Here is a 57,671-nt window from a genome sequence, read left to right on the forward strand (position 1 = left end):
ACCGGTATATTCCTTTGCTTTGGGTAATCCTGCTTTTTCAAGGATTTTCTGTGCAGAACTCACCCTGTCAGGATATTTATCGCAGAGGGCTTTGATTTCCACTCCTTCAATGAAGCTCATCCTTTCAACGGCGCCGGGACCACGCATGCCCAGACCTACAAAGCCAATTCTTACTTTGTCCAGTTTTGGTGCCGCATAACCGCTCATGTTAAAGGATGGGGAGTTTTCAGATGGACCGTTGGGTTCATCCTGCCCATTTTCGTTTGCCCATGCCGGAATGCCTGTTACCAGCGCTCCGGTACCGAGCGTAATGTTTCTCAGAAAGTTTCTGCGATTTGAACTCATGTTATTGCTTTTTATATGACTTTACGAATGGTTTTATTCAGAATGGCTACAAGGTTTTCTTCCCTGTCCAGGATTTGCTTCAGTAATTCAATCTGGTTGACCGCCCTGTTGAAATTATGTCCGGGATAGCGGGCGCCATAGTATACATCGTTGTTGAAATGGTCTGCCAGGAAACGGATGGCCTGCATGTAAACCATGAATTTCCCTGCATATACAAATGCCGATTTCTCTGCATCACTTAAAACGTCATACATTTCTGACAGGTAGCCTTTAACGATGGCTTCAAAAATATCTTCCCTGAGCCTGATGCGGCTTAGGTCATTTTCCTCTTCGCTCGCAGGTGAAAGATAGGTTCTTATCATATCCCCTACGTCGCTGATGAAATAGCCCGGCATTACGGTGTCGAGATCAATAACGCAAAGTCCCCTGTTTTGCTCATCCAGGAGTACATTGCTGATCTTGGTGTCATGGTGCATCACCCGCAGTTTAAAATCGGGGTTCTTTCTTATAATATCAAATTCCCGCACAATATCGGCATGATCCATGATGAAAGCCACCTGTGGTTCAGCCGCGAAAATCCGCGTCTGGTTGCCTTTTGAAAGCGATTCGCGGAATTGTTCAAACCTCAGGCTGAGGTTATGGAAATCGGGAATGGTGACGTTCAGGAGCGAGAGGTCCAGTCCATCAAGCAAGGCGGTAAACCTGCCGAACTGCCGCGAGGCCTCATAGGCTTCAGAAGCGGTACTGACCACATCTATTGTATGTGAGCCCTTGACAAAAGGTGTGAGGCGATAGTATCCGTCCCCTTTGAAATAGGCCAGGTCTTGCTTCGACCTGGTCTGTATGGGTTCAACAAAAAGGTAATCGGGGTGATTCTTGCGGAGGTAGTCGGCAATGATCCTTACATTGGCTGCGATCTTTGAAGGATCCCTGAATACCTCCTGGTTTATTTTCTGAAGTATATAATCGGAATGATTTCCTGTAACCCTCCAGGTGGAATTGATTAGTCCCGATCCGAATGATTCACTTTTCAGGTCTTCGGTCTCTTCAATAAATGCAGATAAAATTGATGTTGCCATGCAGATGTTTCCGTTCAGCCGGAATCTGCAACTAACTTAGGATTTTGTATTGAGCCCCGCTACATGCAACCGTTTGTTCAAATTTTTTTCCAATCCTTTTTCTGGAAGGAAAGATACCTGTCAAGCAACATCAGGCCAAGCACCACGTTGATGATCATAAAGGCATTGAGGTAATTGTTGTTCCAGAGGCCGCTGAAATCCACTTTGCTGAGGTCAAATCCGCCGCGGCTTCCCGTTCCCGATTTCCAGTTGATCTGTGCAAGGGCGTAAATGATCATACCCAATATGAGCGACACCATAAAGCCACCGATACCAAAAATGATCTTTTTATTGATATAGGTTTTCGCGGCCGGAGCAATGTGCTGGGCGGCGATGGCTTCCATAACATTGCGGGTAAAACGCATGGAGGGCTCTTCCAGCTCGATGGTTTGCCCCAGGCTTTCATTGAACTGCAGCAGCTCTTTGTATTTACTGCGCCATTCGGCGTTGGTGGCGATCAGGTTCTCTATGAACCTGCGCTCCTCAGCGGTGGATAACCCATCGATATATTCCCAGAGCCGGGGTTCGATATTGTGTTGCGCGTCCATATAATATTATTGTAATTTGTTGTTACATGGCCAGATCCCGGACCTCGGCCATGAAATGTTTTTCCATTTTTTCTTTCAGTCTTTGCCTTGCACGATGCAATCTCACTTTAACCGTATTCGTTTCCTGTCCCAGTATATGCGCGATTTCATCCAGGCTCTGTTCGCCCTTGTAAAACAGGGTAATCACCTGGGCGTCGTCGGCCGATAACATGGCGATGGCCTGGTTGACCATAGCGATCCTGGATTTCTGCTCCACCTGGTTGGCCCTCATCCCGCCATCAATGTTTTCTGCATGTGCCAGGACCTTTTCATTGTCCAGCGAATGTACTTCCAGCTTTTTCCTGCGCAGGAAAGTAATGCAACTGGTGGTGGTGATGGTGTACAGCCAGGTGCTGAATTTGCTCTCGCCCCTGAAATCACCCAGGCTCCGGTAAGCTTTGACAAACACATCCTGTGCCACTTCTTCCGCATCCTCGCGGCTGGAAAGGTAGCGCAGAACTATGGTAAATACATAGTTCTGGTACTTTGACACCAGCTGCGAAAACGCCTGCTGGTCACCCTGGCGTACCTGGTGGATGATATCATTATCTGAAAGCCCCGTTTGCATGTCTGAGGATATGACGCAGTTTGGTAATGGCAGGTTACAGCCCCAAAATAACTATATATATAAGGTACTAATAATCCCATCTTGGGGTGTATTTATCATGATAATTTTTTTTGCCCCGGTCTGTAACCACATATTTGGGTAGGTAGTCATAGTTATCACAATCGGTTAGCCGGAAAAAAAATCACCGGCAGCTGTAACCTGGATCCGGAAGCAGTAGTCTGATTGAACAGAACAAACAAGTTTAAAATTTATAAAAATAAGATCATGCACAGCGCAGAAGTATTAATCCCGATTCTGGTACCCCTTGGTTTATTTACCATGATTTTTGGCCTGGTTTACATTAAAAGCCGTGAAAATATGGCCATGATTGAAAGGGGAATGAATCCCAAGGAGTTCGCCAACCGCCCGGCTCCCTATCGCAACCTTAAAAACGGCCTCCTTTTATTGGGCGCCGGTATAGGATTAGCCCTGGCCTATTTCATTACCGTTTATGTATTACACGATGAAGAAAATCCGGCCCTCTGGTTTGCCTTCATAGGAATTGGTGGTGGCATTGGCCTCATCAGCTCCTATAAAATTGAAAAGAGGGAATTGCTGGATAAGCCGCAGGATCAATAATCTATATAACCGCCTTATCCTCCATGAAGAAGGGCTGCCGGACATATCCGGCAGCCCTTCAAATTTTTAACCCCTGTCTTTTTGCCTATTTTGCCAGTTCCAGTGCTTTTTCCACCACCTCGTCTTTTACATTCATCACCTGGTAATAGCCATCATTGCGCCAGCGGTAGCGGGCCAGTAAACCTTTCAGCCTGTCCTGCAGGAAGGTCTTTTCATGGGGCGGCAATCCCTTCAGGTCAACACTGTCCCTGGCTGCCAGGTTTATAAAACCTGTCCAGTCAGTTTCCGACCAGTTGAAATTGTCCCTGAAAGCAGTGGCATCTTTATACCTGTTGATCTGGTCCGAATGACTGACATAATACAGGTAGGAGAAATTGCTGAGGGTATTATTGCGGTACAGTGCGCTGAAAGGAATCGCAAGGGTAGAAGTGTCGGCGGAAATAAAATAATCGGGCATGATGCCACCCCCGCCATAAACCGTTTTGCCGGCATTGGTTTTGTAGGCTTTGCCATTAACCACCTTGTTGCTGTCGGCATTCACCAGTTCGCCATGCTGGTAGCGGTCAAGGATGTCGTTGTCATAGGCATCCAGCCCTTTGTCATACGGTTTCTGGATGCTCCTGCCGGAGGGGGTATAATACCTCGCAACGGTCAGGCGCAGGGCGGAGCCATCACTCAGCTCGTATTGTTCCTGCACCAGTCCCTTTCCGAAACTGCGGTGACCCACAATGGTGGCCCGGTCCCAGTCCTGCAGGGCGCCTGCCAGTACTTCACTGGCTGATGCAGACTGTTCATCCATCAGCAGTACCAGTTTACCTTTTTCGTAGAGGCCCTTCCGGCGTGCCCGGTATTCCTGGCGCGGAGTATTGTTGCCTTCCGTATATACAATCAGTTTATCGCCATCAAGGAATTCGTCTGCCATATCTATGGCTTCGCCCAAAATGCCACCGCCATTTCCGCGGAGGTCCAGAACAAGGGATTGCATTCCTGCAGCCTTCAGTTTTTCCAGGGCCGACATGAATTCCTCATAGGTGGTTTCTGAAAACTTGCTGATCCTCATAAAACCAGTTCCCGGAACTGCCATATAGGCTGCTTCGAGTGAGGGCAGGGGGATGATACCCCGCTCAATAGTGACATTCATGGTCTTTGTTCCCCTCAGGATGGTGGTGGTTACCGTTGATCCGCCCGGACCCCTCAGAAGTTTTTTGATACCTTCTGCGCTGATCCTGCCTGTTACCACGCTGTCGCCTACTTTCAGGAATTTATCACCCACCAACAGTCCGGCTTTTTCACTGGGGCCGCCCGGAACCACATTCATCACGTTCACTGTATCCTTAAAAATCTGGAACTCAATGCCAATTCCCTGGAAATTTCCCTGAAGGTCCTCGTTCAGTTCGGTCAGGTGTTCTGCCGGAATGAAATTGGAGTGGGGGTCCAGCTTGGCCAGCATATCCTGTATGGCATCATTTCCCAGGGTGTCGGTATCAACTTTGTCCACATACTTCAGCATCACCAGGTCCAGCACTTCCTGCAGGGGAGACCTTTTCGTATTAAACTGGAAAATACTTCTCGCTGTCTGGGTATTTTCGCGCAGCTTGTAGCCAAGCACCATTCCCACGATCATGATGACCGCAAAAAGAAGGGGGAGCCAAACCTGTAATTTCTTTTTCTCGTTCATATTTTTGATTCTGGTTGCAAATTACTGATTTGATGCCAGCCGGTGCTTACCGGATATAAATAACGGCAGTATGGTAACATAGTTTTATTTTCGTTTCAGTATTAACTGAATAACATGGCCATCCTCATAGCAGACAGCGGAGCAACAAAGTGCGAGTGGTGTGTGGTAGACAAGGGAAAGATCAAAAAGACTGTGTTCACATTGGGCATCAGCCCTTATTTTTTTAGTGGTCAGCAGGTGGAAGACCTGGTGAGGCGCGACCTTTATCCCGAAATCAGCCGTTACAAAATTGAAGCCATTTACTATTATGGTACCGGTTGCAAGAATCCGGCCAACCAGAAAATGATCCGGAATGCCATCCGGAAAGTTTTTCCCTCCATTGAAGTGACGGTGGATAATGACCTGATGGGGGCCGCAAGGGCCGTCTGCCAGCATGAAAAAGGTATCGCCTGTATCCTCGGAACCGGCAGTAATTCCTGTTATTTCAACGGGAAAAAGATTGCAAAAAACAGTCCGGGACTTGGTTATGTGCTGGGTGACGAGGGCAGTGGCGCCTATCTTGGTAAGAAAGTGATCCAGTATTACCTCTATAATACTTTCGATGAGGAACTCAGGTTCCGGTTCGAGGATAAATACAAGATGAAGGATGTAGATATCCTTGACAGTGTGTACAAACAACCCCTGCCAAACAGGTTCCTGGCCAGCTTCACCCTTTTCCTGGCAGAAAACAGGGGGCATTATATGATTGAGAATATCATTGAGGACGGATTGAATGATTTCTTCTTCCAGCATGTCATCAAATACAATGAAAGCTGGAAATTACCCGTTCATTTCGTGGGCGGTGTGGCCTACGGATTCAGGGATGTGGTGATGGAACTTTGTTCTTCCTATGAACTTGAGCTGGGTACCATTCTTCAGCACCCCATGGAAGGTCTGATTGTTTATCACAAATAAATATGTGTAATTCTTATATGTCGGATTTTGTAAAAGTCACAGAACAGGATAGCCGCTATCGCCACCTCGATAAGATGACTGTAGGAGAAATACTCACCAATATCAATAGGGAAGACAGGGAAGTGCCACTAGCTGTGGAAAAAGCGATTCCCCAGATTGAAAAGCTGGTTGCTGTAATTACTGATAATATGCTGGCTGGGGGGCGATTGTTCTACATGGGCGCAGGTACCAGCGGAAGGCTTGGCATCCTGGATGCCAGTGAAATTCCCCCGACTTATGGCATGCCCTACGGACTGGTGATCGGCCTGATTGCCGGCGGCGAAGAAGCCATCCAGAAAGCTGTTGAAAATGCCGAGGACAGCCTGGAGCAGGGCTGGGCCGATCTGCAGAAGCATTTTGTAAATGAAAAAGACGTGGTCATTGGCATCGCTGCCAGCGGAACCACTCCCTACGTAATAGGGGCCCTGAAAAAATGCCGGGAAAACGGTATCACCACGGGAACCATTTCCTGTAACCCGAATTCCCCGATCAGCCAGCACGCGGATTTTCCCATAGAAGTGGTGGTAGGTCCGGAGTTTGTAACCGGCAGCACCAGGATGAAAAGCGGAACTGCCCAGAAACTCGTGTTGAATATGATCTCCACTGCGGTGATGATCCAGATCGGCAGGGTGGAAGATAATAAGATGGTCAATATGCAGTTGAGCAATGAGAAGTTGGTGGACCGAGGCACCAATATGGTGATGAAACAACTGAATATGGATGATTACGATAAGGCCCGCGCACTGCTGCTGAAATGGGGCAGCGTGAAAAAAGCGGTTGAATCGGTTCAATAGATTAACCAGCCAATAACAATTGAAGTCAGTAAATTGCCGTCAAGGTAATGAGGAACTGATTATGCATGAAATTGAACCCTTTTATAACTGGCGTCACATCTATGTGAGCGAAGAGGATGAACGGTCACCTTTTTACGGACGCGTTTATTCCGAGTTTGAATTTTCACAAACAATCTACAATTATTATATCCACCCGCAATGGGATGAATTCGGGTCGCGAACGCTTTATCTGAAGGTTATCATGGCCGACTATGAAGAAGGATATGCTGTCATAGAATTACTGGGTGAATGGAACGATGCCATTGAAAATGATATCATGAACCTGAAGCGGGAAGTGATTGATAAATTTCAGCATGAAGGGATCCATAAATTCATCATCAGCGCCGAGAATGTATTGAACTATCATAGTGGCGACCGCGATTATTACGAGGAATGGTATGAAGAAATGATGGATGAAAACGGTTGGGTGGTAATGTTGAATATGCCTGAACAGACCCAGTACGACTTCAGGAAAGCTAAATTGCAGCGTTATATTGAACTCGTTGAACTCAGCAACTGGCGTACGTTCAGGCCGTTTCACCTGTTCCGGAAATTTGATGATGAACAGTTGAAACGCTTGTCCTGACTGCATATAAACTAACATTCGTAAGGAAAAAACATTTTTCTGGTATGTATTCATTAGTTATTTTTACTTCATGATTCAAGCAAATGCTTTTGGCCGATTTTATTTTTACTTCTACTTTTTTACAGGCAGAAGGCCGGCGATGCTTTGTGTAAGATCAACCAACTAAGATCATTTAAACCAAACATAAAGAGTCCCGGCAAAAAGCCGGGACTCTTGTATTTTATGCCAACAAGAGTATCCATACAAGGTTATGAAGGAAGCTTCCACCAGGTAGCAGCACAGCAATTCTTCGGTAAGGATGTGGAAGTGATTCCCTGCGATACCTTTCGCGAGGTAGTGAAGATCGCAGCCAATAAAAAAGAAAGCGACGGTGGTGTAATGGCCATCGAAAATTCCATTGCCGGCAGCATCCTTCCCAATTACAACCTCCTGCAGAAAAGCAACCTTAAAGTGGTGGGAGAAGTGTACCTGCAGATCAAACAAAACCTGCTGGTGAACCCCGGTGTGAAACTGGAAGATATCCGCGAAGTTCATTCCCATCCCATGGCTATTTTACAGTGTATCGATTTCCTGGAGAAGTACGACTGGAAACTGGTAGAAACAGAGGATACCGCACTCAGCGCCAAACATATTCACCAGAAGCGCCATAAGCATGCTGCTGCCATCGCCAGCAAACTTGCTGCGGAACTGTTCGAGCTGGAGGTGCTGGTTCCCAATATCCATACCATGAAAAACAACTATACCCGCTTTCTGATTTTGCAGCGGGCAGATATGGCAGCACCCGTGGAAGGAGCCGACAAAGCATCGGTTAATTTCCATACCGACCACTCCCGCGGAAGCCTGGCCAGGGTGCTGACAAGGATTGCCGAGGGGGGGATTAACCTCAGCAAACTCCAGAGTTTCCCCATTCCGGGCAGTGACTGGGAATACAGTTTCCATGCCGATATGGAATTTGACACGATCGGCCAGTTTAATAAAATTATCGAAGAGATCAGGCCATTAACCGCGTCACTGCAGGTTTACGGAATCTATAAAAACGGAAGAAAAGCATGAACATCCAAACAGCAAAAAGACTGAACGGAATCGGTGAATATTATTTCTCCCAGAAATTGCGGGAGATTGATTCGCTGAACAAAGCAGGAAAAGCAATCATCAACCTGGGTATCGGCAGCCCCGACCTGCCCCCGCATCCCGATGTGATCAGGGTTTTGCAGGAAGAATCTGCCAAACCAAACGTGCACGCCTACCAGAGTTACAAAGGTTCTCCCATTTTACGCGGGGCCATGTCAGGATGGTATAAAACCTGGTATGGAGTTGAACTGGATCCTGAAACAGAGATCCTGCCGCTGATCGGAAGCAAGGAAGGCATCATGCATATCTGTATGACCTATTTAAATGAAGGCGATGAGGTGTTGATTCCCAATCCGGGTTACCCTACCTACAGCAGTGCGGTGAAACTTGCAGGAGGTGTGGCTGTTCCCTACGAAATGGTGGAATCACTGAACTGGGAGCCTGACCTGGAAGCCATTGCCGCATCCGACCTCTCGAAGGTGAAACTGATGTGGGTAAACTATCCGCATATGCCAACAGGGCAGCAACCTTCGGCTGATTTTTTTAAGAGGCTGATCGCCTTTGCACAACAGCATAATATCCTGGTATGTCACGACAACCCATACAGCTTCATCCTCAACGACAAGCCCATGAGCCTTTTGTCTGTTCCCGGCGCAAAGGAAGTGGTCATCGAACTGAACTCCCTCAGCAAGAGCCAGAACATGGCAGGCTGGCGGGTTGGTATGATGGCCGGGGCCAGGGAAAGGATCGATGAAGTGATCCGGTTCAAGAGCAATATGGACAGCGGTATGTTCCTGCCCCTGCAGCTGGCAGCCGCCAAAGCGCTGACCCTTGGCAAGGACTGGTACGACAGCGTGAATGCCGTGTATGCCAAACGGAGGGAACTGGTATTCGAATTGCTCGACCTGCTGAATTGCCAATACAACCGCGGGCAGGTAGGCATGTTTGTATGGGCGAAAATCTCACCAGCTTACGCCGATGGTTATGCGCTGAGTGACGAGGTATTGTACCACGCAAATGTTTTCATCACCCCGGGTGGCATTTTCGGTTCTGCGGGTAATGGGTTCATCAGGGTAAGTTTATGCAGTCCGGAAGAAAAATTACAACAGGCAATGGAAAGGATCAGGGCCTCCCTGCCTGTTGCAGTAAATAGTTAACGTTAAGCAGATTTAATCAATGGAAAGGAAAAAAATAGCGATCGTAGGTGTGGGTCTGATAGGCGGTTCACTGGCGCTGCAACTCAATGAAAAGGGGCTTGCGGCGCGCATTGTAGGCGTAGAAGCCAATCCGGAGCATGCTGCCCGTGCCATGGAACTGGGATTGGTGGATGAAATGCTGCCGTTGGAAGAGGCCGTCGCCCAGAGTGAGGTCATCATCCTGGCCATCCCGGTAGACAAAATGATCACCATGCTTCCCGGTGTACTGGACAAGGTGACCAGCCAGATTGTACTTGATGCGGGTTCCACAAAGGAACAACTGGTAAATGCAGTGGCCGGCCACCCGAACAGAGGGCGGTATGTGGCTACCCACCCCATGTGGGGTACAGAATACAGCGGCCCGCAGGCTGCTGTCAGGCATGCATTTGAAAACAAGGCGGTGGTTATCTGCAATGCAGCGGAAAGCGATGAAGATGCAGTGGCATGGGTGATGCAGACTTACCGGAAGATCGGTATGCACCTGCTCGAAATGGATGCTGTTGCGCATGACCTGCATGCGGCCTATGTGAGTCATATCTCGCATATCACCTCCTTTGCCCTTGCCAATACCGTATTGGAAAAAGAACGCGAGGATGAAGCGATTTTTGAAATGGCGAGCGCCGGTTTTGAAAGTACGGTGCGACTGGCAAAAAGTAATGCAGCAATGTGGGTGCCCATCTTCATGCAAAACCGTGAAAATGTGCTGGATGTTTTGAACGAACATATCAGCCAGCTTCGCAAATTCAAAAGTTGCCTGGAGAAAGAAAACTATGAATACCTCCACGAACTGATTGAGAACGCAAATAAAATCAGGCGGATACTTGGGTAATCATTCACCCGACGGGTGAAATGCTGAACCTGGCAGAAAAAACATAAACAGTAAATAACATTTAACTTTATACAACAACAAGCAACATGCAAGCAACCGACAACAAAACAATGAAGCAAGTAACCCAGGAGGCATGGGCAAAACGCCCCCTGATCATTTCTGGTCCCTGTAGTGCAGAAACCGAAGAGCAGGTACTGGAAACAGCTCAGCGCCTCGCTAAAACAGGTAAAGTGGATGTCCTCAGGGCAGGCATCTGGAAACCCCGCACCAGGCCCGGATCATTTGAAGGAATCGGAACCAAAGGATTGCCCTGGTTACAGCAGGCAAAAAAAATAACCGGACTTCCGGTAGCAGTTGAAGTAGCCACTGCCAAGCAGGTCGAAGACGCCCTTCATTTTGATGTGGATATTCTCTGGGTGGGTGCAAGGACCACGGTTAACCCATTCAGCGTACAGGAAGTAGCTGATGCCCTCAAAGGGGTGGATGTGCCCGTGCTGATCAAAAACCCGATCAATCCCGACCTGGAACTCTGGCTTGGCGCGGTTGAAAGGATTGCCAAAGCAGGCATCAGTCAGGTGGGACTCATCCACCGCGGATTCTCTTCCTATGGCAATACCGAATACCGAAATGCCCCCATGTGGCACCTGGCTATTGAAATGAAGCGTCGCAATCCCGAACTCATGCTCATTAATGACCCTTCCCATATCTGCGGTCGTCGTGACATCCTTCTCGAGGTGATGCAGAAAGCCATTGACCTTGATTTTGACGGTCTCATGATTGAAAGCCATATTGATCCCGACAATGCCTGGAGCGATGCCAAGCAGCAGGTTACGCCTGAAAAACTGGCTGAGATGCTGGAACAGATTGCCTGGAGACATGAGGATATTGATTCTGCTGCCTACCATGCCGCATTGGAAAAACTGCGCCAGCAGATCAACCATCTGGATGATGAACTGATGCAGATCCTTGGCCAGCGAATGAAAGTGGCTGAGCAGATCGGTACCTACAAAAAGAACAATAATATCACGATCCTGCAGACCAACCGCTGGAATGAAATACTGGACAGGGCTTTCAAAAAAGGTGAAAAACTGGGACTTAGCCAGGAATTCATCACCCGCTATTTCGATGCGGTGCACATGGAAAGTATCAACCACCAGAACAAGATCATGAACAGCTAAGCGGCTTACCCAACCATCATGGAAAAGAAAAAGATCAGGATCGGAAATGCTGTGACAGAATATTATTTCAACGCAACACTGTCCAAACTAAGCGAGGTAGCCGATAAAAAGTATTCAGTCGTTTTGACGGATGAAAATATTTACCGGCATTATGAAAAACAGCTGAAAGGCTGGAATACCATAGTATTGAAACCCGGCGAGGAATTCAAGCTGCAGCAAACCGCAGATGCAGTGGTTGATTCGCTCATTGAAATGGAAGCCGACCGGAAAACCACCCTCATCGGTATCGGGGGCGGGGTGATTACAGACCTGACAGGTTATGTGGGTGCCATCTATATGCGCGGCATCAGGGTCGGATTTGTACCCACCAGCCTGCTGGCCATGGTGGATGCTTCCATCGGGGGTAAAAACGGTGTGGACGTTGGGGTATATAAAAACCTGGTAGGCACGATCCGCCAGCCTGCTTTTCTTTTCTTTGATGTAGGCCTGCTGAAAACTTTGCCCGAATCAGAATGGCAGAATGGCTTCGCCGAGATCATCAAGCATGCCTGCATCAGGGATGCTGTGATGTTCCGTGAACTGGCAGCCCATGATATTAACTGGTATAAGTCGAAAAAAACAGCCCTGGCTGCCCTTGTACGGCGCAATGCCCTGCTGAAAACCAAAGTGGTGCAGGGTGATGAAACCGAACAGGGCGACAGGAAACTGCTCAATTTTGGCCATACCCTGGGGCATGCACTGGAGAACCAGTTTGAGCTGTCGCACGGACAGGCAGTATCCATCGGCATGACCTATGCAGCCCATTTATCTGAATCACTGGCTGGGTTCAGGGGGCGTGCCAAAGTGGTTGACCTGATTGAAAAATACGGGCTGCCCACCTATGCGGAATTTGACCGCACAAAGGTTTTTGACGTCCTGAAACACGATAAAAAACGGGAGCGCGACAGCCTGCATTATATTCTGCTGAATCGTATAGGCAAGGGCGTTATACAGACCCTGCCGCTGAGCCAGGTGAAACTAATCATAGAACAATTATAATTGCATTCTTTCATTTATGATCGTAACCATACAACCATCTCCCCTTAAGGGCGGGATATATGCCCCTGCCTCCAAAAGCTCCATGCAGCGGGCATGTGCGGCGGCACTGGCTGCAGGTGGTACCACAACAATAAAAAATCCGGGCAGTTCAAATGATGATAAGGCCGCATTGGGAGTTATCCGTGACCTCGGCGCCGAAGTGCTGCAGGAGGATGGCGAACTGGTGATTAAAAGTGCAGGTATCCATGCCCGTGAATCCTCGGTTTTTTGCGGGGAAAGCGGGCTTGGCATCCGGATGTTCACGCCGCTGGTGGCATTGAATAACAAGCCGATCACCATTACGGGGGAAGGAAGTCTCGTGACCAGGCCGATGGATTTTTTTGATACGGTTTTACCCCTGTTGGGAGTGGAGATAAGGACCAACGCAGGAAAACTTCCGCTCGAAGTGAAGGGCCCCCTGGTTCCTGCCGATATTACTATCGACGGATCTCTGAGCTCGCAGTTTCTTACCGGTTTATTACTGGCTTATGCAGCTTCGGGGGCAAAGGATGTTTCCATTCATGTAACCAACCTGAAAAGCAAACCATATGTGGACCTCACACTGGACGTAATGAAGGCCTTCGGCCTGCCGGTTCCTGAAAACAGGAATTACGAATCATTTTATTTTCCCGGCAGTGATTTTAAACCGGACCCTTCCAGCCTGCGCAGCTATACTGTGGAAGGCGACTGGAGTGGAGGGGCCTTCCTGCTGGTGGCCGGAGCCATTGCAGGCGAAATAGTAGTGAAAGGACTTGATGTATTTTCCACCCAGGCCGACAAAGCCATTTTACAGGCATTGGTCAGCTGTGGTGCCGGTATCAGTATCGAAGCAGAGCAGATTTCCCTTCGTCCCATACCTTTGAAAGCCTTCCAGTTTGATGCCACTGATTGTCCCGACCTGTTTCCGCCCCTGGTGGCACTGGCCGCCTATTGCAAGGGCACCACCGTTATTGAAGGTGTAGAAAGGCTCACGCACAAGGAAAGCAATCGCGCACTTACCCTGCAGGCAGAGTTTGGAAAGATGGGCGTGCCCATTGAATTGCAGGACAATCTGATGATCATCCGGGGCGGGGAAGGGGTGAAAGGCGCCCCCGTGCATTCTCACCACGACCACCGGATCGCAATGGCCTGCGCTGTGGCCGGCCTCTGTGCACAAGGGCCAACCGTTATCGCAGGGGCAGAAGCCATCAATAAATCCTATCCCGATTTTTATGAACACATCAGCTCACTCGGCGCCTCGTTAACAATTGAACAGAAATGAGCCGTTTAATACTGCCAGGGTGATGCGCCGACACACAAAACAGGAAAAGAAAACAGATTGCCCGGAAGGGTGGAACCACAGAATTGATTTTATATGAATGCTTTTGGCAAATTGTTTCGGGTTACAATAGTTGGAGAATCACATGGCCCGGCTGTGGGTGTGGTGCTGGACGGAGTGCCGTCAGGACTGGAAATAAGCACCGGAGATTTTTTAACCGATATTGAAAGAAGGAAAGGCGGGGTGATGAAAGGTACTACACCCAGGAAAGAGGATGACATACCTGTTTTCCAGACTGGCCTTTTCAACGGTCGCGCAACCGGTGCGCCCATGACCATCCTCTTTGAAAACAAGAATACCCGGTCGGGGGATTATGAAAAACAAAGGTCTGTCCCCAGGCCAGGGCACGCAGATTTTGTTGCCCACCAGAAATTTGGCGGTTTTGAGGACTACAGGGGTGGCGGGCATTTCAGCGGCCGTTTGACAGTTGGCCTGGTGGCTGCAGGGGTTATTGCCAAAAAAATTCTGGAGCCGGTAAATATCAGGGCAACCATTCTTGAAATTGGCGGAGAAAAGGATCTTGAAGCAGGGCTTCAAAAAGCTATCGATGCCAAGGATTCAGTTGGTGGAATTGTGGAATGCCGTGTCAATGGTTTACCCGCAGGCCTGGGCGAACCTTTTTTTGATTCGGTTGAATCACTGATCAGTCATGCCGTATTTGCCATTCCGGCCGTTCGGGGAATTGAGTTCGGAACCGGTTTTGCCGCGGCTAAAATGTTTGGTGTGGAACACAATGATTCCATTGAGGACAATAACGGTAAAACCAGCACCAATCATGCCGGCGGAGTAGTTGGTGGTATCAGTAACGGGAATGAACTGGTTTTTCGCATTGCCATCAAACCCACATCCTCCACGCCAAAAGAGCAGCTGACCCTTAACTGGGAAACCGGTGAAAAGGAAGTTTTCTCAGTAAAAGGACGGCACGATCTCTGCATTGCACTGAGGGTTCCTGTTGTGCTGGAGGCTGTTACAGCTATGGTGCTGACCGACCTGATGATGCAGGTAAACAAAGTTCCGCGTGTTGTCGGGCAATAAATAATTCAGGTTACGTTTATTAGTAAACCTTTCTATGATTTATCATATTACAACCCTCCTGGAATGGGAAAAGGCCAAAACCTCAGGGTTTTATACAGCACCCTCACTGGCTGATGAAGGATTTATTCACGCCTCGCTGGATCACCAGGTAGAGGGGGTGCTGGGCAGGTATTATGCCGGCAAAACGGGCCTGGTTAAACTTGAAATTGATCCGGCAAAGCTGAGAAGCCAGCTGGTGCATGAATGGTCGCCTTCTACGCAGGATACCTTTCCGCATATCTATGGAGCCATTAACGTGGATGCGGTGGTGAATGAGGTGGTTGTTGTGGAGGGGTGAGAAATGAATGGGAATACTTATCTTGTATGGAAAGGATGTTCATTTTCCCCTAATGATAAAAAAGGACAGTAAAATTCTCTGCATAGTTTATCCGCTGGTGGCCGCACTGACCATCATTTTTGCCATATCCGGATGCCAGTCTCCTGCCAAACCTCCTGAGGAAATCGTAATCGTTGAACAACCGGAGGATATCATGGGGAAAGCCCAAAGCCAGTTAACGGAACTTCTTGGTTTTATCGGTGACTCCGGCGGAAAATTGAACGATTCCACACTTATTGCTAATGTTCCGGTTATTGAAAGCATTTATGAAGGGGGCGGTTTTCAGCCGCTCTGGAGCGATGCGAAAGAATGGCATCCTTCCGGCGACTCGCTGTTTAATATGATCAGCCAGGCAAAATTATATGGGCTGTTTCCGTCAGATTATCATTTACCCGCACTGTTGTCTATCAGAAACCAGGTGGTGATCGATACCATCGCTAAAAAGAATGTTGCACTCTGGACCAGGGCAGATATTTTACTGACAGATGCGTTTCTTAAACTTGCCACACACCTGAAATACGGACAACTGGAAAGGGACAGTATTTCCCTGCGGCCTGATTCTGCCTTCTCTCCTGAAAAACTCGCCAGCCTGCTTCAGGAAGTCATTTCCGGGAGCAATCCCAGAAACATACTGGAATCTCTCGAACCAGTCCACCAGCCTTATCGTGCCATCAGGGCCGCACTGCCGGCTTTTCTCGATTCCCTTGATTTCCGTAACTACCAGGTGATTCCGTATCCCAACGAGGATTCTCTGGAACATATTCGCAATGTAGCACTGCGTTTGCAGGAAGAAGGGCTCCTGGACAAGGGCTGGACCATTGATGATGCTGATTCATATGTAAGGGCTGTGAAAAAGTACCAACAGTCAATGGGAATTCCCGCAACAGGCTTTGCCGCTGAGTTAACGGTGAAAAGCCTGAATTTTACTGATTCGGAAAAGTTCAGGACAATTGCGATTAACCTACACCGTTACAGGCAGTTACCTGACAGCATGCCGGAGACTTATATCATAGTGAATCTTCCGGCCTATCAGCTCAGGGTTTATGATTATGATACAGTTGTGTTGGAGTCCAGAGTAATAGTGGGAGCTGCAAAAACCCCCACCCCTGTATTGAACAGCCAGATTACTAACGTAATCACCTACCCGCAGTGGACGGTTCCGTACAGTATCATCTTCAAGGAAATGCTGCCGAAGATCCAGAAAGATATCGGCTACCTGGCAAAGCAGAACCTGATGGTTGTTGATAAATACGACAGTGTTATCAGTCCCGAAACAATCGACTGGACTAAATTAAACCGCAGGAATTTTCCTTACCTGCTTCGCCAGCGCCAGGGCGATGACAATTCCCTGGGTGTGATGAAGTTTAATTTCAGGAACAAATACAGTGTGTACCTGCATGATACCAATGCCAGGGGCTTGTTTTCAAGAAATGCCAGGGCGCTTAGCCATGGTTGTGTGAGGGTACAGGAATGGGAAAAATTATCTCATTTCCTTGTCAGGGATGATGAAATCCGTTACCACCCTGATACAATAAAGGCCTGGATCAGCCGTCAGGAAAAACATATTATTTCTGATTTTTCGCATATTCCTATTTATATCAGGTATTTTACCTGCGAGGCCGGGGAGAAGGGGCTCCGGTTTTTTTCAGATATTTACGGCATCGACAAAATTTTGTCTGAAAAACATTTTAAGTCCAAACCTGTTAACTGAATACCATGAAGATCCTTCCCCGTATCATTCTGGCCCTTGGCCTGCTGTACAATGGATCGGCCATTTCCCAGGACTCCGCATCCCGGGTTAAACCTCCTGTAAAGAAAAAGCGCAAGTCCAATACGGACAAGATCCAGTTTGGGGTGGCAAGCTATTATGCCAAAAAGTTCCATGGCCGGAAAACTGCCAGTGGAGAACTCTACGATCATGATAAAATGACCGCTGCGCATAATGGTCTTCCGTTAGGTACCTGGATAAAAGTCACCAACCAGCGGAACGGCCGTTCTGTGATCGTAAAAGTCAATGACCGACTGCATTACAAAAATCCAAGGCTGGTAGATCTGTCGGGAGTGGCGGCTAAAAAACTGGGTTTTATCTCCAAGGGGCTGGTGAAAGTCAGGTTGGAAGTGTTAGGCAGGGAGAAACCTGCGGATATGACAATAACGGATGCGAATAAATAATTTCGAAGTTTAATAGGTAGGTTCTATTTTTGCCGCAGTGTAAATAAACTACGCATATGAAGAAACTTATATTTTCATTGTTAGCTGTATGCAGCCTTACCTCAGTAGCATTCAGCCAGGACAATGAATACAAAAAACGTCCCGCATTAGGTATTCATTTCTTCGGGAATGATTTTGAAACTCCCAGTAAAATCAGGTCAAGCTCCCTCAGCTCAGTTTTAAAAGATAACCAGTGGGCAAAGCTGGGAGATCATAATTTTGGATTTGCGGCTAATTACCTCCAGGGACTAACCAATCACCTTGATTTTTCCACTACGCTCGGATTGTCTTTCCTGAAATATCCCATTGAAGGGAAAAGCTCTAATAGCGATGCTGCCCTGTTCGAATGGGATGCAATGGTAAATGCCAAAATGTTGAGTGATAAATACTGGGTATCTCCGTATCTGTCTGCAGGTTTGGGCGCTTCCAAGTGGAAAGGTTATTTCGGTGCATTCCTTCCCGTTGGTGTTGGCTTGCAGGTTAACTTCTTTGATGAAGCTTTCCTGATGGTCAATTCACAGTACCGCATGAAGATCACCAATACCACCAACTACCATTTTTATCACAGCATAGGCTTTGCCGGAAATATTGGCAAACCAAGGGAAGTGAAAGTTATTCCTCCTCCGCCGCCGCCAGTGGTTGTGCCGGTCGATACGGATAAGGACGGAATCGTTGATTCTGTGGATGCCTGTCCTACAGAAGCCGGACTTCCTGCACTGAATGGTTGTCCTGATAAAGATGCCGACGGAATTGCCGATAAAGACGACAAGTGTCCTGATGTTCCGGGTATTGCCCGTTACCAGGGTTGTCCGATTCCCGATTCAGACAACGATGGCATTAACGATGAGGAAGATAAGTGTAAGGATGTGGCAGGCGTTGCCCGCTACCAGGGTTGCCCTATCCCTGATCGTGATAATGATGGTGTAAACGACGAAGAAGACAGGTGCCCCGATCTATCAGGTCCTGCAGATAACGGTGGTTGTCCCAAACTGGAAGCTTCCAAATTCAATGCAAGTGCCGTACAGTTTGTTACCGGAAGTTCAACCCTTACTGCTGCCGCCCGCAAGGAACTGGATAAAGCAGCCCGTATCCTGAATGAGCAGTATCCTCAGTTGAAAGTGGAAATTGCCGGTCATACCGATAATACCGGAAAAGCCGACAAAAACCAGGTACTCAGCGAGAAGCGTGCTGAATCAGTTAAAGCATACCTCATTAAGAAAAAGGTTGACGCAGAACGCCTGTCGACCATAGGCTTCGGCCAGGACCAGCCGGTAGCAGATAATGCAACCGTAGCAGGTCGCACCCAGAATCGTCGGGTGGAATTCAAAGTGAGCCAGTAAGCCCGGCTTTAAGACAAATACACAGAGAAAACCGGCTGTCCCAACCAGGGACAGCCGGTTTTTTACTGTCCATCACAGAATCCTGCGGTTTCATCATTATTGGGTTTTAGATTTCATTCCGGGAATGGAATTTTACCATGCTATTAAACCTTATAATATGAACCAGGATTACAACTCTAACGGCCACAAATGGCTCAGGGCAGGTTTCGCCCTGACCGCTTTGCTGATACTGATGATATCGGTATCCTTTACAAGCTCCCGAAAACTCAATGATGAACTCTGGAAACAGCTTGGCATATCCCGCCAGGAGGGAGAGAGCAAAATCAGGAACAGCTTTCTCGGTAGTTATCTTGACCATTACGGAGCAAAGGGTGCTTTGAAACTGGCGGCCGGGAGCCGGGCACAGGTAAGCAGGGAACTTCTGCAACATGCCAAATCCTACCTTAATGGTGCAGACTTCAGGACATGGTATGAAAACGAACGAAAACAAGCTATGCCGGCTGCACCTGCAAAACCTGTACGCAGTAAGGAAGATATCCGGAAGGAGAAGATCGAAGAGATGAAAAAAGGCATTGCGAGTTCGGAAGAGCTCATCAAAAAAATGCCGGAAATGGAAAAGGACATGAAGCCAACGCTGGAAATGTTCCGAAAAATGCTGAAGGATTATGAGGATCCCAAAAGCGAAACGATTGAAAATTATTACCAGGCCGAACTACAACAGTATGAATACCAGATGGCCTCTCACAAGGAGGACCTGGTAAAGTGGGAACAAAATTTTCCCAAAGATTCCAGGCTGCTGATTGCCAGGCAATTGAAAAAATACCTGGAAATTGCTGCAACAGTTGATTTCAATGCAAAACTCGAACCCAGATACGGGAAAATGAAGTTTGTCAATCCCGCATTTGAAGGCAAGGGAAGCGATTGGAAAATGATCTATCGCGCCGGCACGGAGGTTTATAATGTTACAAAGCCTTTTGCTGAGCAGTGGTTAAAGGAACTGCAGTAATTATTCTTCTTTATCTTTTTTGCCCCCGAATATTTTCCTGAGGATTCCTTTTTTCTTTTCCTTTGGAGGTTCGGGGGTGGTTTTATCCACCGGTTTTTTATCGTCTTTTTTATTGCCCTGGTTGGCTTCTTTTAAAACGTTCTCCTCCTCTGTACTCAGCTCTGATTCCACGGGAACATGGTTGGTGTCGGGCTCCATCATGTACTGATCTGCACCGCCATTGCCCTGGTCCACTCCTTCGGCGCCCGGAGGCGGGGTCTGGTCAATGATGTTCATGTAATCATACATGGTTTCATTACGCATCTGCTCGGGTTGTGAAAAGCGGGCTTCCCTGTCAATTCCCAGGGTTTTGTCGGCATATACTTTCTGGAAGAAATATTCCCAGATAGGTCTGGCTGCCTGGCCACCATATCCGAGTCCGCTTTCGAGGCGGATAAAACGGTCATCGCAACCTATCCAGGTTCCACCCAGCAATTGAGGAGTGAAGCCTATAAACCAGGCATCGGCGTTGTCATTGGTGGTTCCGGTTTTGCCTGCCATTTCCGCCGCACCCAGCCTGGCTCTCAGGCCTGCTGCGGTACCCACTTCCACCGGTCCGCCCAGCATTTTAGTGGTGGTATAGGCCGCAGCCTCACTGATCACCTGGTTCATTTTAGTCTGGAAGCTTTCCAGCACATTACCATTACGGTCCTCTATCCGGGTAATATAAGTCGGCTGCGTACTGAAGCCACGATTGGCAAACATGGTATAGCCATATAACATTTCGTACATGGAAAGGTCAACCGCGCCCAGGCAGATGGAAGGGTAGGCTTCCATCTTACTGTTGATATTGATATTGTGCAGGAATTCCACAAAGCGCTTAGGGCCGATCTGTTTCATTATATAAGCCGTGGCACAGTTCAGTGAATAGGTAAGGGCACTGGCCATACTAACGGTTTTGCCGCTGCAAACGGCTTTTGCGGGAACCAGCCCGAAACCCGGAAAGTCCTGGGCCACGTTTTCCACCGGCGTTTCAGGTGTAAAACCGGCTTCCTCAATGGCCTGGCAATAAAGGAAGGGCTTAATGGATGAACCCACCTGGCGTTTGGTATTGAGGTTTACGTGATCGTATTTGTAGGTTTTGAAATCTATGCCGCCCACCCAGGCTTTTACCTCACCTGTAACCGGGTCCATGACCATAAAGGAGGTTTGCAGCATCTGGCGGTGGTATTTGATGGAATCCAGTGGGGTCATCACTGTATCCTTCTCCCGGCGCGAATTCCAGGCAAAGACCTTCATGGGAATCTTCTGTTTGAAGCTGGCCCTGATCTCTTCTTCCGATAATCCGTCTTCCTTGCCATTCTGCCAGCGGTCGCTGTTTTTGATGGCAGCTTCCAGGATATTGTTACGGCCTTCCCAAACCTTTCCCTTTTTAACGGAATTCTGGGCGTTCAATGCTTTTTGCAAAACCGGCATGTGTTTGGCAACAGCTTCCTCTGCATAAATCTGCATCCGGGGGTTGATGGTAGTATAGATCCGCAGGCCATCCTTGTAAATATCGTATGGATCCCCGGTGGCGGGATTGGTATTTTCCTTGCACCATTTTTTGATGTCCTCGCGCAATACCTCCCTGAAATAGGGCGACAGTCCGGCCGTTTCATCCTGCTTCCGGTAGTTAAGTACAATGGGTTTGAGCTTGAGTTTATTCCCTTCCGCCTCTGTCAGGTAGCCGTTCTTGATCATCTGGTCCAGCACCACATTGCGGCGGTTCATGGCCGCTTTGGGATTGCGACGGGGATTGTATAGCGTATTTCCTTTCAGCAGTCCGATCAGCACGGAGGCTTCTTCAGGGGCAAGTCTGTCAGGTTCTTTCTGGAAAAATGTAAGCGCGGCATTCCGTATCCCATACACGTTCTCCCCAAAAGGAACCGTGTTCAGGTATAAGTTGAGAATTTCCTCCTTGGTGAAATTGCGTTCCAGTTTAATGGCGATAATCCATTCCTTTAATTTCTGAATCACCCTGGCAATGGGATTTTTTGCCCTTTCCGAGAACATATTGAGGGCCAGCTGCTGTGTAATGGTACTGCCCCCGCCTTCCCGGCCCATGAAAATAATTGCTCTTGCAACTGAACGACCATCAATCCCGGAATGTTCATAAAATCTTTCATCCTCCGTTGCAACCAGCGCATGGATCGCATGTTTCGAAATATCATCGTAATCCACATTGCTACGGTTACCCCTGTCCCGAAAATATTTGCCCATCAGCGTGCCATCCGATGCATACACTTCCGTAGCCTGAAGAATGGAAGGATTTTCCAGTTCACTGAGGGAGGGCAGCTTGCCAAATACACCTACATTGATCAGTAGCAACAACAAAGCGAAGGCGGCAAATCCGATAAAAAATATTTTCCAGAAAACACGGACGGTATGTTTCATAAATTTTTCCTGTTGATATGGGATGCTTCAAATATTGAGCCCTAAAATATAACTATTGATTAAATCTCTTTTAAAATTGATCGGGGAACAACTGTTTCAGGAAATCCCTGTAGGCAGGGAGATTCTTGCTGTCCATCAGCAGATTCATATTGTCCTCTGCCACCGGCAGGAAGTAGTATTTATCAGACTTTAACCAGGGAATGATCTCCCTTGGCGCCAGCTCACGTGCCTTTTTGATATATTCTATTGCCGCCTGCTCATTGGCAAGCCCCCTGATCGATACCATTTTAACGCTGTCAGTGAGCGACACAATCAGCACATTCATGGCATCATTGTAATACTTCTCCTTATTATATCGGGTAAATGCATTCCTTGTTTCATTTACATAAACCGGGTCCACATTATCGAGCACCACCACCACAAAATGGGGCTGGTCTGCATGCCGGTTGAACAGGCTGGCTACCGGGACTTTCGGTGCTTCCTTTTTCAGGCGGCTGCTGTCCGCTGCCGGTTTTTTTGTGTCAGCCAGGGGCTGCGGTCGGGCTGCAATGACAGTTTTTACAGTATCCGCTGCCACCACAATAGGGGGCAGGTCGGTTTGCGGTGCCGGTACGATGGTAGAGTCTTCTGCCGGTCTTTCAACCTGCAATTGGGTGAGATAGGCCTCAATTTCTGACCGCCGCTGCAATACACTTAAGAGGTTTTTGGCCTTTTCCGCGAGTCCATGTTCCGGGAACTGGCCGATGATCTGTTCAAGGGTTGATATTCCCAGGCTGTCATTTCTTTGTTTTACGTGGAATACGGCCTCAATATACAGCAGTTGCGGTGTCCAGTAATGATTCCCATAGATACTGTCTGCCCGCTTTTTGGCTGCCAGGGCTTCATCAAACCTGCCCGAAATGAACTGGTCGTAAATGCGGTCATAGGTTTCCGTGGCCTGCCTCGAATCAGCGCTGTCGGCCAGTTTTACAGCTTTGGGGTCAGTTGCCAGCATAGCCAGGCGACTGCCGGGGAATCCGGTGGTAAGTCGTTTGTTGGTGGCTGTTAATTCATCGGATTTTCCCAGCATCCGGTAGCAGATGGCCAGGTTATATAACACTTCGGCTTCCAGGGTACTGCCCGGGAACCTTTCCAGCAACTTCTCGTAGTGGCCGGCGGCACCTGCATAATCTTCCAGTTGGTTCTGCAGGGTGTATGCCAGCAGGAAATTTGCCTCCCGGATGGAATCATTCGAGGTTTTCATCGCCGCTTCCGTAAGCGGTATACCCGCCACCAGTTTCTCCAGGCTTGGATCGGTGTCCGAAATCTCTTCCTGCTTTTCGGCCGCTGCGGCGACTTCTTTTTTCAGGGGTTGGTTGGCCGTTCCGCTGCTGAGCCTCCAGTTGTCTGCATTGGGCCGGTTCCCCCATTTATTACGGAATTCATTAAATCCGCGGCTTTTAAGGGCATTGTTGTAAAAATACCATTCGCCGGCATTTTGGCTGGTGAACAGGTCGGTGGGGGCTGCATTGGCACCGGCCTGGAAGCCCGGCGCTGCAGGCCTGCCTGCTGTTTCTTCTTCTGTCAGGCCTTTCTGTTTGCGTAATTGCCGCAGTGTTTTTTTCAGGAGGGCAGTCCTTTCTTCCTCTGGCATGGCGGCCAGCAATTGCAGGCTGTCCTGCCTTTTTATGATGGCATATTGTGAGGTGATGATCTCAAGGATCACCATCTTTTTAGCCACCGGTGCTTTTAGTGTGTCGGGAAGGAGGTTGGCATCAATGCTGTCGTAGTATTGTTTGGCAGGCTGGTAATCCCTCCTGTCGAAGCTGACATCAGCCAGCATGAGGTAAGACATGGCCTTTTGTGAAGTATTGGGCCTGCTGTATTTTACACTTTTCAGCAGATGGCCCTGGGCTTCGGGCAGCAGGTTTTGCTTTACCTCTATCTTACCAATGGTATAATATATGAGGTCGCGATAGTTGTGGTATTTCTCCCGCCGGGCCATTTTCTCCAGGTTGGTGATCACCGTCTGCCAGTTCATGTCTTCTGTTCCGGTGAATTGTTGCGCTGCCTGCAACTGTGCGGCCACTTCCATCACAGGGTCCAGCGTATGACGTATACAGCGCAGGAAAGCATCCCTGGCCTTGTCTGTTAGTCCGGCCCGGTCATAGAGTTGTCCCAACAGGTACTCCCACCTGGCTGATTCCTGTTTGCTGGCGGCGGCAGGCAGGGCTTTTTCAAGGTAAAATGCGGCGCTGTCATATTGGCTCCGCTGGTAGAACCACCAGGCAGTTACTTCGGCCAGTTGGGGAGCCAGCCTTTCAGGGAAGGTCGGGTCATTGCGAAGGGTTTGAATAAGGGTGGCTGCTTCCCCCAGGGCATTCCGGGAGATATGTGTGCGGACCAGCCAGACCAGAGCGTCGTTGCGGCTGGGTGGCCTTGAAAAAGCCTTGTCAATAATATTCCTGTTCTCCACAGTGGATACTTTCAATACATTGCCTCCTTCATTGGCATTGCTGGCAATCACTTTGTCGAATCCATCCTCCTCCTTGGGTGAAAAAGCATAGTTCATGTACTGGAAGCTCATGAATGCCGTGTCAAGGGTATTGCGGTAGTAATAGGCCTGGCCCATCAACAGGTATAGATTGTCCATCCAGTTGCTCCGGAGATCATGCAGGTATATCCCGGCATTCACCTTATAAATAACGGAATCAAGTTCAGTCTTCTGGCTGGAAGTATTTTCCAGGGTGTAATTGTAAAAACTGAGCAGTTCTGAATACTGGTCTGTATGGGAAGCCTTGGCAGATTCAAGAACCTGGTTCAGCTTGTTCTGTGCATTGAAAAAATAATTGTAGTGGGTATAAGTGTTCTGGAAGAAACGCCTGGGGGCGGTGAATTTTTTTTCACCGGTTTTTTCGGCCCTCAACTGCCTGTTTTCATATTTCTTGGGTTTCCGGAGGTCATCTGCACTGAGCGTAGGCTGCCCCATTCCGGGTAAAAAACAGGAAAGAAATACAGTGAGAGGAATAAGGTATCTGATGCCCCTGGTGTTAATCATCTGCGCAAACTAAATTGATAATAACTCTCCGGCAAGAAAATTATTTTAAAGTTAGCCAAATTATTTGGCTTGATTTTTATGTAAGTTGTGTCCGGTTTTCACCAATAACAGAACAATTTTAATGCCTGAAAGCAATACTAATACCACTTTTAAACGTTTACGTAACAGGTATCGCCTGGTTGTGATGAACGACGACAGCTACGAGGAGGTCGTAACCTTCAAATTGTCGAGGCTGAGTGTGTATATCGGGCTGAGTACCATTTTTGTATTGCTGACCGGGTTGACAGTGGCTTTGATTGTGTTTACACCGTTAAAGTTGTATATTCCGGGTTATGGCAGCGCCAGTGCCACCAAAGAACTGAGGCAACTGAAGATCCGGACAGATTCACTGGAGCAGGCCATGCAGTACAAAGACCAGTATTTACAAAGTATCAGGAGTGTTTTACAGGGAGATGTGACGGTTAAGCTGGATACAACCTCGCTTAACATTCCGCCAACTGAAACAACCACAGATTAAATCCAAAGCTATGTTCAACGGAAAATCCAAGTCAGAAGCTGCATCCGAAGTAAGCAGCAGCAACAGTACCAGTTTAATCGGAAACGGCACCACCCTCAAAGGGGATATCTCCAGTAACGGAGACCTCCGGATTGACGGAAAGCTGATCGGCAATGTGCACAGTACCGCAAAAGTGGTTATTGGTGCCAACGGCATCGTGGAAGGCGATATCCATGGCGTTCAGGCTGATATCATGGGGAAAGTAACCGGCACCATCAGGGTAAAGGAACTGCTGCAACTGAAAGCAAGCGGTGTGGTGAATGGCAATATCCATGCAGGCAAACTGCAGATTGAGCCGGCCGCAACCTTCAATGGCGGCTGCCATATGGGAGCAGATGCTACACCTGCTGCCACTAACATAAATGAAAAGCAAAAAGATACCAAAGCCGCCTGATAAAGGCAGTTCTTTGTTGCAATATATAGGCCTGGGCAGCCAGCTGATGGCAGCCCTGGGCCTTTCTGTGTATATAGGTATCCGTGCCGACAAAAAACTAAAGTCTGAAACCCCTTTATTGGTTTGGATATTACCTTTGCTCGTAATTTGCGTCACCATTTATAAACTTGTAAAAGAAACCGCAAAACCAAATAATGGAAAAGAACCATCCGGGTCATAAAAAGGCATATTACAGCCTTGTGCTGGTTTTCCTGCTTGTCAACACCATTGCCCTTACCCTGAAAAGCAAACTTCAGGCTGCCGGCATGGATACCACCATCCTGATCGCAGGCAACCTTCTGCTTTTCCTGATTTTTCTTGTATCCATGTTCCTGAATCTGGGAGCGGTGAACCACCAGTCGACCCATGTTTTTATGCGCAATGTGTATAGTGGCATGCTGTTGAAACTCTTCGGGGTGGCTATTGCCGCCTTCATTTATATTTACCTCGAAAGAGAATGGGTAAATAAAGCAGCCCTTTTTACCTGTATGTTCCTGTATTTCGTTTACACCATCATAGAATTGCGGGTAGTGCTGAAAATGACCAAGACCCACTGATCCATGCCCAAAAAGGAATATCCTTTATTACAGTTATCACATTTTTTACCCGAAGGATCTTTCGACCTGGTAGCCCGTTACCTGCATGATTATAAGGTACACCTGACCATAACCCGGGAACGAAGAACCGTGCTGGGTGATTACCGGCATGCCATCCGTGACCGTAACCACAGGATCAGCGTGAATGGAAACCTGAACCGCTATGCTTTCCTGATAACCCTGGTGCATGAACTGGCGCACCTGGTCACTTTTGAACAATATGGTAACAGGGTGGCCGCGCATGGGAAAGAATGGAAGCACCTGTACAGGTTGCTGTTGCAGAATTTTCTCGGACAACAATTGTTCCCGGACGATGTGGAACAGGCCCTGCTGAAAAGCCTGCACAACCTTCCGGCCAGCAGTTGTGCCGACGAGCACCTGATGCGGGTATTAAGGAACCACGATCATCCCGATACCAGGGGAACACTGGTGGAGGAAATTCCCGAAGGAAGCCATTTCGTGATTGAAGGCGGAAGGGTTTTCAGCAAGGGGAAAAAATTAAGAAAACGTTACCAGTGTAAAGAACTGGCTACAGGAAAGTTGTATCTTTTCAGTGGCTTATATGAAGTCGTTAAATTGTAGAATATGAAAAAATTCCTGGTCCTGCTTGGCGGGGTTTTGATGGCAACTGTTTCCATAAAAGCCCAGACAGAGAAAGCAGACTGGCTGGTGGGAGGCAATTTTACTTTAAACACTACCACCAATACAACTTTCAGCCTTACCCCCGCAGCCGGCTATTTTTTTCTGAAAAACTTTGCAGCAGGCGGCACATTTAACTTCCTGTACAATAAAGCCGGCGATGACAAGACCACTGCATTCGGCCTTGGTCCCTTTGCCCGTTATTATTTCGGGAAAAATAACCTGAAGCCCTTTGCTCATACCGAATACCTGTTCACTTCCGTAAAAGTGGAAGGCCCGGGCTTTTCCAGCACCTCCAACGGGGCAGATTTCTTCATCGGACCCGGACTGGCTGCATTTGTAAATGAACATGTGGCCATCGAAACCCTGGTGGGCTATGCCAATTCCAATTATTCCGGTTCTTCCAATGATGGCGGACTTGCCCTCCGGATCGGTTTCCAGATTTATTTATCACCCAGGGGAATTGTTGAGACCTATAAGTCCAATTAACGGGAACTCAGATATCCTTCAGCATCCAGACATCACAGCCGAAATGACCCGAATTACCCAGCGGGCCCTCCAGGTAGCTGAAGCCGAATTTCTCATACACACTCACAGCCTTACGTAACTCGGGCATGGTTTCGAGGTAAACCTGGTGATAACCCATTGCTTTGGCTGTTTCGAGGATGTGGGCTATCAACCTGCGACCCAGCCCTTTCCCCCTTGCTTCGGCACTGAGGTACATTTTTACCAGTTCACCACAACCTTCCGGCAGTCCCTCGGTGGGAAAAATGCCTGCACCGCCTATGATTTTGCCGTTTTCAACAGCAACAAAATATGCACTTCCGGGATGCCGGAACAATTCATACAAGTGGTCGGTGGATTCGTCGTAGTATACGGTGCCTGGTTTGTTGGCACCGAATTCGGTCAGGGCCGTCCGGATGATGGTGGCCAGCAGGGGATTGTCTGCCGGTTCTATGGGTCTGATCTTCAGGTTCATGCCACAAAATTATGGCGAAGAAATGAACCGTTGTGAAGGATTTGGGGGATTATGCCAGCACCATGGCAAATACAGAATAAAATACAACCAGTGAGGTAAAGATGGCTGCCAGGAAAAGCTTGTCGGCATTTTTTGTCTGCTTCATTTAAACAGGGTTTATATGGCGGTAATATGCCAATAACGTGCCAACCCGGGAAATATTATCCAAAAACCTAATAATTGAATTCAGTCCAGTCATATATTTTTCATTAAATTTGTCTAAAAATAAATTTAGACAAGCCTAAATAATGAATAAGCATTTTTCATTCCTGCTGCTGCTGGCATTGGCATTTACCACTCTTCGGGCCCAGGAAACCTGGCTCAGGGGGAAAGTGGTGAAGTGGGGAAGTGATGAGCCATTGATTGCCGCTACCGTCCGCATTGAAAGCAGTGGCAAATCGGTCATAACGGGTTCCGCCGGTGGGTTCCGGCTGAGCCTGGGAAAAGTGGCGGACAGCATTTCTGCCACCGGGCTGGTACTGGTGGTGTCGGCAGTGGGATTTGAAACGCTGAAACTGCCTGCATCGGTTGGGGAAATGCTGATCCGCCTGCAGCCATCCCGCAGGGAAATGGATGAAGTAGTGGTAACGGGAACCATGCGGGCGGTACAGCGCAGTGCCAGCCCTGTGCCGGTGGAAGTCTATTCTCCCCAGTTCTTCAGGAAAAACCCAACCCCTACCATATTTGATGCGCTGCAACTGGTAAACGGCATTCGCCCGCAGTTGAACTGTAATGTCTGCAACACCGGTGATATCCATATTAACGGACTCGAAGGCCCCTATACCATGGTACTGATAGACGGTATGCCAATCGTGAGCAGCCTGGCTTCCGTGTACGGATTGCAGGGAATCCCCAATTCACTGGTGGAAAGGATTGAAGTAGTAAAAGGGCCGGCTTCCTCCTTGTATGGATCCGAAGCCATAGGGGGGCTGATCAATATCATCACCAAACATCCCCGTAAAGCGCCTGCACTGGCAATTGAATACAATGGTACAAGCCGGCGCGAACATAATTTCGATGCGGGATTTAAGTTCCGGAGCGGAAGGAAAAGCCAGGCCCTGACCGGGCTGAACTATTACAATTCCACCCATCGGTACGACAGGAATAAAGATAATTTTACAGATGTTACCCTGCAAAACCGGTTGTCGGTTTTTCAGAAAGTCAACTGGAACCGGAAAGACAACAGGGCGGGTGCAATTGCCATCCGGTTTATAACCGAGGACCGCTGGGGCGGTGAAATGCAGTGGGCCAGGAAGTTTCGTGGCGGCGATTCCGTATATGGGGAACAAATCAGTACCAACAGGGCCGAACTGATCGGAAACTACCAGTTACCAACAACCGAAAAATTGCTTTTTTCATTTTCTGCCAATACCCATTCCCAGCGTTCGGCTTATGGCAATATCATTTTTAATGCCAGCCAGCACATTGGTTTCGGCCAGCTTACCTGGGAGAAGGATGCAGGAGAGCATCACCAACTGCTGGCAGGTATAGTTGGCCGTTATACCTGGTACGATGATAATACCATTGTAACTGCTGATACAACCGGAATGCACAACCTCCCCGAAAAAATTCTTCTTCCCGGCATTTTCCTTCAGGACGATATCTCCCTGGGTGACCACCATCAGTTGCTGCTGGGTGTCCGTTATGATTACGACAAAAGACATGGCAATATTATCACACCCCGACTGGCCTGGAAATGGAAGCTTTCGGCAATGGATCACCTGCGCTTTAACCTGGGTACGGGTTTCAGGGTGGTTAACCTCTTCACCGAAGACCACGCGGCCCTTACCGGTGCCCGCAAGGTTGAAATTGATGGTGAACTGAAGCCCGAGAGGAGTTATAACGGTAACCTGAATTACACCAGGAAATTTACCCTTGACAATGGTTACATTAACCTGGAAGCGGCCGCCTGGTATACCTATTTTTCCAACCGGATCCTGCCCGACTATGAAACTGATCCTGACAAGATCATATATGCTAACCTTGATGGTTATGCGGAATCAAAAGGGTTCAGCCTTAACCTGGAAGCAGCTTTCCTGAACAACCTCCGTCTGACTTCGGGTTTCACCCTGCAGGATGTGAGCGTTACGGAAAAAGGTTCCGGCGGGAAAAAGACAACAAGGCAGCAGATGCTGACCGAACCGTGGTCCGGTACCTGGACCATTTCCTACAGTTTTGGAAAATCAGGCTGGTCGCTGGATTATACCGGTAATATTTATGGCCCAATGTTGCTGCCCCTGGCATCTTCACTGGATCCGCGCAATCCGAAATCCCCGGTATGGAGCCTGCAAAACCTGCAGCTCAGCCACAAAGGCAGTAATGGCATTGAATGGTTTGGCGGCGTTAAAAACCTGCTGGACTTTACCCCTGCGCGAAACAATCCCTTCATCATTGCCAGGGCTGATGACCCCTTTGACAAAAGAGTAATCAGGGCACCGGACGGTAAGGTGACAGCCACTCCTGACAATCCCTATGCCCTGAGTTTTGACCCCAACTATGTGTTTGCACCCAACCAGGGAAGGAAAATTTTCATCGGTTTCAGATATGCATGGAAAGGCCATGAGTGATGAAAATCACTTCGATGGTAGGCTATTCCTGCCTATATTTACATGGTGAAGGCACACATCACCATATTTTTTCTCTTCCTTTTTCTGATGGGGCAAACCGAACTGCACCAGCTACTGAAGTTGCCTATCCTGGTGGAGCATTTTCGTGAGCATCGGAGATTGGATGCAGGCATAACCCTGCTGGATTTCCTGAAGGAGCACTACCAGGGACATACAGTTATGGATAACGATTACCAGCGTGATATGCAATTGCCTTTTAAGACCACCGACTGCGTAACTACTATCAGTATAGTTTGTGAAGAGCCTGTTGCCTATGAAATTGACCGGGTAATGGCCGAAGTGAAAAAGGAATTCAACCTGCATCCTGAATATTTTCCTTCCAGGCAGGCCTTGGATAACATATTCCAGCCACCGCGATTTGCATGATCCGACCGACCTTTTTTTGATCATGTAAACTTAAAATATGCTTAATAAGATTATCCGCTTTTCCATACGGAACAAGCTGATTGTTGGGCTGTTCGTAATAGCCCTGATAGGGTGGGGCACTTATAATGTTTCCCGCCTTCCTATAGATGCTCTCCCTGATATTACCAGTAACCAGGTGCAGTTGATTACGGTTACTCCCACACTGGCTGCTCCCGAAGTGGAAAGGCTGATAACATTTACCGTTGAACAAACCTGTGCCAATATCCCGGGAATTACCGAAATGAGGTCCATTTCACGTTTCGGTTTGTCAGTCGTAACCCTTGTCTTTGATGATGATACCGATATATACTGGGCCAGGCAGCAGGTAGCGGAAAAACTGAATGCCATCAAAGAGCAGATCCCTGCCGGAATGGGCCTTCCTGAGATGGCCCCTTCCACCACCGGGTTGGGTGAAATATATCAGTATATCATCAAACCGAAACCCGGATATGAACACAAATACGACCTGACCGAACTGCGTTCCATCCAGGACTGGATCATCCGCAGGCAATTGCTGGGCACCAAAGGTGTGGCCGATGTCAGCAGCTTTGGCGGAAAACTCAAGCAATATGAAGTGGCGGTTATGCCCGACAAGCTGAAAAGCATGAATACCACGGTGGCAGAACTGTTTACTGCAATGGAGCAGAACAACCAGAACTCCGGCGGCGCATATATCGAAAAGAATTCAACGGCATTGTTTATCCGCACGGAAGGACTGGCTGGCAGCATCGATGACATTAGCAATATTTTCATAAAGCATACCACGGAAGGGATTCCTGTTTACCTGCGTGATGTGGCAAGTGTTCGCATAGGTCATGCCGTTAGGTACGGTGCCATGGTCGATGCGGATAAGGGGGAAGTGGCCGGAGCCGTGGTGTTGATGCTGAAGGGCGCCAATGCTTCGGAGGTGGTAAGGGCGGTGAAAAAGAAAATGGAAGCCATCCGGCAGACACTGCCCGAAGGAGTGGAGGTACAGGTGTTCTATGATCGTACCAAAATGGTGGACAATGCCATTTCAACGGTAAAGAAAAACCTGCTGGAAGGTGCGCTGATCGTAATATTTGTACTGGTATTATTCCTGGGTAACCTGCGGGCCGGGCTCATAGTGGCTTCTGTTATCCCCCTGGCGATGTTGTTTGCCATCAGCATGATGAACCTGTTTGGGGTTTCGGGAAACCTGATGAGCCTTGGTGCCCTCGATTTCGGGTTGATAGTGGATGGCGCCGTGATCATCGTTGAAGCGGTCATGCATAAACTGTATCATTCCGGTTCCCTAGGCGGCGTAAAGAAAATTGACCAGAGCCAGATGGATGACCAGGTAGGTTCGGCAGCGGGGAAGATGATGAATGCCGCTGTCTTTGGCCAGATCGTAATCCTGATTGTTTACCTGCCCATCCTGTCACTGGTGGGTATAGAAGGCAAGATGTTCAAGCCGATGGCCCAGACAGTTGCATTTGCCCTGGTAGGTGCCTTCCTGTTATCCGTCACCTATGTTCCCATGATCACTTCCATGGTGCTGAATAAGAAACTGAAATTGCAGCATAATATTTCAGACCGGATGATGGAAAAGGTGCAGGCAATTTATAAACCTGCGCTTTCCAAAGCCCTCCAGTTTCCCAAAACAGTGGTGGGATTGTCACTGGCATTTTTTGCTTTGACTGTAGTACTGCTGACACGGCTCGGAGGTGAATTCATTCCCGAAATGGAAGAGGGTGATTTTGCTGTTGATACCCGGATGCTGGTGGGCAGTTCGCTGACCACTTCCATCCAGGCTTCCCGGCAGGGTGCCGGGCTGCTCCTGAAAAAATTCCCGGAGATCGAGAAAATTGTTACCCGGATCGGAGCCGGTGAAATCCCTACAGACCCAATGCCTATTGAAATGGGTGATATGATCATTCTGCTCAAGGATAAAAAAGAATGGACCACTGCCAATTCCTACGATGAACTGGCAAACCTGATGAGTGCTGAACTTTCGAAGATACCCGGTTTAACCGCGGGTTTCCAGTTCCCGGTGCAGATGCGTTTCAATGAATTGATTTCAGGTGCCAGGCAGGATGTGGTTTGTAAGATTTTCGGTGAGAACCTCGATACCCTTGCCAATTACGCGCATCGATTGGGAGGCCTTATCCGGAAGGTGGATGGCGCTACCGATATCTTTGTTGAATCGGTTACCGGCCTGCCACAGATAGTAATCAAATATAACCGGGAAGCGATGTCGCGCTACCGTTTACAGATCAATGATGTGAACCGCCTGGTGAGGGCGGCATTTGCAGGGGAAAGTGCCGGTCTGGTATATGAAAATGAAAGAAGGTATGACCTGGTGGTCAGACTGAGTGAGCAGGGGCGTCAGAATGTGAGTGATATCCAGCAATTGCTGGTGCCAACCCCGATGGGTACACAGGTTCCTCTGAGCCAGGTCGCTTTCATTGAAGTGAAAGACGGACCCAACCAGATTCAGCGTGAGGATGCCAAAAGAAGGATTGTGGTTGGATTTAACGTCAGGGGCCGGGATGTGGAAAGTGTTGTGGGTGAATTGCAGGCGATTGCAACCAGACAATTGAATCTTCAGCCGGGATATTATATCAACTACGGCGGACAGTTTCAAAATCTCCAGGAGGCAAAAGAGCGTTTAACCATTGCCGTTCCGGTTGCACTGCTGCTGATTTTTATGATGCTTTATTTTTCATTCGGGTCCCTTAAATACGGCTTGCTGATCATTTCTGCCATTCCCCTCTCTGCCATAGGCGGTGTGTTGGCGCTCACCCTGCGGGGAATGCCTTTCAGCATTTCTGCAGGTATTGGTTTCATTGCCCTTTTCGGGGTGGCTGTTCTGAACGGCATCGTATTACTGGCCGAATTCAATCGCATGAAAAAAGAAGGAAGGAAAGATATCAATAACATAGTTATGGAAGGAACTGCGCTTCGTTTACGACCGGTACTGATGACCGCAGCAGTGGCTTCACTTGGCTTCCTGCCAATGGCCCTCAGTCATGGTCCTGGTGCTGAGGTCCAGCGCCCACTGGCCACCGTAGTCATCGGCGGCCTGATGACAGCAACTTTGCTGACCCTGGTGGTACTCCCGGTTTTGTTTGTCTGGATTGAGAAAAAGAGGAAAAGGCCAGGGCATAAGCCTGCTGTGATTGCCGGGATCCTGGTTCTGCTTTCAGTTACTAACGTTCATGCACAAATGAAAAATGAACAACTGGTTACCCTTGATTCATTATTGTCAATGGCTGCCGGCAATAACCTGGGTATCCAGGCTGGCAAAAAGCAGGCAGATTACTGGAAAACGCTTGCAACGGGAACAGTTGAATTGCCTAAAACCCAGGTGGGACTTGAGTACGGTAACGTGAACAGTTTTCATACGGACAGTAAATTATCCCTTTCCCAGGGATTTTACCTCCCTGTTGTGTACCGCAGTCAGCGATCATTTTACGAGAGCCATCGCTCCTCACAGGAAAAACTGGTTTCAGTTCAGTTGAACGAGTTGAATCGCGAAATCAGGACCCTGTTTTACCAGTTGGTGGACCTTCGTGAAAGGGAATACCTGTTGAAGTCGCTGGATAGTGTTTACAGCAGGTTTAGCCAGGCCGCGACCCTGAGGTTGCAGGCCGGGGAATCAAACCAGCTGGAGAAAACCACGGCTGATGCGCAAATGGAACAGCTGCAATTGCAGATAGGTCAGCTGAATTATGATCGAAATGCAGTACAGCAGCGCCTCGCTTCATTGGTGAACCGGCAGGTAAGTTTTCTTCCCGATTATAGCAGGCCGCGCTTTTCACTTACGGATTCACTTTCGCCGGTGGAGCAGCACCCGCTGGTACAGTACCAGCTTCAGCAGGCTGCCATCGCGAAAGCCGGCGGTGCGGTAGACAAAGCACAATTAAATCCTGAATTTTCACTGGGGTATATCAACCAGTCTTTCAAAGGGTATCAAAGCAAGGATGGCATCAGCCAACAGTTTTATGGTAGCGGCGACAGGTTTCATTCGGTGAATCTTACCATGGGAATCCCACTGTTTATGAAAGCGACACGCACTCGGGTAAAGGCGGCGGCGGTACAGGCCGAAGCTGCCTCCATGCAGGCTGAGGCCACAAGCCAGACGCTCGAATGCCGGCGTGCTTCATTGCTGGCGGAGCAACAGAAACTAACGGCCCAGCTCAGTTATTTCGAATCTACCGGCAGGCAACATGCGCTGGCCCTTGAAAGCCAGGCCAGGATGGCTTTTACCAATGGTGAAATTGATTACCTGCAATGGACGCAGTTAATGAACCAGTCGGTATCCATCCGCTTGAATTACCTGGAGGCATTGCGGATGTTCAACCAGAATTTAATAGAACTTGAATTTATCAATGGAAAATGAATCAAATGAAAAACTTCTTAATTATAGCAGGTATAATATCAGCATTTGCATCCTGCACTTCGGGTACAGAAACCAAAGAGGAGGCGGCAACAGAACAACCTGCCGCCGAATCGGTTCAAATGACAAAAGACCAGCTGACCAGTGCCGGAATCGAAACCGGGAAGCCGACTATTGCTGATATAAGCAAAGAATTGCAGGTTAATGGGGTGGTAGATGTACCACCGCAAAATATTGTATCAGTAAGTTTTCCACTTGGCGGATACCTGAAATCAACCAAGCTTTTACCCGGCATGCATGTGTCGAAGGGGGAAGTGATTGGTGTAATTGAAGACCAGTCGCTGGTCCAGTTGCAACAGGACTATCTGATTGCCCAGTCCAAACTGGTTTATCTGCAGCAGGAATATGACCGTCAGCAATTACTGAGCGAGAATAAAGTGAGCGCTGAAAAAGTTTTCCAGCAGGTGAAATCCGATTTTCAGTCACAGCAGGTACTGCTGAAAGGTTTTGCCGAGAAATTGATGCTGATAGGTATCAATCCTGCAAACCTGAACGATAAAAACCTTTCCCGTTCAGTTGCGGTCCGTTCCCCTATTAACGGATACGTGTCAAAAGTCAATGTCAACATTGGCAAGTATGTCAATCCGACGGATGTATTGTTTGAGCTGATCAATCCGGATGACATGCATGCAGCCTTAACCGTCTTTGAAAAGGATATCAACAAAGTTAGAATAGGGCAGAAGGTGGAAATGAAATTTGTGGATGACCCTTCCAAAATGTATGAGGGGGATGTGCTCATCTTCACCCGGAATGTGGATGAGAACCGGAGTGGTGTGGTGCATTGTCATTTTGATAAGATGCCGAAAAACCTGATGCCGGGCATGTTCCTGAGTGCAATAATTAAATTGGATAAAGCCAGTGCAGTAACGGTGCCGGATGAAGCGATCGTGCGATACGGCGGAAAACAATATGTATTTGAGGCAATTGGTGACAACCAGTTCGGGATGGTGGAAGTTGAAGTGGATACAGCTGCCAACGGCCTGCTGGCAATCAGCAGTAAATCTGTGGATCTTGCCGCCAAGCAGCTTGTCCTGAAAAACGCCTATGCCGTTTTAGGAAAGATGAAAAATACAGCAGAAGAATAATTCAACGATAGGCTTCGCGTACAGGTGCCCAGGTATCAATTACCCTGCAGTCCGTCAATGCTATGGCGCTGTGAGGTACATTGGACTTGATCACCTGTACGTTTCCTGCCCTGAATATGGTGGTAACACCCCCGATGGTCATTTCCAATTCCCCCTCAAGAATATAAGTGATCTGCTCATTTTCATGATGGTGTTCCGGCAGTATACTGCCTTTTTTGATATCCCATACGGCCAGGGTGCTCTTGTCGCCATGCAGGAATTTTCCGAATAATCCGGGTACCACTTCTTTGGTTGGTATATCGTTTAGGTGTTGCATATCTGTAAAATTAATGTTCAAAGAAACAAACGCTTCCGCCAACCCATTCCTTATCCTTATTATACCGGACTCCAATCATTTTACCCTTGCTGAGCCTTGCCAGGTTGATGGCTGGTCTTGGCCTGTCCCATCCATCTTTCCAGATATACATGATCCGGATCTCCGCCTTGGCCGGGATGTCAGGGGTGGGAATTACGTCAGCGTACCTGACTTTCTTTTGAAGGATCCAGTTTTCAGGATCTTTTATGCTTTCAATGTCGGCAATCGTAACATCTATTACCACACCCTGTCCCGCAAAGGAAAACAATGGTTTCAGCACATAATTCTCCAGGTCGGCGGGCACCTGTTTTAATTCATTCAGGAAATAAGTAGCCGGAACATAGGGGTGCCGGATATAAGGAAGTGTGTACTTGCTGATGCGGTAAAACCAATTGGGATGCGGTATCCATTCCACATCCAGTTCCTGGGTAATATCTACATAGGATCCAAGCGATGCATGCTGGTTATGAAGATCATCAAATATAACACGGTTGTATATGCGCTTGATACGGACTTTTTTATCGTCTTTGAGATAATAGAGGGCTTTACCTTCCTGCAATAGTTCGGTTATGCATACAGGCTGGATGCCGGTGTAATCCCGGGTGCAGTAAAAATCGATTTTCGTTTTTTGTTCGTGGGGCTTTATCTCCAGCAGGATCACTTCTTCGGGACTGTAAGGTCCGAGAAGCAGGTCCTTCAGGTCCGACAGGTATGATTCCCTGTTGTATCCTCCCAGGAATTGTGAATAATTGGCGGGGATGTCAAAATGTTTACGCAGTATGTCTGGGTACATCACCTGGAACCCAAAAAGTGTAGGGAATCCCTGCATTTCTATGAGTTGGGGTTCCAGTTCATTTGCGGCATTGATGCAGATGCCGAAATCAAATGCGATCATATGGGGGAAGGCATTTTCCTGTGGTACATTTTCACCGGCTGGAATACTGCGGTCGGTCATTGCCTTGAAGGATTCGTCTGTAATGACATCCACAATTGTTTCACAGGCATCGATCAGTTTGAACTGGAATTGTTTGTCAATAAAGACCGGTGTCTCAGCAACCCTGAACTCGATGGCACCGGGATGCGGGGTGTTCAGGTCCCTCAGGAAATCATTATAACGCTCTTTTGTGAAGCTTTTGTTGTATTGCTCTCTTAATCCGGGAACCATATGGCTGGCTTTGGATTGAAGATAGGTGAAAAGGCGAAAAGGTCAAAAGGGGAATGGGTGAAAAAACTACCGGGCAAACGCCGGTCCTTTTACCTGAAGATTTTTAATTGCCTCTGCAAGGAAATTGGGCAATACATGGGAATAGGTCCATAAAATCTTATCGGGGTCATTGAGATGACCGATCATGCTTTCCCATTTTTCGAAACCGTAACTGTTAATGACAGTCTGCTTTTTGTCTTCCCTTTGCAGGTACATACTCATGCCTGTGGCATCGGCTTCCGGGTGAAACTGTGTTCCCACCATATAATCGTTGAAACGGATGGCCATCATCGCCCTTTCAAATGGAACATGGGGTCTTTCCTTTTCAATGGCCAGGATTTTTGCACCCATTTTTTTGATCAGGACATGATCGGGCTGGATTACCTGGTAGTCGCGGCTGTCAACCGCATAAAATGGATCCTTGAGATCCTGGAAAATCGGCTCGGCCTGCGAGCCGGGCAACATATGAACCGGAAAAACGCCAAAGGCCGTGGATTTTCTTTTTGCTACGGTGCCGACTTTATAGTGCCGGCAGGCCAGTTGATAAGAATGGCAGATAAACAACACGAATTTCTTGCGGGCATTGGCTGCATCGCGGTTGTAGGCTTCCAGCCGGTTCAGCCAGCTGAAATAGACTTGTTCCCATTCGCTGCCTTCGCTCTCCAGCGGCGAGCCCGGACCCCCACTTGAAATATAGATGTCGTAATCTGTTCCCGGAACCTGTTTTTTCACCCTGACGTCAAACTCATCCCATTCCAGGTGGATGTGATGCGCGTCGGCGTATTGGTTCAGTATCTCCCTGATGCAACGCATACCCTGGTTTTCCACCCCTTCATAGAGGTCGAGGATTGCTACCCTTATCTTTCCCGGATCAGATGCCATAGCTGCAAACATACAGAATTCTGCATTTTTTACCGGCCGGTGAGCCCTTCACCCGTCGGGTGCCACCCGACGGGTGAAGGGCTCACCGGGTGAAAATTATCTTTTATAGACAGATTCTCCGCCAATCCAGGTTGCCAGTACGCGTGTATTGAGAATGTCGCCTGGGGCAACTTTCATCAGGTCCCGGTCCAGCATAATAAAATCGGCCAGCTTGCCTTTTTCCAGGCTTCCCTTTTCATCTTCCTCGAAATTGCTTTTTGCCGCCCAGATTGTCATCCCTCTCAAGGTATTTTCGCGACTGAGTGCGTTTTCCACCTGGTACCCGTTTTCCGGGTAGCCTTTGGCATCCTTACGAATGGCTGAGGCCAGGAAGGTTTTAAACGGGGAGATGTCTTCCACCGGGAAATCGGTTCCAAGCGCGATCCAGCCATTCTGTTTCATCAGGTCGTTGAAGGCATACGCCCCTTTTTCCCTTTCCTTTCCCAGGCGTTCCCCTGCCCAGTACATATCGGATGTGGCATGGGTAGGTTGTACGGAGGGTATTACACTGTTTTCACCGAACAACTTAAAGTCTGCCGCATTCACAACCTGTGCATGTTCAATGCGCCAGCGAAGGTCGTTTTTGCCTTTAAGGTATTTGGCATATGTGTGCAGGATGGTCCGGTTGCCGCTGTCACCAATGGCATGGGTACACATCTGGAATTGCTTTTCTATAAGCAGGGCTGCCACCGAATCGAAATGTTCCGGATTACTTAACAGAAAGCCGGTCTGGCCAGGTTTGTCAGAATAGGGTTCCAGCAGGCAGGCTCCCCTTGAACCAAGTGCTCCATCTGCATAAACTTTAAAAGCACGGACATTCAACCTGTCGGTTTTGATTTTTCCCCGGGAGAAAATGTAGTCATAATTCTTTTTAGCATCACTGAGCATGGCAAAGACACGCATTTTCAGGTCACCGGCTTTCTGGATACTATCAATGAATATTACTTCTTCATAATCGAGACCGCAATCATCCACTGTGGTCAGTCCCATTGCCACACAGTTGGCCTGGGCATCCAGCAGGGCGGCCTTCATTTGTGCGGCATCAGGCGCGGGGATTTTTGCCGAAACCAGGCCGATGGCATTGTCGATCAGGATGCCGGTCAGTTTGCCCTTTACCACTTCAATATCTCCACCGGTTAATTTATCACCGGGTTTGATGCCAGCCAATTCCAAAGCTTTGTTATTGGCGATGGCTGCGTGGCCGTCGACCCTGCTCAGGAGAACAGGGCGGTTTGGAAATAGTCTGTTCAGATCGGCATTGCCGGGGTATTCTTTTACAGACCAGTCATTCTGGTCCCAGCCACGTCCGATCAGCCAGCCTTCGGGGTGGGTTGCTGCGAAACTTTGGAGTGAATCCAGGATGGCATTCCAACTATCCGTGCCTACCAGGTCGGCTGTCTGGAGGCCTAAACCATAACTATAAAAATGTGCATGGGCATCAATAAAGCCCGGGTAGATAAATTTTCCCCCGGCATCAATGGTTTCTTTTCCTTTATAGGCTGCCTGGATCTCAGCGTTGCTGCCGATAGCCAGGATTTTACCGTCTTTAATGGCCATGGCCTGCGCCATACTGAAACTGCTGTCCACCGTGTATATGACCGCATTTTGAACAAGAAGGTCTGCTTCGGATGGGTTGGTACAAGCGGTAAATAAACCGGAAACCAGGATCAGGAGGGCGGGAAGCAATGTCCTGCCGGGGCTACTAATATGCATGATGTGGAGCTTGTTTGGTAACAACGAAAATAGTGGAAACCGGGAAAAGGAGATCAGCTTATAACACAATCCCGAAAACGGTATCGACCACCAGGCTGAGCAGGCCGTTGCGGAATTGTTCGATCCGGATTACCGACAACCCCGCCTGTTTCAATGCCACCATCTGGGCCAGGTCTTTCTGGCTCAGGACCAGCCATTCAAAATCCTGGGTAGTAAGCTTTTTTTCTGCCAGCAGGATGGTCCAGCGTTTCAGGTTTTCCTTTGTATCCTCCAGGAATTTCCTGCCGTCTTTAACTGCCTGTTTGGTATAATGTTTTACAAACAATTTAGCCAGGTCTTCCACCTGTTGTTTGATGGTCTTGAAGATATGTTCGAAGTTAACCGCTGCTGCTGCCATGGGTATATTTTAGGTTTGGTTCAGGCTGCTTTCCGGGCCGGTGCTATTGCTGTAATTCTTTTGGGGTAATCTTTCCGCTTTCCAGTTCGGCCAATTGGTCAAATGCTTTGCCTATCTGGATCCTGGCCTCATCAATAAATGGTTCACCAAGTGTGCTTTTTTCTTTCCATCTTTTCAGAAAGCCGCCAAGCAGATTCTTTTCAGGGTCCCTGAGCAGGTTCCACATGCTGATCCTGATGCCGTTTTTCCTCCGGTGCAGTTCGTATTCATACAGCTTGTCCAGCTGATCATTCAGTTTCTCAACTGCTTCCTGTTGCGATTCGAAGGGTTTGGCGGCCTTGTCCATCAGTTTGAGCGCATCCACTTTTAAGGAAGTTGATTCCTTGTAAACAAACTGGTCGTAGGGGGCAGTCAGTGCGCAACTGTACAGGCCTGCTGCCAGCAGGATATACAGCCAGAACAGCTTGAATGTGCACCTGCGTTTATGGGTTATCGTTACAAGGTTATATTCCATACAAAAACTGGTCTTTAATATAGTCTACCACTGCGATCATACTGTTGGTTTCCTGGTAAACCTTCATCTGTCTGTCGGCACCCGTTCCCGAATCGAGCAGGTTGGGTACCAGCGCCAGGATATGCCGGCTTCCCAGTTCGTCCACCACATCGTCCACAAAATCGAGCAGCTCATATATGAGTACGCGTGTATTGACTTCTTCCTCTTTCCCAAAGTCAATGAGGCGGCCGTCAATACCGTACCGGCTGGCACGCCATTTATTTTCGTTTATTAATGCCCGTGAGTACTGGATGTAGTTCATGTTATTGGTGCGGAGCTTGTATATCTTGGCGCAGATTGCCTGGAACAGCGCAGCAATAATAACGGTTTCGTGTGCCGTCATGGGCACATCGCAGATCCTGAACTCTACGGTGTTGAAGAAAGGATGCACACGAAGGTCCCACCAGATTTTTTTCGCGTTGTCAATGCAGTTGGTTTTCACCAGCATCTTGATAAAATTGTCATAATCCTCGATGGTGGCGAAATATTCGGGTATGCCTGTACGCGGAAACTTGTCAAAAACCTTGGTACGGAAAGATTTGTATCCGGTCAGGCGACCTTCCCAGAAGGGGGAGTTGGTGCTGAGTGCGTAGATATGCGGAAGGAAATAGCGGGTGCTGTTGGCGATGTGATTGGCCATTTCCCGGCTTTCCATACCTACGTGTACGTGCAGTCCGAAAATGAGGTTGCTTCGGGCTGCCTCCTGCAGTTCGTTGACGATCTCACTGTAACGGATATGATCGGTAATCAGTTGTCTTTCCCAATGGCTGAATGGGTGGGTGCCGGAAGCGCCCATGGCAAATCCCAGTTCACCGGCAACGGATGCTATGGTTTTGCGAAGTGTGCCGATATCATTCAGGGCCTCATCGATGTCTTTGCATATATCGGTGCCGACTTCTACAACGGCCTGGTGCATTTCTGCCTTTACCTTGTCTTTGATGATCTTTTGTCCCTCCAGAACAATCCTTTGTTCATGGCTTTTTAATTCGCGGGTCTGTGGATCAATCACCATGTATTCTTCTTCAATGCCAAGGGTAAACTGCTGGTAATTGATGGAACTCATATGGTCAATCGTGAATGGTGAATGGTGAATGGGTTAGGGGATCAAGGGGGTTTTTGCTGCACTGCGTTTGATGTATTCACCCCAGGTCAGGTTGTCGGCACCGGGCTTATGGGCCAGGGCTTTTTCAATAGCGAAATTAGCCGCAGTCTCCACAACCCAGGCGAAATTATCTTCCCCAACGCTCTTTATCTCAGCATCCGGTGCGGGGTTGCAGAAGTCGATGGCATAGGGCACTCCATCCCTTACGGCCAGTTCCACCGTATTAAAATCATAACCGAGGTAATGGTTGATGCGCAATACGATTTCTTCCATTTGTTGCAGCCGCTCTGCACTGGGGGCAAAGTCTGCCTGGTAGCGCAGGTGATGCGGGTTGCGTGGCTCGTATGGCATAATGCGTACATATTTGCCGCCGATGCAATAACAACGGTAGTATTCTTCGAAAACGATCTCTTCCTGCAGCAACATGACGAGCTCGCCGGTTTCATTGTGCTTGTCAAAAAAGTCATCCATGCTCACTAATTTGTACACATTTTTCCAGCCCCCGCCTGCAAATGGTTTCATATATGCGGGAAAGCCTACATAATTGAAAATGCCTTCCCAGTCGAGCGGGTAGGTCAGGTTACTGAATGACTGGTCTGAGGTATCAGCCGGCAGGTCGCGGGAGGGGAGTATCACTGTTTTCGGAACGGGTACCCCGATCTTGGTAGCCAGGCAATTGTTGAAGAATTTTTCATCAGCACTCCACCAGAAGGGGTTATTGATGACAGCCGTACCGCAAAGTGCAGCATTTTTCAGGAAGGCCCGGTAAAAGGGGACATCCTGGGATATCCTGTCCAGAATAACGGCATAATCCGTTGCCTCACCCTGCATTACCTTGTCGATCCTGACAGGTTCCGCCACTATGCCTTCGATATTTTTACTGTTGACCCTTTCGATAAAAGCCATGGGAAAACTTCTTTCCTGGCCGAAAAGTATGCCGATCTTTTTCATAAGTGATGCCGCCGTTTAATGGTTACTAACTGTATTCAATATACTATTATTTGGCGATCATAGGATGATATATGGAGGAAATCATTCTGCTGATTTTTGAAAGAATTCCTGTATTTTCATCGCTATAACATTTTTGGGAGTAAAGACATGAGTGACCTGATCTGCCTTGAGAAAATACACAATATAAACATCTCCAGCCTCGAAATAGTTTCATCCCGCCTTGGCCGGACCGTTAAGGCAGATGCCTTTGTCCCTGCGGGATTGCAGCCCGGCGATCTGCCGGCACTGTTGCTGATCAACGATGGCCAGGATATGGAAAAATTGGGCTTGAGCAGTATCCTGGCTGATTTTTTTTCAGCACAGGACTCCCGTCCGCTGGTATGCCTTGCCATTCATGCCGGCGCTGACCGAAAAATGGAATACGGTACGGCCGGCGTTCCTGACTATATGGGCAGGGGTAATAAGGCCGGCGACTATACCCTTTTTATTTTCGAGGAATTATTACCTTCCATCAGGAAACAACTGGGCATTCCCAGGTTCAGTGAAAAACTTTTTGCCGGGTTTTCTTTGGGCGGACTGAGTGCTATGGATATCGTGTGGGCGCATCCGCATGAATTTACCCGGGTGGGGGTGTTCTCTGGGTCACTCTGGTGGCGGACCATTGACCAGGATGATCCTGCTTATGACGATGACAAACACCGGATCATGCACGACCTGGTCCGTAAAGGGAATTATGCCCCCTGGCTGAAATTCTTTTTCATGACCGGCACACAGGATGAAACCAATGACCGTAATAATAATGGTATCATCGATTCCATTGATGACACCCTCGGACTGATGGCTGAACTTGAGCGAAAGGGCTATGACCGCCAGCACGACATGCACTACCTGGAACTGGCAGATGGCCGCCATGATGTGGATACCTGGGCAAGGGCTATGCCGGCTTTCCTGGCCTGGGCGCTGGGGAAAGGTGAATAGGGGAATGGGTGAATGGGTGAATGGGTGAATGGGTGATAAAGTAATCAACAATTGAAATAGAAAAAGCCACTCATTTGAGTGGCTTTTTCTATTATTATATTATTCCGTTAGAAGTTGAAACGGAGTCCGATCTGGCTGGTCCAGCGACTGCTGTTGAAAGCACCATCACTAACAGTGTAAGGCTTTCCATCGGAAGGCTGGGTAAAGCGGAAGGTAGGTGTAAGGTCTGTGGCACTTACATAACCTGCAAAATCCAGGATCCTGTAGTTGTCGTTGGTAGCCCAGAACTGACGGCCCCACTCACGGTTCAGCATATTCGTAAAGTTGAATACATCGTAAGTGATCTGGAACTGGTAGTTCTTGCGTGCAATCCGGATATTGAAGTCCTGCTGAATCTTCAGGTCAACAACATGGGTGAAAGGAAGACGGGCACCATTCCTTTCAGCATACTGACCACGACGATTTTTCAGATGGTCATCCTTTTCAATGAAGGTATTGAACAGGTCCCACTGCTGGGCAGGAGTAAGTGCTCCGTTCTGTACGAACCTGATCTCATTGCTGTTACGGGGAACATAGATCAGGTCATTGTCTTCATTGTTATCAAAATCACGAACCATACCGCGGCCCATTACATAACTAAACGGAGATCCGCTCTGGCCATTATACACAAGTGAGAAAGTGGTTGCCAGGAACTTGTTGGCATAAGTGATCTTCTTGGCAACGTAAGCGTTGATACGATGTGCAATATCGAAGTCGCTGGTACTGCGGGGCATATAGTTACGACCGTTTACAGTTTCCATATACCTCCACTGGGAGCTGTTTTGGGAGCTGGTACCTTCATTCATCACCACGGAGTTGCCGTAAGTGTAGTTGGCATTGAAGGCAAATCCGTTTCTCCAGGCTTTGTCAATGGTAAAGGTGAAGTTGTAGGCAAATCCTTTCTTGTCGTCGTTGTTATACAGCAGAAAAACACCGGTATAGGGGTTGCTGCCGTCGGCGCGCATCGGGATGTTTTTGGGGAAACTTCCACTGAGATCGTACACATTACGAACATCAGCCCCGACAGATTTTAGAGTAGGAGGAAGGATATTAACCTGCTTGTAGGCGATCTCGTTGATGTTTTTCGTGAATACACCTTCCACTGAAAGCTTCCAGCCATTGTTCAGGTTCTTGTCAACACCTAATGAGGTACGGAACACCTTATTCAGACGGAAATCTTTTGAAATCAGGTTTACCTCACCTGATGGCAGCCTTGCACTCAGTCCGAAGTCCTGCAGGTTATACTGACCGTACGGGTCAGGACGGAACTCTACGTTGGAGCGGTTCAGACCTGCAATGCTTACACCGTTCTGGTTGTAAACACCACCAGGCCATACGAGGGGTACACGACCGGTAAAAGTACCGAAACCGCCACGGATGGTGATACCTTCGTCTTCGATCTTATAGGTGAAACCAATGCGGGGGTTGATTGACCACTTTGGATCAGTCATCTGGCCACTTTTGGCGCCACGCAGGTCATAGTACTGGCTGATGGCTGCAGCTGCGGTATCGTTGAAGAACCTGTCGGTACGGGGATCATCCAGGTAAATGGTATTGTCTGCGCGGAGACCGAGGTTCAGGGTGAAATTATCAGTTACCTTGATCTCGTCGTTTACGAAGAAGCCCAAACGAAGCGCCTTGAATTTGGCTGCAGCATTCACGCTTTCATCGCCGGTTACACCCGGATCAACCAGGGAGTAGGAACGGTTATAGGTTGAAGCAACCCCGCCATCCAGGAATGTCTGCAGGTTGGGGAATACATATGATCCATAGTTCTGGCGGATAAAGATATTATAGGAGTCGCTGAACTCATTATCCGTACCCAGTGAAATGGTATGCTTTCCTTTATAGATTTTAAATACATCAAACAGTGCGATGTTCTTTTGCTTCAGTTGGTTACCGGTAGAGAATTCTTCTGTACCGAATACCAGTCTTCCGCTACCGTCAGTGATGCTAACACGGGGGAAAGCGCCGCCCAGGGGACCACGGTCATCCACCACATTGGTGAAGGTGAGCAACAACTTGTTGTTTGTCCTGTTCGAGAAACGGCTGTTCAGCTCCAAAGAACCAGAATTGGTTTTGTTGGGCATTACATAACCATTGTTGTAAAAGTTAATGGTCTGCACTGCACTGCGGCTAACGTTGTTTCGCTCTGCGTTGTTGTAACGGTAGCTGAGGCTGAGCTTGTGCTTGGTGCTGATATTCCAGTCGATTTTAGCAGCAACCCTGTCGGCATTCAGCTTTTCAGCGTTGTCAAGGTATCCGCCGGCATCGTAACTGTATTTGCTCTTTAAAACAGAAACCAGGTTGTCGATATCTGCCTTGCTGGATGTGCCTCTGTAGGTGGAAATATCAAAAGGCTGCGGAGTTTCATCACGCTGCATGTCTATGTTGAAGAAATAGAAGAGCTTGTTTTTGATGATCGGGCCACCCACACGGAAACCATAGGTTTTTTTGGTGAAATCACTCAGTTTTGTCCTTTTGTCTTTGTCACCTGAAGGTGTCATACCACTCAGGTTCTGGTTCCGGAAAAAGTAATAGAGACTTCCCTGGAATTCATTGGTACCACTACGTGTAATGGCATTGATACCACCACCTGTAAAGTTACCAAGAGAAGCATCATAGGGCGAAACCACTACCTGGAACTGATCGATCGCATCAATGGAAATCGGAGAAGATCCTGTTTGACCACCGTTGGTTCCACTGGCAGCCAGACCAAATACGTCGTTGTTCACTGCACCATCAATATAGAAGGAGTTATACCGGTTGTTCTGACCGGCAATCGCAACACCACCATCACCGGTGATCTTGGCCTGGGGTACAAAACGCAGGAAATCTGAGATATTACGACCAACCGTTGGCAGGTTAGCCATCTTGTCACGGCCTACAGAAGTTTCTGTGCCGCCTTTTCCGGTTTCCCGGGCACGTGCCCTTCCGGAAACAACGACCTCTGTCAATTGCTCCTGGGTGTCTTTCAGGCTGAAATTCTGTTTTTCAGTTTCACCAAGATCTACAAAAATGTCTTCCCTGGTAGAAGATTGAAAGCCTACAAAAGAAACCTGTATGCGATAAGGACCACCTGGGTTGATGTTGGCCAGGTCATAACGGCCTCCGGAACGGGTTACAGCTGTATAAACTGATCCGGTTGGTACATGGGTCACGGTTACCGTAGCGCCTACAAGAGGCTCTCCTGAATTGGTTTTAACCAATCCACTCATGCTACTGGTAGTAACCTGAGCCGTTGTGCTGATCGCGAATGCCATAAAAAGGCATACTAATCGTACAATTCTCTTCAAAAGCATAATGTGTATGTTTTACAAATTTGGTGCAAAGAAAGGCAATAATCCACGAAAACCATTATGACAATATTAACAAATTATAATGCTGCACCAGATTAATGTTTAGCCGTTAAAACTACCCATTTACCATGATAAGTTGATTGCTGGCGGATTTGCAGTATACAGATGTCTGACATCTTAAATGGTGTCTGACTTCTTGAATAGTGTCTGACATCTTGAATGCGGCCGAATTGTCTGAGATACCGAATCGAAGGATCTACTGCTTCAGAATGCAAGTCGCTTCGCCTGGTAAATGGTAATACTCCTTGTATGCGGCAATGCTCATAATAAATAGAGGTACTCATGATAAATGGTAGTACTCATCATAAATGACCATACTCCGGGTAAAAGGCATTGCCTCGGATATAAGACCGTACTTCTGTGTAAGACCATATCCCTGTAAAAGGCATTATCCCGGATATATGCCCCTACTTCTGTATAAGATCGCATCCCTGTATAAGACCGCATCCCTGTATAAGACGGTACCCCTTGTAAATGTTCATATCCCTCTTAAAAGACAGTACCCAAAAAAATACCGAATACCTGGTAAAATACCGAATCCCTGGTAAAAGACTGTACCCCAGAAAAAGGCAGTCTCCCTTGTATAAGACAGGCCACCGGATGTAAGACAATACCCAGGCTGCAAGATAGCCTGCCTGGCAACAGACATTTACCCGGGTGTCAAACACCCTGAAAGATGTCAGACACTACGCAAGATGTCAGACACCTTATCCGGGGACGGCTAACTTTCGTTAGTTTTGTAATAAATATTTTATATGCTGGATAGTATCGAAAGTGCTATTGATGATATCAGGGAAGGTAAAATGCTGATTGTGGTGGACGACGAGGACCGGGAAAATGAAGGCGATTTTGTGATCGCAGCCCGCCATGTGACGCCGGAAGTGATCAATTTCATGAGTAAGGAAGGACGCGGACTGATTTGTGCCCCCCTCATGGAAGAGCGCTGCGACGAGCTGAAACTGGAAATGATGGTCAATAGCAACACTGCCCTGCATGAAACTGCTTTCACAGTTTCGGTCGACCTGCTCGGGCATGGATGTACTACCGGCATTTCTGCACACGATCGGGCTAAAACGATCCTGGCCCTCATAAATCCCGATACCCGTCCGGATGAACTCGGCCGTCCGGGGCATATTTTCCCGCTCCGCGCCAAAAAAGGCGGCGTACTCAGAAGGGCCGGACATACAGAAGCTACCATCGATCTGGCCCGGCTGGCGGGGCTTGAACCTGCCGGGGTACTGGTGGAAATCCTCAATGAAGACGGTTCCATGGCCCGTTTGCCTCAACTTCAGGAGATTTCCAGAAAGCTGGGAATCAAGATCGTTTCCATTAAAGACCTGATCGAATACCGTATTAAAAGAGACAGCCTGATCGATGAAGTTGTCAGCGTGGATATGCCTACTAAATATGGGCATTTCAAAATGGTGGCTTTTAAAGAAAAGCACACCCAGAATGAACACATTGCCCTGATTAAAGGGGAGTGGGAAAAGGATGAGCCAATTATGGTTCGGGTGCATTCATCCTGCTTTACCGGCGATATCCTGGGATCCCTGCGTTGCGATTGCGGAGAACAACTGCATAAAGCATTACAGATGGTGGAAGAAGCAGGCAAGGGAGTTGTTTTATATATGAACCAGGAGGGCAGGGGTATTGGCCTGATGAACAAGCTCAGGGCATACAAACTCCAGGAAGAAGGCATGGATACCGTGGAGGCCAATCTTCACCTCGGCTTCCCCATGGACAAGAGGGATTACGGGGTAGGAGCGCAGATTCTCCGTCACCTGGGTATCACCAAAATGAGGCTGATCAGTAATAACCCGAAAAAACGTGCCGGACTTATAGGATATGGCATTGAAATCGTCGATTGTGTTCCCATTAAGATTAAGGCGAACCCCTTCAATGAAAAATACCTGAAGACCAAACGGGACAAGATGGGACACCGGATACTGGACAATGAAGGATAGCAGGCCCGGATGGCCAACAATAGTTGACCCGTTCGTGTTTCCAGGTTATTGCTCTGTGCTGTCAGTCGAAACAGGCAGAATGATGGATGCTTTCTTTTTCTTGCGCGTGAACAATTCCCTGATGCGATCAAATTCTTTCCGGTAGGATAAACTGATACCCGAACGCTGAAGGGCACTCTGGTAAACATAGCTCCAGTTGTTGCGGTAAAAGAAGGTGATCCTGAATTTACCATCAGGCGTCAGTTTGTATTCAGCCGATACATCCGGAAGGAACTGGAAGGTTGCCGACTGCCTCGAATTGATCCCGAAGTCAATGGCGCTGCCCACCATAAAGGTCAGCCGTTCATTCAGGTAACTCTTCGCCACACTCAGGTTGATATTGGTACGGTCCGGCAACAGGATCTGCGAATTAGACTGCCCTGAAATATTGGTGCCGCTGTACAGGGATGCGCTCATATTCAGTTGCAGGCTTTTATCATTGAAAACATTCTGCAGGATCTTGGAGAATTCATTGGAAATCACATTGGATAGAAAGCCGGAGATACTGCTTACCACCAGGCTTTCAAAAGCAGTATTGGCAAAGGATGAGCTGTTGTTCTGCAAACTGCCCGCAGCTGTAAGCGGACCGAAATTATTGAACAGGATCAGGTAAGAAACCTGCTTGTTCAGTTCATTCTCATCCTTGTGGATTATACTCAGCAGGGTCTGTGCCTGGAAATTATTCCTGATCGGGCTGTTGTCGGGTAATTCGATCTGGAACCGAATCCTGGGTGCCGATAATTTTTCCGTGATATTGGCGATGATATATACCGTTCCCCTGTAACGCTTAACTCTTTCATCGTCGACCCCAAATCCGCCACTGCTCAGCAGATCGCTGAACTTAACATTGTTGGCTTCATACAGGGCATCAATCTTCATGGTGGCTTCATAAGGATCTCCGTTCCAGGAAATATAGTTGTTACGTTCCGGTAACAGCTTGAAATTCTTTTTCCATGCCTGGAAATTGAAATCATAAGATCCGTTTTCAATATCATAACGGCCTGTCATGGTCAGGTTCTCATTGGTGCCCACCCGCATTTTCAGGTTGCCATGGCCTTTGGCGGAGATGATGTCACCTGTTGCTTCATCGATGATCATGTACACATTGGCCTTGTTATTGGCGGTTATGTCAAGGCCAATGGTGAGGTTGCTTTCTTCACCATAAGGTTTGTAGGCTTCCATCTCTTTACCGTACTCCTTCCATACGATAAAATCGGCCTCCGCACTCTGCCTGGAAGAACCGGTTGCGATATAAATATTACTGCTGTCGGTTGGTTCGCCGCTGACATCCATATTCATATCGTACATGGGGCCACTGAACCGCATGTTGGCCTTTCCGACCACGTTCCCATAGAAATATTTATTGTCCAGTGAGGTTGTGTTCAGCAACAATAATTTACTGGTTCTGACATTGAAGTCAAAAGCCATGTCGTTGAAATTGTTGTGATATAATTTTCCTTCCAGCAGTTCGCCTTTGTTGCCCAGTGTATCCTGTAACTGGAACCTGCCGAAATCAATCAGGCCGTCCGAAAACTTCACAAGGGCTGATGGTATCTTATAATATACTTTGGTATAATCCACCAGCAATCCGCCGTCCTGCAGGCTGATGTCGCCCAGGTATTTAAGGTTGCCTCCTTTTCCGGCAATCCTCAACTGACCGGTGGCATTTCCATCCAGCTTGCTGAAAATGCCGGTAAGGTATTGTTGCAGCAAACTGATTTTTGTCCTTTGGAGATTTACCGTAATATCCACCTGATCCGCTAAACTGTCTTTGGTATTCACCAGGCCGGCCAGGTCAAAATTGTAGTTTTCATTGGCAGAGATGGTTTTAAAAGTCACTTTGCCTGACCTGGAAGAATAGGTGCTGCTGATGTCGAGAACGCCGATGGAGTCGTTGTCCAGGCGGAATTGATCTGCCCTGGCATTTGCCTCAACCTGCAGGTTGGTGAAGGGATCGATCACTTCCACTGTTCCGGTAAACAAACCTTCGAGGCGGTTGCTTTTCACAAAGAAGGGAGCGAAGTCGCCGATATTGATCTGTTTTAGGTCCACTTTAAGGTCATTACCCTTACCAATAGACGAAGGCGCCGATGTGATCATGATCTCCTGGTCACCGCTGTAAATCCGCACTCCGTCAGTCGTGACAAGTTCTTTGGTAAGGATGATTTCCCCACCATTTTCAATGACCCACTCTTTTTCATTGATATCAAAACTGGATGGATTGAAGAGTACGCGGATACCGTTTTTTAATGTTTGTACCTCGCCGGAGATATCGGCCCTGTTGAGGGTCTGGTTGGCACTGGTGCTGATATGCACTTTCGACAGGTCGTTACTGGCGCTTACTGATACCTGTGAGCCCGGGAAATGCAGGCTGTCATTCACCTGTATGTCACCCACAATTGTTGAAACTGCCAGCGAGTCATAGTTACCCCTGCCTTCCAGTTTCACATTTGAAAATGCAAGTTTGTTGTAACCGAATTGTGGGATGTCGGCATCCACATCGAAAATATTTTCATCGGTGTTCAGCCTGCCGTTGATAGTGGAATAATTAAAACCCTTCAGTCGTTTGTCAAGCAGATCGAGGTAATCATCCACCTTCCTGGTGGTGATGAAGAAACTGAAATTATTGCTCACTTTCCTTTTGGAAGCGGCGATATAGCTGGGGTAATACCTGTTCAGGAAGGTCTGGAATGCATCCGGCAAGGAACTGATATTGAATTTTCCGGCGAGTACCCCCTCGAATTCATTGCTCTTTACCGTAATAGTCTTATTCCCGTTGCTCTGAAGGGAAGATTCCACAAACAAAGAGTCAAAGGAAATACGCTGGCCGTTTTTGAAAATCGAGGCATCTGATACCCTGGCGGTTCCTATGAAGTTGTCTACGGTATTTCCGGTAAAGTCCATGTTGAAGGTTCCGTTGATATCGAGCTCTTCTTTCGAAAACCTCATATTACGAAGGTTCGCGTTCACTATCAGTGCGTCAAAATTGAATTTCGGAACTTTTCCCGACAGGTCTACAAGTCCCTTCATGGTGGCTTCCAGGTGTTCGTCGTTTACTGCAAGGTTTCCATTGAAAAGACGGCGGGCAAATTTTCCGTCAATATCGATATCGCGATATTCATAACCATTGTAAACGATAAAGGGGATACGCCCTTTGAGGCCGGCATCCAGGGTGTTCAGGCTGAAACCCTTACCCTTGATATCACCTTCTACAGCAAAACTTCCCAGCAGTGTATTGTCGATGAATTTTCCCAGGTTGAATTCCTCTGTGCGGATGGTTCCCGAATAAAGAGGGACCCCATTAGCCGGGAATTTCATGTTTACATCCGTGGAAATACTTCCCAGGGCAGTTTCTATAGTACCGTAGGTGACAAAATTTTTCAGAAAGCCGGTAAAGTTTCCTTTGAAACGGAGGTATTCGAGCAGGTCAAGCCTTGGCTCGGTGATGTTTTTGATTTTTGGTACAATGCGTTGTACATCCGCATAGGTTGTCCTGAATTCCCGCGCAGTGAAATCAATAAAGGTCTTATCGGGATCTGGCAGGCCAATCAAACTGAAATCGCCATTCAGGTAGGTCTGGTCACCGGACTTCACTTCGATGTTCTTTCCGCTCAGGTCGCTGATGGTGCCCCTTGCTTTACCGGAGATGGTTAAACGCTGTTTCCAGTCTGCCAGTTCGGGGGTGAAATATGCAATATCATCACTGTGGATGACGGCTTCCGCAAAGTTGCCTTCAAGCCTGATCCTGTCAAGGAAATATCCCATGTCATCAAAACTGTCATAACGCATGGCGAAGTAGTTCTTCAGCCGGCTTTTTTCTGTCCTGATGTGTAGCTGCTCAAATACCATTGCTTCGGGATGAAAGCGCATATTTGCCTCCAGCTGTTTTACCTCAAACCCGCTTCGTTCCCTGGTGGCGATGCGGATGGCCCCGCTGAAGGTATCGTTTACCAGTTTTACATCTGTAAATCTGCTGTTGATGTTTCCGAAGAGGAAATGCGCACCGTCAAAATAGTAATAAGGCTTTCTCTCCGTTTCAATATCATTTTTGAACACCCCGTTCTTTATGGTTACCGTTTTTATACCGAGCGACCATTTGCCCGGATTCCAGCGGAGATGGTCCGGATCGTTGGGAGGGATGCTGTCTGTTATGACCCTTTTACGCGGCGGCCGGTTACCGGTATAATTGTATATGGAAAATACAGGCTCTGCCAGGTCGAGGTTGCGGATGCTGATTTTTTTATTCGGGATGTCAAACTGTTCGGCTTCGAGAACGAGTGATCCCAGCGACAGTCCAAGGTTTTCTCCCCGCCATGCATCCTGCTGCAGCACCCTGATGTTTTTTAAGTCGACGGTTTTGATCGAGAGTTCAATGGGTTGTTTTTCTTTGGTGGATGGGGGTCCTGAAAAATAATCCACCAGGAACTGGTAGTTCCAGACGGAATCGGTTCGTTTCAGGTGGATCATGGTACTTTCCAGCCCGATGTATTTCAGCTCGATCTTATCCTTGAAGAAAAACCAGTCCGTGATATTAACCTTAACAGCACCGGCATACAGAAGGGTATCCTTATTATGGTCACGAACCAGCGTGCCTTTCAGTTCGAGTTTGTCAAAAAAATCAATATCGATGTAGGATACCTTAACCTCTGTATTGAGTGCTTTGGAAAGCCTGTTTGCTGCCTGCCGGGCAAGGTAATTCTGCATAAACCCGGTTTGCAGCAAAAAATAGATCAATACCACCAGGGTTAGCAGCGATAATAATATGTAACCAATTATGGAGAGTATTCTTTTCAGGATCCGGCGATTAACATTCAAAATTAATTATTCGCTACGTTGCAGGCCTTAATATTCTATAAACTAACGAAATTACTATTTGAGACGGTTATTCCGGCTGATGGGTTTAATTGATTTTAACATAGAATTTTGGGGGCGGGGAAAGATTTCTCCCGTCTGGGTGGCTGAGGCGAAAGGCAGCGATCTGCCACCCGACGGGTGAAATCCGGGATCAGGAGAAAAAGCCGCTGGTCAGATGACGGCTTTTCTGAGTTTAACGAGTTCCTGGAGCAGGCTCTCCAGGCGGTCGAGTTGCAGCATGTTTGCGCCGTCACTGAGCGCAATGGCCGGATTGGGATGGGTTTCGATAAACAGTCCATCTGCCCCCGCAGCAATTGCCGCCTTGGCAACTGTGCCGATCAACTGGGGGTTACCGCCGGTAATGCCCGATACCTGGTTGGGTTGCTGCAGGCTGTGGGTACAATCCATCACAACCGGCACACCATGTTCTTTCATCCAGGGAATATTGCGGTAGTCAACCACCAGGTCCTGGTAACCAAAGGTGGTTCCTCTTTCTGTAAGAATGATTTTTTCGTTTCCGGCATTACGGATTTTTTCCACGGCGAATTTCATGGATTGCCCGCTCAGGAATTGTCCCTTCTTAACATTAACGACTTTGCCCGTTTCTGCGGCAGCAATAAGCAGGTCGGTTTGCCGGCACAGAAAGGCGGGTATCTGCAGTATGTCGGCGTACCTGGCAGCAGGGGCGGCCTCGTCATGTGCGTGAATGTCGGTGGTGGTGGGTAAATTAAATGCCTCGCCGGTTTTTTTCAGCAGGCTCAGCCCCAGTTCATCGCCAAGTCCGGTAAAGGAACTTGCGCTGGTGCGGTTGGCCTTCCTGTAGGAAGATTTGAAAATATAGGGAATGCCCAGGTTGCGGCAGATGCTGCTTACCCTTCCGGCCACTTCCATAAGCAGCTCTTCACTTTCAATTACACACGGTCCGGCAATCAGGAAAAAATTCTTCTCGTCGTATGATTGACCCTTGAACAGGTCGGTAAGGAATGGTTGCATGCGGCAAAGATAAGAAGAGGAAGGAGTAATAAACCCCATACAAATAACCATATTCCTCCTTAGGTTTGCATCTTTAAATTGCCTGCACATGACAAGAGAAAAAATCCTGGTTATCGGCGCTTGCGGACAGATAGGCGTTGAACTGACCCTTGCCCTTCGTAAAATATATGGTAACAACAACGTTATTGCTTCTGACCTTCGGGAGGAAAACGAATTACTGAAAGGAACAGGTCCCTATGTTTCCATCGACGCGCTGAACAAAGAGATGCTTCATGTACTGGTTATCCGCCAGAATATCACCCAGGTTTACCTGCTGGCAGCCATCCTTTCCGCCACTGGTGAAAAAAATCCAAACCTCGCCTGGCACCTGAATATGCAGAGCCTGCTCAATGTGCTGGATATTGCCCGCGAGGAAAAGCTGCACAAGGTTTACTGGCCCTCATCCATCGCTGTTTTTGGCCCTACCTCCCCCAAAAAGGATTGCCCGCAATACACCATCATTGAACCTACCACCGTTTATGGTATTTCCAAGTACGCGGGTGAGTTCTGGTGCAATTATTATTTCCAGCGTTTTGGCGTGGATGTGCGCAGCCTCCGTTACCCCGGACTGATCAGCTATAAGTCTGCGCCAGGTGGTGGTACAACTGATTATGCTGTGGAAATCTTTCACGAGGCGCTGGAGCAAAAAAACTACAAATGCTTTCTGAAAGAGGATACCTACCTGCCCATGATGTATATGCCCGATGCCATCAGGGCCACGATAGAGTTGATGGAGGCACCGGCAGACAGGATATCGGTCCGGACTTCCTATAATCTTTCCGGTGTAAGCTTCTCTCCAAAGGAAATCGCAGCCGCAATCAAAAAACATATTCCGGAATTTACCATCAATTATGAATCTGACTACCGGCAGGCTATAGCCGACAGCTGGCCTCAAAGTATTGATGACAGTATTGCCCGCCGTGACTGGGGATGGAACCATGAGTATGACCTCTCAAAAATGACGGCAGACATGCTCGAAAACCTCAGGCATGAACTAGCCGGGAATTAAGCCTGGC

General features: G+C 48.1%; 48 protein-coding genes (1 of these 48 cut by a window edge). 29 read left to right on the forward strand and 19 right to left on the reverse strand.

Translation table 11 applies throughout. The features are described from left to right. The 4 genes from BC349_RS14350 to BC349_RS14365 all read right to left on the reverse strand — a co-directional run. Positions 1-345: the start of a Gfo/Idh/MocA family protein gene (locus BC349_RS14350; RefSeq protein ID WP_187257468.1), read on the reverse strand. The gene continues 1,083 nt to the left of window position 1, outside the view; the window shows 345 of its 1,428 coding nt (coding positions 1-345); it begins with the start codon at positions 343-345; its stop codon lies beyond the left edge, outside the window. A gap of 11 nt (positions 346-356) precedes the next feature. After that, positions 357-1,424: a phosphotransferase enzyme family protein gene (locus BC349_RS14355; protein ID WP_187257469.1), complete on the reverse strand. Its 1,068-nt coding sequence runs from the start codon at positions 1,422-1,424 to the stop codon at positions 357-359. 77 nt (positions 1,425-1,501) lie between these two features. After that, positions 1,502-2,011, reverse strand: coding sequence for an anti-sigma factor family protein (locus BC349_RS14360; RefSeq protein ID WP_187257470.1), 510 nt, complete (start codon positions 2,009-2,011; stop codon positions 1,502-1,504). Positions 2,012-2,033: 22 nt separating this feature from the next. After that, positions 2,034-2,618, reverse strand: a complete 585-nt coding sequence (locus tag BC349_RS14365; RefSeq protein WP_187257471.1) for an RNA polymerase sigma factor — start codon at positions 2,616-2,618, stop codon at positions 2,034-2,036. Positions 2,619-2,882: 264 nt separating this feature from the next. On the opposite strand from BC349_RS14365, the gene BC349_RS14370 reads away from it, so the two are divergent. Continuing rightward, positions 2,883-3,236 (forward strand): DUF6249 domain-containing protein, encoded by a 354-nt coding sequence (locus BC349_RS14370; RefSeq protein WP_187257472.1) that lies wholly within the window; start codon positions 2,883-2,885, stop codon positions 3,234-3,236. Between the two features lie 85 nt (positions 3,237-3,321). Here the strand turns inward: BC349_RS14370 and BC349_RS14375 are convergent, their stop codons facing one another. Further along, complete coding sequence (locus BC349_RS14375; RefSeq protein WP_187257473.1) at positions 3,322-4,914, reverse strand: S41 family peptidase; 1,593 nt, start codon at positions 4,912-4,914, stop codon at positions 3,322-3,324. Between the two features lie 114 nt (positions 4,915-5,028). Here BC349_RS14375 and BC349_RS14380 point away from each other — a divergent pair, with 114 nt between their 5' ends. The 15 genes from BC349_RS14380 to BC349_RS14450 all read left to right on the forward strand — a co-directional run bounded on the left by BC349_RS14380 (position 5,029) and on the right by BC349_RS14450 (position 19,963). Beyond that, the gene (locus BC349_RS14380) at positions 5,029-5,868 is read left to right on the forward strand and encodes an N-acetylglucosamine kinase (protein WP_187257474.1); all 840 of its coding nucleotides are present in this window, start codon (positions 5,029-5,031) and stop codon (positions 5,866-5,868) included. A gap of 17 nt (positions 5,869-5,885) precedes the next feature. Continuing rightward, positions 5,886-6,701 carry an N-acetylmuramic acid 6-phosphate etherase gene (gene murQ, locus BC349_RS14385; RefSeq protein WP_187257475.1) on the forward strand — a complete coding sequence of 272 codons (816 nt, stop codon included), beginning with the start codon at positions 5,886-5,888 and terminating at the stop codon, positions 6,699-6,701. A gap of 61 nt (positions 6,702-6,762) precedes the next feature. Beyond that, positions 6,763-7,326, forward strand: coding sequence for a hypothetical protein (locus tag BC349_RS14390; RefSeq protein WP_187257476.1), 564 nt, complete (start codon positions 6,763-6,765; stop codon positions 7,324-7,326). Between the two features lie 222 nt (positions 7,327-7,548). Beyond that, positions 7,549-8,379, forward strand: coding sequence for a prephenate dehydratase (locus tag BC349_RS14395; protein ID WP_187257477.1), 831 nt, complete (start codon positions 7,549-7,551; stop codon positions 8,377-8,379). Further along, the gene (locus tag BC349_RS14400; protein ID WP_187257478.1) at positions 8,376-9,554 is read left to right on the forward strand and encodes a pyridoxal phosphate-dependent aminotransferase; all 1,179 of its coding nucleotides are present in this window, start codon (positions 8,376-8,378) and stop codon (positions 9,552-9,554) included. Before BC349_RS14395 ends, BC349_RS14400 begins: the two co-directional genes overlap by 4 nt. 19 nt (positions 9,555-9,573) lie before the next feature. After that, a complete protein-coding gene (locus BC349_RS14405) occupies positions 9,574-10,422 on the forward strand; it encodes a prephenate dehydrogenase (RefSeq protein ID WP_187257479.1) in 849 nt (282 codons plus the stop codon). A 110-nt stretch (positions 10,423-10,532) separates the two neighbouring features. Continuing rightward, positions 10,533-11,600 carry a chorismate mutase gene (locus BC349_RS14410; protein WP_187257480.1) on the forward strand — a complete coding sequence of 356 codons (1,068 nt, stop codon included), beginning with the start codon at positions 10,533-10,535 and terminating at the stop codon, positions 11,598-11,600. An 18-nt stretch (positions 11,601-11,618) separates the two neighbouring features. Continuing rightward, positions 11,619-12,638, forward strand: a complete 1,020-nt coding sequence (gene aroB, locus BC349_RS14415) for a 3-dehydroquinate synthase (RefSeq protein ID WP_187257481.1) — start codon at positions 11,619-11,621, stop codon at positions 12,636-12,638. A gap of 16 nt (positions 12,639-12,654) precedes the next feature. Continuing rightward, complete coding sequence (aroA, locus tag BC349_RS14420; protein ID WP_187257482.1) at positions 12,655-13,938, forward strand: 3-phosphoshikimate 1-carboxyvinyltransferase; 1,284 nt, start codon at positions 12,655-12,657, stop codon at positions 13,936-13,938. Between the two features lie 93 nt (positions 13,939-14,031). After that, the gene (locus BC349_RS14425; protein ID WP_187257483.1) at positions 14,032-15,030 is read left to right on the forward strand and encodes a chorismate synthase; all 999 of its coding nucleotides are present in this window, start codon (positions 14,032-14,034) and stop codon (positions 15,028-15,030) included. Positions 15,031-15,064: 34 nt separating this feature from the next. Next, positions 15,065-15,367: a DUF952 domain-containing protein gene (locus BC349_RS14430; protein ID WP_187257484.1), complete on the forward strand. Its 303-nt coding sequence runs from the start codon at positions 15,065-15,067 to the stop codon at positions 15,365-15,367. A 52-nt stretch (positions 15,368-15,419) separates the two neighbouring features. Further along, a complete protein-coding gene (locus BC349_RS14435; protein WP_187257485.1) occupies positions 15,420-17,117 on the forward strand; it encodes a L,D-transpeptidase family protein in 1,698 nt (565 codons plus the stop codon). A 5-nt stretch (positions 17,118-17,122) separates the two neighbouring features. Then, complete coding sequence (locus BC349_RS14440; protein WP_187257486.1) at positions 17,123-17,578, forward strand: septal ring lytic transglycosylase RlpA family protein; 456 nt, start codon at positions 17,123-17,125, stop codon at positions 17,576-17,578. Between the two features lie 56 nt (positions 17,579-17,634). Further along, positions 17,635-18,957, forward strand: a complete 1,323-nt coding sequence (locus BC349_RS14445; RefSeq protein WP_187257487.1) for an OmpA family protein — start codon at positions 17,635-17,637, stop codon at positions 18,955-18,957. Positions 18,958-19,114: 157 nt separating this feature from the next. Further along, the gene (locus tag BC349_RS14450; protein WP_187257488.1) at positions 19,115-19,963 is read left to right on the forward strand and encodes a hypothetical protein; all 849 of its coding nucleotides are present in this window, start codon (positions 19,115-19,117) and stop codon (positions 19,961-19,963) included. On the opposite strand, the gene BC349_RS14455 is transcribed toward BC349_RS14450, so the two are convergent. After that, entirely contained in the window at positions 19,964-22,378 is a 2,415-nt protein-coding gene (locus BC349_RS14455) for a penicillin-binding protein 1A (RefSeq protein WP_187257489.1), read from the reverse strand. Positions 22,379-22,448: 70 nt separating this feature from the next. Further along, positions 22,449-25,415 carry a type IX secretion system periplasmic lipoprotein PorW/SprE gene (gene porW, locus BC349_RS14460; protein ID WP_187257490.1) on the reverse strand — a complete coding sequence of 989 codons (2,967 nt, stop codon included), beginning with the start codon at positions 25,413-25,415 and terminating at the stop codon, positions 22,449-22,451. Between the two features lie 121 nt (positions 25,416-25,536). On the opposite strand from porW, the gene BC349_RS14465 reads away from it, so the two are divergent. The 6 genes from BC349_RS14465 to BC349_RS14490 are packed head-to-tail and all read left to right on the forward strand — an operon-like array spanning position 25,537 to position 28,128. Continuing rightward, positions 25,537-25,932 (forward strand): hypothetical protein, encoded by a 396-nt coding sequence (locus BC349_RS14465; RefSeq protein WP_187257491.1) that lies wholly within the window; start codon positions 25,537-25,539, stop codon positions 25,930-25,932. A 10-nt stretch (positions 25,933-25,942) separates the two neighbouring features. Next, the gene (locus tag BC349_RS14470) at positions 25,943-26,365 is read left to right on the forward strand and encodes a bactofilin family protein (protein WP_187257492.1); all 423 of its coding nucleotides are present in this window, start codon (positions 25,943-25,945) and stop codon (positions 26,363-26,365) included. Beyond that, a complete protein-coding gene (locus BC349_RS20240) occupies positions 26,334-26,585 on the forward strand; it encodes an AtpZ/AtpI family protein (protein ID WP_379802178.1) in 252 nt (83 codons plus the stop codon). The genes BC349_RS14470 and BC349_RS20240 overlap by 32 nt, the downstream gene beginning before the upstream one ends. Then, positions 26,560-26,961 carry a hypothetical protein gene (locus tag BC349_RS14480; protein ID WP_187257494.1) on the forward strand — a complete coding sequence of 134 codons (402 nt, stop codon included), beginning with the start codon at positions 26,560-26,562 and terminating at the stop codon, positions 26,959-26,961. The genes BC349_RS20240 and BC349_RS14480 overlap by 26 nt, the downstream gene beginning before the upstream one ends. A 3-nt stretch (positions 26,962-26,964) precedes the next feature. Beyond that, positions 26,965-27,582 (forward strand): SprT-like domain-containing protein, encoded by a 618-nt coding sequence (locus tag BC349_RS14485; protein ID WP_187257495.1) that lies wholly within the window; start codon positions 26,965-26,967, stop codon positions 27,580-27,582. A gap of 3 nt (positions 27,583-27,585) precedes the next feature. Beyond that, positions 27,586-28,128: an outer membrane beta-barrel protein gene (locus BC349_RS14490; protein ID WP_187257496.1), complete on the forward strand. Its 543-nt coding sequence runs from the start codon at positions 27,586-27,588 to the stop codon at positions 28,126-28,128. A gap of 7 nt (positions 28,129-28,135) precedes the next feature. Here BC349_RS14490 and BC349_RS14495 read toward each other — a convergent pair whose 3' ends face one another. Then, positions 28,136-28,618 (reverse strand): GNAT family N-acetyltransferase, encoded by a 483-nt coding sequence (locus BC349_RS14495; protein WP_187257497.1) that lies wholly within the window; start codon positions 28,616-28,618, stop codon positions 28,136-28,138. 287 nt (positions 28,619-28,905) lie between these two features. Between BC349_RS14495 and BC349_RS20125 the strand changes: the two genes are divergently transcribed. The 4 genes from BC349_RS20125 to BC349_RS14515 are packed head-to-tail and all read left to right on the forward strand — an operon-like array spanning position 28,906 to position 37,194. Continuing rightward, a complete protein-coding gene (locus BC349_RS20125) occupies positions 28,906-31,224 on the forward strand; it encodes a TonB-dependent receptor (RefSeq protein WP_187257498.1) in 2,319 nt (772 codons plus the stop codon). Positions 31,225-31,266: 42 nt separating this feature from the next. After that, positions 31,267-31,650, forward strand: coding sequence for a hypothetical protein (locus BC349_RS14505; protein WP_187257499.1), 384 nt, complete (start codon positions 31,267-31,269; stop codon positions 31,648-31,650). A gap of 37 nt (positions 31,651-31,687) precedes the next feature. Beyond that, entirely contained in the window at positions 31,688-36,052 is a 4,365-nt protein-coding gene (locus tag BC349_RS14510; protein WP_187257500.1) for a CusA/CzcA family heavy metal efflux RND transporter, read from the forward strand. Positions 36,053-36,057: 5 nt separating this feature from the next. Then, positions 36,058-37,194 carry an efflux RND transporter periplasmic adaptor subunit gene (locus BC349_RS14515; RefSeq protein ID WP_187257501.1) on the forward strand — a complete coding sequence of 379 codons (1,137 nt, stop codon included), beginning with the start codon at positions 36,058-36,060 and terminating at the stop codon, positions 37,192-37,194. 1 nt (position 37,195) lies between these two features. On the opposite strand, the gene BC349_RS14520 is transcribed toward BC349_RS14515, so the two are convergent. From BC349_RS14520 to BC349_RS14555, 8 genes are all read right to left on the reverse strand, one after another. Beyond that, a complete protein-coding gene (locus tag BC349_RS14520; RefSeq protein WP_187257502.1) occupies positions 37,196-37,510 on the reverse strand; it encodes a cupin domain-containing protein in 315 nt (104 codons plus the stop codon). A 10-nt stretch (positions 37,511-37,520) separates the two neighbouring features. After that, positions 37,521-38,714: a hypothetical protein gene (locus tag BC349_RS14525; protein ID WP_187257503.1), complete on the reverse strand. Its 1,194-nt coding sequence runs from the start codon at positions 38,712-38,714 to the stop codon at positions 37,521-37,523. Between the two features lie 66 nt (positions 38,715-38,780). Beyond that, entirely contained in the window at positions 38,781-39,647 is an 867-nt protein-coding gene (locus tag BC349_RS14530; protein WP_246456967.1) for a type 1 glutamine amidotransferase, read from the reverse strand. A gap of 84 nt (positions 39,648-39,731) precedes the next feature. Next, positions 39,732-41,387 carry an amidohydrolase gene (locus tag BC349_RS14535; protein WP_187257504.1) on the reverse strand — a complete coding sequence of 552 codons (1,656 nt, stop codon included), beginning with the start codon at positions 41,385-41,387 and terminating at the stop codon, positions 39,732-39,734. Positions 41,388-41,445: 58 nt separating this feature from the next. Beyond that, positions 41,446-41,784, reverse strand: coding sequence for a hypothetical protein (locus BC349_RS14540; RefSeq protein ID WP_187257505.1), 339 nt, complete (start codon positions 41,782-41,784; stop codon positions 41,446-41,448). Positions 41,785-41,827: 43 nt separating this feature from the next. Then, positions 41,828-42,298, reverse strand: coding sequence for a hypothetical protein (locus BC349_RS14545; RefSeq protein ID WP_187257506.1), 471 nt, complete (start codon positions 42,296-42,298; stop codon positions 41,828-41,830). Then, a complete protein-coding gene (locus BC349_RS14550) occupies positions 42,288-43,400 on the reverse strand; it encodes a carboxylate-amine ligase (protein WP_187257507.1) in 1,113 nt (370 codons plus the stop codon). Before BC349_RS14550 ends, BC349_RS14545 begins: the two co-directional genes overlap by 11 nt. A gap of 33 nt (positions 43,401-43,433) precedes the next feature. Next, positions 43,434-44,390 carry an ATP-grasp domain-containing protein gene (locus BC349_RS14555; RefSeq protein ID WP_187257508.1) on the reverse strand — a complete coding sequence of 319 codons (957 nt, stop codon included), beginning with the start codon at positions 44,388-44,390 and terminating at the stop codon, positions 43,434-43,436. Between the two features lie 96 nt (positions 44,391-44,486). Between BC349_RS14555 and BC349_RS14560 the strand changes: the two genes are divergently transcribed. After that, on the forward strand, positions 44,487-45,368 hold the full coding sequence (locus tag BC349_RS14560; RefSeq protein WP_246456968.1) for an alpha/beta hydrolase: 882 nt from the start codon (positions 44,487-44,489) through the stop codon (positions 45,366-45,368). Positions 45,369-45,475: 107 nt separating this feature from the next. On the opposite strand, the gene BC349_RS14565 is transcribed toward BC349_RS14560, so the two are convergent. Further along, positions 45,476-48,670, reverse strand: a complete 3,195-nt coding sequence (locus BC349_RS14565; protein ID WP_187257509.1) for a TonB-dependent receptor — start codon at positions 48,668-48,670, stop codon at positions 45,476-45,478. Positions 48,671-49,521: 851 nt separating this feature from the next. On the opposite strand from BC349_RS14565, the gene BC349_RS14570 reads away from it, so the two are divergent. Beyond that, positions 49,522-50,730: a bifunctional 3,4-dihydroxy-2-butanone-4-phosphate synthase/GTP cyclohydrolase II gene (locus BC349_RS14570; RefSeq protein ID WP_187257510.1), complete on the forward strand. Its 1,209-nt coding sequence runs from the start codon at positions 49,522-49,524 to the stop codon at positions 50,728-50,730. A 45-nt stretch (positions 50,731-50,775) separates the two neighbouring features. Here the strand turns inward: BC349_RS14570 and BC349_RS14575 are convergent, their stop codons facing one another. Both BC349_RS14575 and kdsA read right to left on the reverse strand, forming a co-directional pair. After that, the gene (locus BC349_RS14575; RefSeq protein WP_187257511.1) at positions 50,776-55,473 is read right to left on the reverse strand and encodes a translocation/assembly module TamB domain-containing protein; all 4,698 of its coding nucleotides are present in this window, start codon (positions 55,471-55,473) and stop codon (positions 50,776-50,778) included. Positions 55,474-55,794: 321 nt separating this feature from the next. Continuing rightward, a complete protein-coding gene (gene kdsA / locus BC349_RS14580; RefSeq protein WP_187257512.1) occupies positions 55,795-56,616 on the reverse strand; it encodes a 3-deoxy-8-phosphooctulonate synthase in 822 nt (273 codons plus the stop codon). Between the two features lie 88 nt (positions 56,617-56,704). Here kdsA and BC349_RS14585 point away from each other — a divergent pair, with 88 nt between their 5' ends. Continuing rightward, positions 56,705-57,664, forward strand: coding sequence for an NAD-dependent epimerase/dehydratase family protein (locus BC349_RS14585; RefSeq protein WP_187257513.1), 960 nt, complete (start codon positions 56,705-56,707; stop codon positions 57,662-57,664). Positions 57,665-57,671: the final 7 nt, after the last annotated feature.

It is taken from the genome of Flavihumibacter stibioxidans, from assembly GCF_014332695.1.
In the GTDB taxonomy this organism is placed as follows: domain Bacteria; phylum Bacteroidota; class Bacteroidia; order Chitinophagales; family Chitinophagaceae; genus Flavihumibacter; species Flavihumibacter stibioxidans.

Bases quoted from the DNA above. Each gene is read 5' to 3' on its own strand.
- BC349_RS14355 (WP_187257469.1), bottom strand. From the start codon at position 1,424: ATGGCAACATCAATTTTATCTGCATTTATTGAAGAGACCGAAGACCTG.
- BC349_RS14360 (WP_187257470.1), bottom strand. From the start codon at position 2,011: ATGGACGCGCAACACAATATCGAACCCCGGCTCTGGGAATATATCGAT.
- BC349_RS14365 (WP_187257471.1), bottom strand. From the start codon at position 2,618: ATGCAAACGGGGCTTTCAGATAATGATATCATCCACCAGGTACGCCAG.
- BC349_RS14370 (WP_187257472.1), top strand. From the start codon at position 2,883: ATGCACAGCGCAGAAGTATTAATCCCGATTCTGGTACCCCTTGGTTTA.
- BC349_RS14375 (WP_187257473.1), bottom strand. From the start codon at position 4,914: ATGAACGAGAAAAAGAAATTACAGGTTTGGCTCCCCCTTCTTTTTGCG.
- BC349_RS14380 (WP_187257474.1), top strand. From the start codon at position 5,029: ATGGCCATCCTCATAGCAGACAGCGGAGCAACAAAGTGCGAGTGGTGT.
- murQ (WP_187257475.1), top strand. From the start codon at position 5,886: ATGTCGGATTTTGTAAAAGTCACAGAACAGGATAGCCGCTATCGCCAC.
- BC349_RS14390 (WP_187257476.1), top strand. From the start codon at position 6,763: ATGCATGAAATTGAACCCTTTTATAACTGGCGTCACATCTATGTGAGC.
- BC349_RS14395 (WP_187257477.1), top strand. From the start codon at position 7,549: ATGCCAACAAGAGTATCCATACAAGGTTATGAAGGAAGCTTCCACCAG.
- BC349_RS14400 (WP_187257478.1), top strand. From the start codon at position 8,376: ATGAACATCCAAACAGCAAAAAGACTGAACGGAATCGGTGAATATTAT.
- BC349_RS14405 (WP_187257479.1), top strand. From the start codon at position 9,574: ATGGAAAGGAAAAAAATAGCGATCGTAGGTGTGGGTCTGATAGGCGGT.
- BC349_RS14410 (WP_187257480.1), top strand. From the start codon at position 10,533: ATGAAGCAAGTAACCCAGGAGGCATGGGCAAAACGCCCCCTGATCATT.
- aroB (WP_187257481.1), top strand. From the start codon at position 11,619: ATGGAAAAGAAAAAGATCAGGATCGGAAATGCTGTGACAGAATATTAT.
- aroA (WP_187257482.1), top strand. From the start codon at position 12,655: ATGATCGTAACCATACAACCATCTCCCCTTAAGGGCGGGATATATGCC.
- BC349_RS14425 (WP_187257483.1), top strand. From the start codon at position 14,032: ATGAATGCTTTTGGCAAATTGTTTCGGGTTACAATAGTTGGAGAATCA.
- BC349_RS14430 (WP_187257484.1), top strand. From the start codon at position 15,065: ATGATTTATCATATTACAACCCTCCTGGAATGGGAAAAGGCCAAAACC.
- BC349_RS14435 (WP_187257485.1), top strand. From the start codon at position 15,420: ATGATAAAAAAGGACAGTAAAATTCTCTGCATAGTTTATCCGCTGGTG.
- BC349_RS14440 (WP_187257486.1), top strand. From the start codon at position 17,123: ATGAAGATCCTTCCCCGTATCATTCTGGCCCTTGGCCTGCTGTACAAT.
- BC349_RS14445 (WP_187257487.1), top strand. From the start codon at position 17,635: ATGAAGAAACTTATATTTTCATTGTTAGCTGTATGCAGCCTTACCTCA.
- BC349_RS14450 (WP_187257488.1), top strand. From the start codon at position 19,115: ATGAACCAGGATTACAACTCTAACGGCCACAAATGGCTCAGGGCAGGT.
- BC349_RS14455 (WP_187257489.1), bottom strand. From the start codon at position 22,378: ATGAAACATACCGTCCGTGTTTTCTGGAAAATATTTTTTATCGGATTT.
- porW (WP_187257490.1), bottom strand. From the start codon at position 25,415: ATGATTAACACCAGGGGCATCAGATACCTTATTCCTCTCACTGTATTT.
- BC349_RS14465 (WP_187257491.1), top strand. From the start codon at position 25,537: ATGCCTGAAAGCAATACTAATACCACTTTTAAACGTTTACGTAACAGG.
- BC349_RS14470 (WP_187257492.1), top strand. From the start codon at position 25,943: ATGTTCAACGGAAAATCCAAGTCAGAAGCTGCATCCGAAGTAAGCAGC.
- BC349_RS20240 (WP_379802178.1), top strand. From the start codon at position 26,334: ATGAAAAGCAAAAAGATACCAAAGCCGCCTGATAAAGGCAGTTCTTTG.
- BC349_RS14480 (WP_187257494.1), top strand. From the start codon at position 26,560: ATGGAAAAGAACCATCCGGGTCATAAAAAGGCATATTACAGCCTTGTG.
- BC349_RS14485 (WP_187257495.1), top strand. From the start codon at position 26,965: ATGCCCAAAAAGGAATATCCTTTATTACAGTTATCACATTTTTTACCC.
- BC349_RS14490 (WP_187257496.1), top strand. From the start codon at position 27,586: ATGAAAAAATTCCTGGTCCTGCTTGGCGGGGTTTTGATGGCAACTGTT.
- BC349_RS14495 (WP_187257497.1), bottom strand. From the start codon at position 28,618: ATGAACCTGAAGATCAGACCCATAGAACCGGCAGACAATCCCCTGCTG.
- BC349_RS20125 (WP_187257498.1), top strand. From the start codon at position 28,906: ATGAATAAGCATTTTTCATTCCTGCTGCTGCTGGCATTGGCATTTACC.
- BC349_RS14505 (WP_187257499.1), top strand. From the start codon at position 31,267: ATGGTGAAGGCACACATCACCATATTTTTTCTCTTCCTTTTTCTGATG.
- BC349_RS14510 (WP_187257500.1), top strand. From the start codon at position 31,688: ATGCTTAATAAGATTATCCGCTTTTCCATACGGAACAAGCTGATTGTT.
- BC349_RS14515 (WP_187257501.1), top strand. From the start codon at position 36,058: ATGAAAAACTTCTTAATTATAGCAGGTATAATATCAGCATTTGCATCC.
- BC349_RS14520 (WP_187257502.1), bottom strand. From the start codon at position 37,510: ATGCAACACCTAAACGATATACCAACCAAAGAAGTGGTACCCGGATTA.
- BC349_RS14525 (WP_187257503.1), bottom strand. From the start codon at position 38,714: ATGGTTCCCGGATTAAGAGAGCAATACAACAAAAGCTTCACAAAAGAG.
- BC349_RS14530 (WP_246456967.1), bottom strand. From the start codon at position 39,647: ATGTTTGCAGCTATGGCATCTGATCCGGGAAAGATAAGGGTAGCAATC.
- BC349_RS14535 (WP_187257504.1), bottom strand. From the start codon at position 41,387: ATGCATATTAGTAGCCCCGGCAGGACATTGCTTCCCGCCCTCCTGATC.
- BC349_RS14540 (WP_187257505.1), bottom strand. From the start codon at position 41,784: ATGGCAGCAGCAGCGGTTAACTTCGAACATATCTTCAAGACCATCAAA.
- BC349_RS14545 (WP_187257506.1), bottom strand. From the start codon at position 42,298: ATGGAATATAACCTTGTAACGATAACCCATAAACGCAGGTGCACATTC.
- BC349_RS14550 (WP_187257507.1), bottom strand. From the start codon at position 43,400: ATGAGTTCCATCAATTACCAGCAGTTTACCCTTGGCATTGAAGAAGAA.
- BC349_RS14555 (WP_187257508.1), bottom strand. From the start codon at position 44,390: ATGAAAAAGATCGGCATACTTTTCGGCCAGGAAAGAAGTTTTCCCATG.
- BC349_RS14565 (WP_187257509.1), bottom strand. From the start codon at position 48,670: ATGGCATTCGCGATCAGCACAACGGCTCAGGTTACTACCAGTAGCATG.
- BC349_RS14570 (WP_187257510.1), top strand. From the start codon at position 49,522: ATGCTGGATAGTATCGAAAGTGCTATTGATGATATCAGGGAAGGTAAA.
- BC349_RS14575 (WP_187257511.1), bottom strand. From the start codon at position 55,473: ATGCAGAATTACCTTGCCCGGCAGGCAGCAAACAGGCTTTCCAAAGCA.
- kdsA (WP_187257512.1), bottom strand. From the start codon at position 56,616: ATGCAACCATTCCTTACCGACCTGTTCAAGGGTCAATCATACGACGAG.
- BC349_RS14585 (WP_187257513.1), top strand. From the start codon at position 56,705: ATGACAAGAGAAAAAATCCTGGTTATCGGCGCTTGCGGACAGATAGGC.